Source organism: Bradyrhizobium sp. 2TAF24, from assembly GCF_052115025.1.
Lineage (GTDB): Bacteria > Pseudomonadota > Alphaproteobacteria > Rhizobiales > Xanthobacteraceae > Bradyrhizobium_A.
Window position 1 is genome coordinate 280,096 of record NZ_JBFRFW010000004.1, and the last position, 54,986, is coordinate 335,081.

Below are 54,986 nucleotides of genomic sequence, written 5' to 3' on the forward strand. Positions count from 1 at the left end.
GATGAGCCTGCATCCCAAGACAGCCCCAAAAGGGGAGCGCGCCATGGTCCAGGTCTATTTCCACTGCAGCAATGCCCTCGGCCTTCTCGTCGACCGCCAGGGCACCAGCGTCGACGACTTGTCCGATGCCCGCGCGCAGGCCGTCGGCCTTGTCCGCTCCATGGTCGGCCAGCCCTCGGCCGAGGATTGGCGTGAATGGCTGCTGCATGCCAGCGACGAGGACGGCGACGAAATTTTCGTGCTGCCATTCGTCGCGGTGCTCGGCAAGGCGCACTGACGCCGCGCCGCGATGGCGCGATCGCTCTTTGATCCGGATCAAACCCGTGCCGGCGCCGGCCGTGTCAAATAGAGGGGCAAGCGATCGAGGGGACGTGCGCCGACCGGCATTGTCCTGGGCGCGGATCGGATCCGCATGGCCGCCGCCGACGTGATGCATCGAAACGACATGGCGCACAGGAGTTGCATCATGACCCGCCCGCCAGCCCTCGCCATCGCCCCCGAGAAGGTGTTCTTCGTCGTCGGCAAGGCGCGCCAGTTCGACACTGAGGATATGCCCGACCACGACGCCCCCGAGGCCGCCGGCGAACCCATCTTCGTCGACCCGATCCGGATCGAGCTGCGCAACATCATCCGCGAGCTGAACGAGGACGAGCAGATCGACCTCGTGGCACTGGCATGGCTCGGACGCGGCGACGGCGACCTCGACACCTGGAACGATCTGCGCAACGAGGCGGCCGCAGCCCACAACCGGCGGACCGCAAGCTACCTGCTCGGCATGCCGCTGCTGGCGTCCTATCTGGAAGAGGCCATGGCGCAGTTCGGTTACGCCGAGGAAGATTTCGAAGCCGATTCCCGCTGACGGACGCCCCTCTCCGGTTCCGCCGCGTGATTGACTTCCGTCAAGTGCCGCGGCCGGCGCCCGGCATAGACTGGCGACGACATTGCGCAACACACGGACGACGACCATGAAAGCTAGGGACGTGATGACCACCCACCTGGTGACGGTGTTGCCGGACGTCGGCGTCAAGGATGTCGCCCGGACACTGGTGCAGAACGGCATCAGCGCCGTTCCGGTGGTCGACAAGGGCGGCAACCTGCTCGGCATCGTCTCCGAGGGCGACCTCATGCACCGCGCCGAGATCGAGACGATCGCGCCGCGCTCATGGTGGCTGGCGCTGTTCGGCGCCGACCGCGACATCGCCGCGGCCTATGTCAAGTCGCACAGCCACCGCGCCCGCGACGTGATGACACCCGACGTCGTCACCGTCACGCCCGAGACCGATTTGAGCACGATCGCGCGGCTGTTCGAAAAGCACCACATCAAGCGCGTGCCGGTGCTGGATCACGGCCGCCTGGTCGGCATCGTCAGCCGTGCCAACCTGGTGCAGGCGATCGCGATGACCAGCGATGGCATCGCGATCGAGGAGAACGATGCGCGGCTGCGGCGCGAGATCCTGCACAAGCTGAAGGGACAGCCCTGGGAAAACCGCCCCTACAGCATCCAGGTGCGGCGTGGCGAGGCCCATCTGTCCGGCTTCGTCTACAGCCACGAGGAACGGGACGCGGTGCGCGTCGCCGCCGAGATCACCCCCGGGATCGGCCGCGTGACCAACGACCTGCGCGTGGTCACACGCATGGCGGAATACTGACGCCAGCGCCCGCTACGGCGCAGTGGCTCATGGTGAGGCCGGCATCACCGCGCGCGCTATTCCCGCGCGATCACCGCGTCGAGCCACGGGCAGTCGAGCGGCGGCACCTTCGGGTCCGCCACCCGCACGCCGCGCGCGGCAGCGGACAGGCGCATGTCGCGCAGCCGCTTGCGCTGGTCGTCGGGCAGGTAGAGGCGCTCGTGGCCCCACAGCGAGGGACCATCGAAGGTCTCGTGCGGCTGCCATGCCGCCGGATCGATGACGCGACCGCCCCAGCCATACTCGATGAAGAAGCCCGACGGCGTGTGGACGTAGAACGACGTCATGTGGTCGTTGGTGTGGCGTCCCAGCGTATAGGCGATGCGGCCGTCGTCGAGCTGCGCGAGGTCGTAGCCCTGGCCGACGTCGTCGAGCGAGCCGACCTCGACCATGAAGTGGTGCAGCGCGCGGCGGCCGGAGCCGACCATGGCGAAGCTGTGGTGCCGACCGTTGACGTGGAAGAAGTACAACTTGTACGGCGTCAGGCCGAAGTCGGAGACATGGAATCCGAGCAGGTCGCGGTAGAACGGCAGCAGCGGCTCGACGTCCTCGACATTGAGCACGACATGGCCCATGCCGAGCGCGCCGGTGCGAAAGCCGGAGATCGGCCGCCCCGGCCGGAACGGTTCGGTGGCGAGCGCCGGAGCGCAGAACGCCTCCAGCGGATTGCCGGCGGGATCGTGGAAGCGGATGAGATCGCCGACGTGGCGTTCGTCAGCGTGCGCGCGTGTGCCGCGCATCACCGCGACGCCATGGTCGTCGAGCCGGCCCGCCAGACGGTCGAGCTCGGCGCGCGTGGGAACCTCCCAGCCCATCACCGCAAGGCCGGCATCCCCGGCGCCATCAACGATCAGCCGCTGCGTGCGATCGTCCATGCGGAACGCGCGCACCTTGCCACCACGGTCGACCTGCTGCATGCCGAGCAGGCCCGTCGCCATGCGCGACCAGTCGTCGAGCTGCGACGACTGGATGCCGACATAGCCGAGCGCCGTGATCTCCATCCGCGTCTCCCGTCCGTTTGAGGCCCGCGACATCGCGGCGCGCCTTGTCTCCGGCGACCCGCCGCAATCCTATACCGCGCCCACGCATCCTGCATTAACATGGCGCCGAACCGGGCTTCGCCGCGACGTCATGACCATATCGGCGCGGCAGCCGCCGGCAAGGAGAGGAATTGCAAGTGTCCAGAGAGCGGACGCCGCCGCCGGGGGCCGCCCCCGCACGGTCGGCCACGGTGCGCGCCTTCAAGCGCGGCCTCGACGTCCTGCACGAGGTCAACCGCTCCGGCGGCATCCGGGCCGGCGACGTGGCGCGCCAGCTCGACCTGCCCCGCCCCACCGTCTATCGCCTGCTCGAGACCCTGGAGGAGCTCGGCTACGTCGCCCGCAGCGCCAGCGACGACCGCTTCCGTGTGACGCGGCGCGCCAGCAGCCTCGGCGACGGCTACGATCCCGGCGTCGTGATCTGCCAGGCGGCCGCGCCCGTGCTGGCGGAGCTGAGCAAGCAACTGGTGTGGCCGGTCGACCTGTCGACCTACGAGAACGCCGCGATGGTGGTGCAGGAGACCACCCATCCGCGCAGCCCGCTGTCGATCGACCGCGGCATGATCGGAAAGCGCCTGCCACTGCTGCGCACCTCCGCCGGGCGCGCCTATCTCGCCGCATGCCCGCCGCGCGAACGCGACGTCATCATCAGCCATTTGCGCCGCATCGACGAGGCCGAGGACCGCGCGCTGCTCGAGGACGGCCGCCTGTCGCGCATGCTGGCGGACACCGCCCAGCGCGGCTACGGCATCCGCAGCGAGGGCGAGTACAATGCGAAGACCTCCAGCATCGCCGTGCCGATCGTGCGCGGCGACGTCGTGTTCGGCTGCATCTCGATCATCTGGATCCGCTCGGCGCTGACGCTGGAGGAAGCGGTGGCGAGCTTCGCCGCGCCATTGCGCGAGGCGGCCGAGTCCATTGCGGTGCGGCCGTAGCCGCCGCGGTCAGACCTCGATCCGCACCGGCAGCGACTTGAGCCCGCGCAGCACGTTGTTCAGGGCGAGCACCGGCTCGCCGATCGTGAAGCGCGCGACCTTCTCCACCAGCACCTCGAGCAGCGCGGCCATCTCCAGCCGCGCCAGATGCAGCCCCGCGCACATGTGCGTGCCGTTGCCGAAACCGAGGTGGTCGCTGGCGCGGCGGCGCACATCGAAGGTCTCGGCATCCGCCCACTTGCGCTCGTCGCGGTTGGCCGAGGCATAGAGCAGCACGGCGCGGCTGCCGGCGGGCAGCGTGACGTCGCCCACCACCGCATCCGCAGCAACAACACGGGTGAAACCCCGGATCGGCGATTCCAGCCGCAACGCCTCGTTGATGGCATTGGGGATCAGCGCGGGATCGCCGCGCACCAGATCCCACTGGTCGGGATGGCGGCCGAACAGCAATATGAGGTTGGCGGTGGCGAAGATGGTGGTGTCGAGGCTCGGGCCGAGATAATCGCGCATCAGCACCGGGCAGCGCTCGGGCTCGACCTCGCCGCGGTCGGCCGCCTGGAAGATGCGCTCGCCCCAGCTGTCCGGCCGCAGCCTGTCGCGGATCGCGGCGCCGCCGAGATAGCTGCGCATCTCCTGCACGTCGGCCATGGCGGCGCTGCCGCGCTCGTTCATGGTGCCGAGCACGTTGAAGGTCGCCGCTGCCCAGCGCAGCATGCTGCCGCGGCCGTAGTCCTCGAGGCCAACCAGTTCCGAGACGATGGTGAGCGGCAGATGCTGGGCGAGATCGGTCACCGCGTCGAAGCTGCCGCGACCGACGAGATCCTCGACCAGCCGCCGCGCCTCGGCGCGGATCTGCGGTTTGACGTCCTCCAGCGCCCGCGGCATCAGCGGCGCGGCGATGATCGCGCGCAGCCGGTCGTGCAGCGGCGCATCGCTCGCCAGCGTGGTGCCGCACGACATCGCGTTGACGGCGTCGTTGGCGGCAACGCCGGCGGCCGACGAGAACACCGCCGGATTGCGCAGTGCCGCGCGCACGTCATCGAAGCGCGCGATGGCGTAGAGCTGGTTCTGCGGCAGCCACACCGCGGCGCCGAGATCGCGCAGCGCGCGGTAGTGCGGATAGGGATTCCGCAGCACATCCGTGCCGTAGAGATCGACGTCATAGACCGGGCAGCCGGCCGCGACGGCGGGCGCGCTGGCGGCGGCTCCATGGGATGCGACCGGACAGGGCATGCGGCGATCCTTCGGTTGAAGCGGCGAACGGCGGCGCGATCAGCGCACCGCCACCCACTCGCCCTTCTCCAGCCGCCCCAGCGTCAGCGCGCTCTGGTCGAGACCCGTGTGGTCGTTCGGGCCGTAATTGTAGACGCCGCGCGAGCCGGCGACCCCCTTGAGGCCTTCGATGGCCGTGCGCAGAGCCTCGCGGAATTCGGGCGTTCCGGGTTCGGCGCTCTTCAGCGCCACGGGCGCGGCATGGTCGAGCAGGACCAGCGCGTCATAGGCCGAGCCGGCGAAGATGTTGCGACTGCCCTCGCCGAACTTGCCTTCGTAGCGCGCAATGAATTCCAGTGCCGCCTTCTTCGCCGGATATTCGTCAGGGAACGAGGCCGCGCCGATCGCCGGGCTGAGCGGCACGAAGATGCCGTTGCCGCTGGCGCCCGTCAGCTTGCGGAAATCGCCGAACGTGGCGCCGAGCGTGCCATAGAGCGGCCCGGTATAGCCCTTGTCGCGCAGCTGCAGCAGCGGCAGCGCCGCCGGCGCGCCGGAGGCGGCGATCAGCACCGCGTCGGGACGCCCGGCGATGATCTTGAGCACCTGCCCGAGCACGGTCTGGTCGGTGCGGGCGTATTTCTCGTCGGCGATGATCTCGATGCCGGCGGCCTTGCCCATGTCGGCGGCGACCTTGCTCCAGGCATCACCATAGGAGTCAGAGAAGCCGATCAGCGCGAGGCGCTTGACGCCGCTGCGCTTCATGTGGGCGAACAGCGGCGTCGCCTCGTGGTCGTCGTTGGTGGTGGTTTTGAAGATCCAGCGCCGCCTGGCGTCGACCGGCGACACCAGCGCGTTGACCGGCGCCATCGAGATCACCGGCACCTTGTATTCGACCGCCGGATCGATCACCGCGAACGAAGCCGGCGTGGTGGTGGGCCCGACCAGCAGGTCGATGCTGCGCTCGTGCACGAGCTTGCGGAACGCCGCCGCCGCCGCGGTGCTATCGGAGGCTTCATCGAGGAAGTGGTAATTGACCTTATGGCCGGCGATCTCCGCCGGCCCGAACGCCGTGCCGTTGCGCTCGGCATTGCCGATCGCGGCCCCCGGCCCGGTGGCCGACAGCACGATGCCGACATTGATGTCGGCGGCGGCCGCCGGCGCGGCCAGCAGCGTCAGTCCCAGCAAGGCACCCAGCAGCGATCGCGGCGTCATCATGTCCTCCCACAGTGTCGTCCCGGGCTTGGTCGCCCTTGTCCCCCGTCAGTAGCCAACCGCGCCGGTCGGCGGGAAGCCCCCATCGCCACGTTGTCCGACTGGCGGACAATGGTTGTCCGGGGTTTGGCTTCCGCCGTACCCTCCTCTATGGGCGAGGCATCGTACGAGGACAGACCGACGACATGAGCGAAACCACCCAGCGCGCGATCATCATCACCGCCCCGGGCGGCCCGGAGGTGCTCACCGAGCGGCCGGACTGGCCGCGGCCGGAACCGCTCGGCCCGGACGATGTGCTGATCGCGGTCGCCGCCGCCGGCGTCAACCGCCATGACTGCAACCAGCGCGCCGCCGGCCCCGCGCGCGAGCCCAATCCGGTGCCGGGCCTCGAGGTCTCCGGCCGCATCGTCGCTGCGGGCGCCCACGTGCCGCCGACCCGTATCGGCGAGGCGGTGATCGCCCTCACCGATGGCGGCGGCTATGCCGAATACGTCGCCACTGACCAGCATCTCGCGCTGCCGCTGCCGCAGGGCTTGAGCTGGATCGAAGGCGCGGCGCTGCCGGAGGCGCTGTTCACCACCTGGCTCAACTTCGTCGAGCTGATGCGCATGGCCGATGGCGACAGCGCGCTGATCCATGGCGGCGGCAGCGGCGTCGGCACCACCGCCATCCAGCTGCTGCGGGCGCTTGGCCACGACGTCTACGCCACCGCCGGCACGGCGGAGAAGCGTGCCGCGGCGCTCACGCTCGGCTGCCGCGCGGTGTTCGACTACAACGATCCGGCGCTGTCGGACGCGATCCGCGCCGCCACCGGCGGACGCGGCGTCGACATGATCCTCGATACCTCGGCTGGCGTGCATATCGGCCATGACCTCGCCGCGCTGGCGCCGGGCGGGCGCCTCTCATTCCTCTCGCCCGGCGGCGGCAAGGAGCTCGGCGTGCCGCTGCGCGCGCTGATGGCGCGCCGCATCAGCCTCACCGGCGCGCTGCTGCGCGGCACGCCGCTGGCGCTGAAGCGCCGCCTCGCCGCCGGCCTGCGCACCCATGCCTGGCCGCTGCTCGGCACCGCGGTGCGGCCGCGCATCGACCGTGTCTATGCCCTGGCGGACGCCGCGAAGGCGCACGCCTACATGGAGAGCAACCGCCACATCGGCAAGATCATGCTCGCCGTCCGCTCCGCGGACAGCTCGGACACGCCGATTGAAGGCGAGAGACGTCCGCGCGACAGATGACCGCATGACCCAAGCCGCCGCCCCTGCCCCCACCTGTGACGTCGCCGTGATCGGATGCGGTCCGGTCGGCGCGACGCTCGCCAACCTGCTCGGCCTGTGCGGCCTGCGCGCCACCGTGCTGGAGCGCGAGGCCAGGGCCTATCACCTGCCGCGCGCCGTGCATTTCGACGACGAGGCGATGCGCGTGTTCCAGACCATCGGCCTCAGCGAGCCGATCCTGCCCCATGTCACCCTCAGCCCCGGCATGCGCTTCGTCGATGCCGAGGGGCGCCTGGTGCTGGACTGGTCGCGCTCAGCCGCGCTGACGCCGATGGGCTGGCATCTCAGCTACCGCTTTCACCAGCCCGATCTCGAGGCCGTGCTCAATACCGGCCTGGCGCGCTGGCCCTCGGTCGATGTGCGCCACCGCTGCGACGTCTACGCCATCGACCAGGACCACGACGGTGTGCGCGTGCGCTACGAGGACCTCGCCACCGGCAAGCTGGAGGAACTGCGCGCCGCCTACGTCGTCGGCTGCGACGGCGCGCGCTCGCTGGTGCGGCGCTTCATCGGCTCGGGCATGGACGACCTCGGCTTCCATGAGCGCTGGCTGGTGGTGGATGTGCTGCTGAAACGCGACCGCAGCGACCTCGGCGACTACAGCATCCAGCATTGCAACCCACAGCGGCCGGCGACCTACATCCGCGGCACCGGCAACCGCCGTCGCTGGGAGATCACCGTGCTGCCGCATGAGGACGCCTTCGCCGTGAGCCAGCCGGCGCGCACCTGGGAGCTGCTGGCGCCGTGGATCACGCCGGACGATGCCGACATCGAACGCGCCGCGGTCTACACCTTCCATTCCACCATCGCCGAACGCTGGCGCAACGGCCGCCTGCTGCTCGCCGGCGACTCGGCGCACCAGACGCCGCCGTTCCTCGGCCAGGGCATGTGCGCCGGCATTCGCGATGCCGCCAACCTCGCCTGGAAACTACAGCATGTCATCGCGGGCCGCGCCGGCGACAATCTGCTCGACACCTACCAGAGCGAACGCGCCCCCCATGTCCGCGAATTCATCGAGCTCGCCATCCGCCTCGGCGGCCTGATTAACACCAAGGCGACGGAGCAAGGCCTCGCCGCCGGTATCGCCCACAAGGATGCGCCGGCGAAGCTCGAAGTGAAAAAGCCGCTGCTCGGCCCGGGGCTCGCCGCCGGTGCGGCCACGCTTACCGGCACCGTCGCGCCGCAATTCACGCTGCGCGACGGCGGGCGCAGCGACGATACCGTTGGCAATGGTTTTGCCCTGCTCGCGGATACCGCCTTTGCCCGCGACATGACGGCGGTCGACCGGGCAGCGCTCGCAACCGCCGCCATCACCGTGCTCGACGGCGCGGACGCGACCGGCCTCGACGACTGGCTCGGCGGGCACGGCCTGCGCGCGGTGCTGATGCGGCCCGACCGCTATGTCCTCGGCGCGGTGCGGCGCGGACACGACACCGAACTTCAAGACCTCGCCGCGCTGCTCACTGCGCTCGATGGCGCCACGCAGGTGCCGACCGCGGCCTGACTTTCATACCCGATCGACGCAACATCCAACACGAGGACTGATCATGAAGCTGCTGTCATTTACCGCGGAAGGCCGCACGAGCTATGGCGCCATCAAGGACGGCGGCGTCGTCGATCTCGGCCGCCGGCTCAAGCCGCGCACCCTGCGCGAACTGCTGGAGAGCGGCGGCCTCGCCGAGGCCGCCGCCGCGCTGCAGGGCGCGGCCGCGGACTTCGCCCTCAACGCCATCACCTATGCGCCGGTCATCCCCGATCCCGCCAAGATCATCTGCGTCGGCCTCAACTACCGCGACCATGTCGCCGAGGTCGGCCGCACCGTCACCGAGAAGCCCGCGCTGTTCGCGCGCTTCGCCACCAGCCAGGTCGGTCACCTGCAGCCGGTGATTCGTCCGCGTGTCTCCGAGCATTTCGACTACGAGGGCGAGCTTGCGCTCGTCATCGGCCGCGCCGGCCGCCACATCCGCCGCGAGGACGCCCTCGCCCATGTCGCCGGTTATGCCTGCTACAACGAGGGCAGCGTGCGCGACTGGCAGCGCCACACAACTCAGTTCCTCGCCGGCAAGACGTTCGACAAGTCCGGCGCGTTCGGCCCGTGGCTGGTCACTGCCGACGAAATCCCCGACCCGTCGAAGCTCAAGCTGGAAACCCGCCTCAACGGCCAGACCGTGCAGAGCACCACCACCGACATGATGATCACCGACGTGCCGGACCTGATCGTCTACTGCTCGACGGTGATGACGCTGCTGCCCGGCGACGTCATCGTCACCGGCACGCCCGGTGGCGTCGGCATGAAGCGCAATCCGCCGCTGTTCATGAAGCCCGGCGACACCGTCGAGGTCGAGATTTCGGGCGTCGGCCTGCTGCGCAATCCGGTGATCGCGGAAGCCGGGTAAGCCGCACCTGCCCTCGAGGCCGCCACGTGGTGCACTGGGCAGGGTGACGGCCGATCTTCAAGACAGCCGCATCAGGCGGCTGTCGACGGCACAGGCCGGAAGCGATGCAGGATGGCGATGGCGTCGGCATCGTCGAGCTGGCGAAAGTCGCGGTAGAACGACCCCACCGCGCCGAAATCGCCCGGCGTCGTCAGGCTGACCAGCGCGTCGGCCATCTGCCGCAGGCTTCCCGCCGCCTCCGGAGACATCACCGGTGCCGCCACGACGACCTGCCGCGGGCGCTGGCGGCGTACCGCTTCGACCGCGACCATCATGGTCGCACCGGTGGCGACGCCATCGTCGACGAGGATCACGGTCTTGCCTCGCAGGTCGAGCGCGGGCCGATCGCCGAGGAAGCGCTGCCGCCGCCGCTGGATCTCGGCGAGCTCGCGCGCGGTCGCCTGCTCGAACGTCTCCGGCGAAATGCCGGCCGAGGCGATGACGGCCTCGTTGTGGACGATCACCGGCGCCGCGCCATCGGCCACCGCGCCCATGGCAAGCTCGGGCTGGCCCGGCAGGCCGATCTTGCGAACCAGGATGATGTCGAGCGGCGCGGCGAGAGCCGCCGCAACCTCCGCCGCCACCGGCAGGCCGCCGCGCGGCAGGGCCAGCACCACAGGATTGGCCCGCTTGAAGGCCATCAGCGCCCGCGCCAGCTTTCGCCCGGCATCCGACCGATCCTGGAACGACATGTCTTGCTCCCTTGCACGCCCAGCCTGAAGACCGCCCGGCTTCCGACCACCGCCGCAGCCGCTGCCACCGATGCGCATGCACGCTCACGCCGCGGCGAGATGCGCCTCGATATCGTCCATCGGATGCCGCGTCAGATCCTTGTTGATCTCGGCCACCACACGGTCCCTGATGTCCGCAGCCAGTTCCTGACGCAGCTCGGCAAGCGTGCGCGGCGGGGCCACGATGACCAGCGCCTTGACATGGCGTTCGCGCACCAGCCGCTCCATCGCCTCGCTGACCCTGCGCACGAACAGGTGCTGCTCGAGCGCGTGCCAGTCGGTCGCCTCCAGCGCGCTGCGCCGGTTGGTCGCCGCGCTCTTGAACGCCCGCCCCGGCCGGTCGGTGCCCTGCTCGTGGGTCGGCGGGTTGTCGTCGGTGAACACCTGCTCGACCTTGAGGTTGAGATAGAGTCCGTCGCCGTCATTGCGAAGAAACAGCGCCTTGTGGCCATCGCCGACGAAGACGAAAGCGTCATGGGGAATCCTGAGCCTGGTCATGGAGCCTCCGGTCTGACAATCGCGCGCGGTCTGACGTGGCAGACGTTCTGTCCTATCAGTCTAGCGCGCCCGCCCAGCCTTGCATTTGACCGACGTCAACGCCGCCGGCCGGCGATTGATCCCGATCAATGACCCGCGGCACGCAAGTGACGACAAGGACGCAGACGACGCGGTGGAGGATGATCATGGTGCTCGACAGCCCCGCATGTCCGCTCACGCCCGATGAAGTCTATGATGCCGGCTATTGGCGCGAGCGCGCCCGCCTCGCCCGCGACATGGCGACGGCTCCAGCCGGACCGGCGGAGCGTCTCGGGCTGCTGAGGGCCGCCGACGCCTATGAGCGCCTCGCGCACTACGCCGACGGCATCGCGCAATCGATCACCGATCTCAAGGCGCGCCTGTCATAGCCCGCGCCCGCGGTTCCGGCGCCAGCCCGTCGCCTCCCCAAGAAAAAGCCCCGGCACCTGACGGGCCGGGGCTGTCGTCTCACGTCCGTCATGGCAGACGTGCGATCCGTCGCGACCTCAGCCGCGCTTGACCTTGGTCAGCGGATGATCCGGCGGATAGGTCGGCGTGATCGGCTTGGGTGAGCCGATCATGACGATCATGATGGCGTCCTCCTCGCCGACATTGATCTCGCCGCGATAGACACCGGGCGGCACCGAGATGCAGTCGCGCTCGCCGAGGATGGTCTCGTAATACTCGCCGTCCTTCTCGACCATCACCTTGATCTTGCCGCGCAGCACGAAGAACACTTCCTCGGCGTCGGTGTGCAGGTGCATCGGCCCCTCGCCGCCGGCGGGGATGATCATGTTCGACAGCGTGAAGTGCTCGGCCGGAATGGTGTTGCTGTCCTTGGCGACGCCGGTGCCGCCGGTACCGATGAAGCGCTTCTGGGCGCGGCGATACTTCGGATCGAAGTCGGCCTGGAACTTGAGCGCGTTCCAGTCATAGGGCCGGTCGGCGACGCGCGCGACGCGGCCCTTCATCCACTCCTCGAAGCTCGCCCCCTCGGGACGATCCCACGACCGCCGCTGCGTCGGCGCCGTCTCTGCCTGGGCCATGTCGATCTCCTGTGTTGGCCTTCAGTATGTTCATATTTGAACATTCTGTTCTAATCGCAATGCTGAGCAATAGGCAGCGTCATGTCAATGTTCAAAACGCATGTCAGTTTATTGACGGCAGCATGATGCATCGTTAGTGTTTCAGTCAGAACGGTACGTTCATATATGAACAGTGAGTTCCGAATGATCGCGCCCCCGGAAGCCCACGTCACGTCCCGCGAACCCGACGGTGTCGAACGACGCCGCGTCGGCGACATCGACGTGCTCATCCGCCCGGGCACGAGCGATGCCTGCCCGCTGCTGCTGTTGCACGGCATCGGCAGCCGCAGCTTTTCGTTTCAGCCGCTGATGCAGGCGCTCGGCACCGCGCGCACCGTGATCGCCTGGGATGCGCCGGGCTATGGCGCCAGCCGGCCGCTCGCCTCCCCATCGCCAGTCGTCGCCGACTACGCGGTATCCGCGCTGGCGCTGCTCGATGCACTCGCGCTGCCCCAAGTGGATCTGCTCGGCCACTCCCTCGGCACCCTCATCGCGGCTCATGTCGCTGCTCATGTCGCTGAGACCACGCCGCAGCGCGTGCGGCGGCTGGCGCTGCTGTCGCCGACGCTCGGCTACGGCGTCGCGCCCGGTGCGCCGCTGCCACCCGCGGTCGCGGCGCGCCCGGTGGAACTTGCGGAACTCGGCGGCGATGCCTTCGCCGGCAAGCGCGGCCCGCGGCTGGTGCACGCCTCCGAACGCAAGCCGAACGCAACGCAGGCGGTGATCGCGGCGATGGCGACCATGACGCTGCCCGGCTACGCCCAGGCCGCCCACCTGCTCGGCACCGGACGGCTGCTCGACGATGTGGCGAAGCTGCGTTGCCCCACCCTCGTCGCGGTCGGCGCCGAGGATGTGGTGACGCCGCCCGACATCGCCCGCCGCGTGGCGCAAGCGCTGCCGCCGCAGGCCGTCACGTCCGCTGGGGCCGTCCTGATCGAAGGCTGCGGCCATGCCGTCTATCTCGAGGAGCCGGCGACGGTCGCCGCGCTGATCGAGCGTCATTTCACCGGGGAGCGGACCTGATCATGGCACGGAAACCCAAAGCAACGTCCAATGGAACGGCGAGGCGCAGCGAGGCGCCGGCTTACGGCATCCCGGCCGTCGAGAAGGCGATCAAGCTGCTGCGGCACATCTCGGAGGGCGAGTCGGTCGCCAATCTCAGCCACACCGCAAGCGCGCTGCGCATCAACCGCACCACCTTGATGCGGCTCATCGCCTCGCTGGAGGCCGGGCGCTTCATCGAGAAGAAGCCCTATGGCCTCGGCTACCAGATCGGCCCCGGGCTGATCGGCGTCGCGGCCCAGACCTTCCTGTCGCGCGACCTCAACCAGACCGCGCTGCCCTATCTCATCACCCTGTCCGAGGAGTTCGGCCTTTCCACCCATCTCGGCATCCTCGAAGGCCGCGACGTGCTCTACCTGCTGCGGCAGGTGCCGCATGTGTTCCGCGCCAGCGCCGTGCGCGTCGGCTCGCGCCTGCCGGCGCACGCCACCAGCATGGGCCGCATCATGCTGGCCTACCTGCCGGAGGCGCAGCTGCGGGCGCTGTTCGACGGCGCCGCCCTCGAAGCCGCGACCGAGCAGACCGTCACCACCATCGACGATCTCGTTGCCGAGACCCGCGCCGCCCGCCAGGCCGGGCTCGCCTGGAGCCATTCGTCCTATGAGGCCGGCGTCGATTCCTGCGCTGCGCCGATCTTCGACCACAGCGGCCTCGTCGTCGCCGCCATCAACATCACTGGCCCCGAGAGCGCGTTCAGCATCCAGGGCGGCAAGCGCGCGCGGATCAGCGAGGCGCTGCGTCGCGCCGCGCTGAACATCTCCGAACGGCTCGGCTACGTGCCGCCGGCCGAACCGCGCGCCACACAGCGAGGTTCGACCGCATGACCAGTCTCCGGCACCGCGGCGGGCGCGACATGACGCTCGGCCTGATCGGCTACGGCACCATCGCCACCGAGTTGCTGGCAACGCTGCAGCGCGAGGTGCAGGCGCCGCTCGCGCGGCTCGTCTGCCTGGCACGCCCCGAAGGCGCGGCCCGGGCCACGGCCCTGCTGGACCGCCACGCCGCCCTCGCCACGGACCGCCGCGTCGTCCACAGGACGACCGATCTCGCCGGCCTCGACCTCGTCGTCGAATGTGCCGGACAGGATGCGCTGAGAGCCCACGGCCCCGCCGTGCTCACCGCCGGCATCGATCTCATCGTCGCCTCGGTCGGCGCACTCGCCGACGATGCCTTCCACACGGCATTGCGCGACGCCGCCGTGCACGGCCACGCCCGCATCCATCTGCCCGCCGGCGCGGTCGGCGGCATCGATGCGCTGAAGGCGGCGCAGCTCGCCGGCCTCGACGACGTGCTCTATCGCGGCCGCAAGCCGCCCGCGGCCTGGAAGGGCACACCCGCGGAAAACCTGCTCGACCTCGATGATCTGGACGGCCCGCGCGTGTTCTTCACCGGCAGTGCGGGCGAGGCGGCCCGCAGCTACCCGAAGAACGCCAATGTCGCCGCGATCGTCGCGCTCGCCGGTCTCGGCTTCGACGCGACCCGCGTCGAACTCGCCGCCGACCCGGCGATCGCGCGCAACGTCCATGAGATCGAATTCCGCTCGCGCGCCGGCACGGTGGCGATCCGGATCGAGAATGCACCGGCGCCGGACAATCCCCGGACATCGCTCGGCACCGCCCACAGCCTCGCCCGCGCGGTTCTGAACGCGACAGCGCCGCTGGTGATCTGAACAACAACGACAGGTGAGGATGGCGCCCCGCGCCACACGACAACAACGCGTAGGAGTGGAGACTGTGCAGATGAAACGATGGCTTGGCGTGATCGTGCTGATGCTGGTGGTGAGCATCGCCTACATGGACCGCATCAACGTGTCCCTGATGATCACCAACACGGATTTTCTGCACACGCTGGGGCTGGAAGGCGACCGCATCGCGCAGGGCCGGCTGATGTCGCTGTTCCTGTTCGGCTACGGCCTGTCGGCCTGGTTCCTGACCCCGCTGTTCGAGGCGCGCTGGAGCGTGCGCGCCAGCCTTCTGATCAGCCTCGTGCTGTGGACGGTGTTCACCGGCGCCTCGGCGCTCACCACCAGCGTGGTGCTGTTTCTGTCCTGGCGCTTCCTGCTCGGCGGCGCCGAGGGCCCGCTGTTCTCCCTCAAGACCATGTACGTCAAGGAGCACTTCGCCGCCCATGAGGTCGGCAAGCCCAACGCGGTAAGCTCGCTCGGCGTCAGCATCGGCCTCGGCGCCGGCTATTCGATCCTGAATTTCCTGATCCAGCACTTCGGCTGGCGGGATTCGTTCTGGGCGCTGGCCGCGCTCAATGTCGTGATCGGCATGCCGCTGGTGATGTTGTTCATTCGGGCGCCGGAGGCTGCCGCGACGCGTCCGGCCAGGCCAAAGCCGGCGGCGCTGTCGCTGATGCTGGCAGCGCTGCGCACCCCGCACCTGTTCTGGATCCTGGTTATCGAGGTGTGCACACTGAGCTACCTGTGGGGCGCCAGCACCTGGCTGCCGTCCTATCTCAAGGAAGCCCGCCACTTCTCGCTGAACGAGATGAGCGTGTTCGCGGGCCTGCCCTTCATCGTCGGCATCGTCGCCGGTGTTATCGGCGGCTCCTTTGTCGATCTGCTGCCGCGCCATCGCGCGCCGCTCGCCTTCGTCATCGGCGGCCTCATCACCGCGGCCTGCGTCACCATGGCGATCATCGCCGCGAACCCGTATGTCGCCGCCACCGCGCTGATCCTTGCCGGCGCCGGCTGGGGCTTCCAGGCGCCGGCGATTCCGACACTGGTGCAGCACGTGGCTCAGGACGGCACCGTCGGCAGCACCTATGGCATCGTCAACGGCGTCGGCAACCTCGTCTCGGCGCTGATGCCGATGGTCATGGGCGCGGCGATGATGGCCGGCAAGAGCGAGAATCTCGGCCAGGGCTTCTGGCTGCTTGCCGGCACGCAGCTGGTCACCGTCGTGTCCGGCGCCGCGCTGCTGTGGCGGCTCGGCAGGCACGAGGCAACCGCCCCCTCGACCGTTCAGCCGGTCTCGGTCGTCAACCCTGGCGGCGGAGGAACGCGGTGATCGACACCGTCTCCCAGATGCCCGCCGCAAAGAACGGATCGGCGTGGTGGAACGTTTCCACCGCCGCACGGTTCGGCGCCTCGATCAGGAACAGGCTGCCGATCATGGTCTGGCCGTCGTCGGCAACCAGCGGCCCCGACATCACGATGCGAATGCCGAACGCCGAGGTGTCGGACAGGAACGCCTTGTGGGCGTCGTAATTGGCCTGCCGGACCGGCAGCGCGCCGGGGCGATCGAGGGCATGGATGATGAACAGCATCGGGACTCTCCGGAAGATCGTGTTGCAGATGTGAAGCCCGCGCGGCAATGACCGCGCGGGAGTCCTTGTCTTTGCAGCCGGACGGCTGATGGCATGGCCGAACCGCTGGTGGCCACGCCTGCGGCGCGGATCACTTGCCGCCGAGCTTGACGGCTTCGTCCCAGGTCGGGCACTTGCGGGTCTCCAGCGGCACGTCGTAGGGCTGGTAGTTCTCCTTCGAGATCACGGTCGGCTTGAGCACGATCTCGGTGATCACCGGCTCGCCGCGCAGCGCGCGGATCGCGATCATGGTGCCGACGCAGCCCTGCACGAAGCCGTTGTAGTCGCCGCTGGCGAGCAGCTTGCCGGCCTTGATGGCGTCGACCGCCTCCTTGGTGCCGTTGACGCCGATCACCTCAGCCTTGCGGTTGGCGCCGTCGAGCGCCTCGATGGCGCCGATCGCCATGGCGTCGTTGGCCGCGAGCACGCCGTCGATCTGCGAGTTGGACTGCATCAGGTTTTCCATCACCTGCAGCGCCTGCAGGCGCTGGTAGTTGGCCGGCTGGGCGGCGACCACCTTGGCGCTGGGATTTTCCTTGAGCGCGTCATAGAAGCCGCGAACCCGGTCGATGTTGGTCAGCGAGCCCTTGACGCCTTCGAGGATCACGACGTTGCCCTTGCCGCCGAGCGCCTTGAGCAGGTGGCGCGCGGTCTCGAGGCCGAGGCTGTAGTCGTCGGCGCCGACGAAGGACACGAAGCGGCCGCCCTCCGACCGGTCGGTGACGTTCACCACCGGGATCTTGGCCTTGTTGATCTCCTCGACGCCCGGCACCATCGCCTTGTAGTCGACCGGGATGAACACGATCGCACTCGGCTTCTTGACGATCACGTCCTCGATCTGGCTGAGCTGCTCGGGAATGCTGTCCGGCTTGGTCGGAATGTAATGCAGCGTCTTGGCGCCGAGCGCCTTGGCGGCGGCGTCCGCACCGACACGGACCGTCTGGAAATACGGATTGGTCTGGTTCTTGGTGAAGACCGCGATGGTCTCGTTGTCGGCGAATGCGCTGCCTGCGGCGGCGGCCGACGCCAGCACAGCCAGAATGGCACAGGTCGTTGTCTTCATGTCGTATTCCCTCTCCAGGCTTTGTTGAGACCGATTGTGGTTATTGCCCGCGGCGGCGCGTCTTCATGTCGAGCCAGACCGCGAGGATGACGATCACGCCGGTGACCAGCGGCTGCCAGCTGGCGCTGACCTGCAGCAGGTTCATGCCGTTGAGCACCAGCGTCAGGATCAACGCGCCGACAAACGTGCCGAACACGGTGCCGATGCCGCCGAACAGCGACGTGCCGCCGATCAGCACGGCTGCGATCGCCGGCAGCGTCAGGCTCTCGCCGATATCCGCCTCGGCGGAGTTCAGCCGCGCCAGGAAGATGATCGATGCCAGCCCCGCCATCAGGCCGGACATGACGTAGACCAGCACGAGGCGCCGCGACACCGGGATGCCCGACAGCCGCGCCGCGACCGGGTTGGCGCCGATGGCGTAGATCTCCTGCCCCCAGGTGGTGCGCTGGGCGAAGATGGTGCCGATGGCGAGAAAGATCAGCAGCAGGTAGACCGGGATCGGCAGGCCGAGCAGGTAGCCGCTGCCGATCTGGCGGAAGCCCGGCGGAAAGCCGTGGATGGTATCGCCGGCCATGTACCAGTAGGTCAGGCCGTGCAGCACCCACAGCATGCCATAGGTAGCGATGAACGACGGGATGCGCAGAGCCGTCACCATCAGGCCGTTGAGCAGCCCGATCACCCCGCCAACGGCAAGGCCCGCCAGCACGCCGAGCACCGGCGAGCCCGTCAGCTTGATCACCGTGCCCGCGAGACATGCCGACAGCGCCACATTAGCGCCGACCGACAGGTCGAGGCCGGCGGTCAGCACCACCAGCGTCAGGCCGGCGGCGATGAAGAACATCAGGCTGGCCTGCCGCAGCACATTGAGGATGTTGTTGAGGTTGAGAAAGGAGTCGCTGAGCAGGCTCAGCGCGACGCAGATCAGGAGCGCCGCCAGCAGGCGGTAGAACACCTGGATGACGTCGTCGGACACGAACGCGCGCGGCGGCGCGGTCATCGGCTTGCTCACATCGGTCATGACTGGCTCCGCAATCCGTCGACAAACAGCGCCACGATCACCAGGATGCCGACACTCGCCACCTGCACCGAGGATGGCAGCGCCAGCAGGTTGAGGCCGTTGCGCAGCACGCCCACGGCGATGACGCCGAGCACGGTGCCGAGCAGCCAGCCGTTGCCGCGCTCGAACGAGGTGCCGCCCACGGCGACGGCGGCGATGGCGTCGAACTCGAGGCCAAGGCCGGCGGTCGGATGGCCGGAGTTCATCCGCGCGGTCATCAACAGGCCGGCAAGGCCAGCCATGGCGCCGCCGATGGCGTAGACGCCGACCAGCAGCAGGCCGGGCGAGCGGCCCGCATAGCGCAGCGCCTCGCGATTGCCGCCAAGCGCGAAGATGTAGGTGCCGAAACGGGTGTGATAGAGCAGCCCGTGGAACGCGAAATAGGTGCCGAGCGCCAGCAGGATCGGCGCGGGAATGCCGGCGATCTCACCGGAATAGACGCTGCGCAGGCCCGCCGGGATGCCGACCACGCTCTGGCCGTCGCTGACGATCAGCGACAGCCCCTGCGCCATGCCGAGCGTGCCGAGGGTGGCGACGAACGGCGGGATGCCGACAAAGGCCACCAGCCAGCCATTGGCGATGCCGAAGGCGAGGCCGACCAGAATCCCTGCACCGAGCGCCAGCACGATCGACTTGGTGGCGACCGCGACAATGGCGACCACCAGCGAGGTGAGCGTCAGCACTGCGCCCATCGACAGGTCGAGGCCCTCGGTCATGATGATCAGCGTCATCGGCAGCGCCAGCATCATCAGGATGGTGGACTGCACCAGCACGTTGGAGATGTTGGGCACGGACAGGAAGCCCGGTGCGATCAGGCCGAACAGCACGACCAGCAGCACGAGCATCACGGCGACGCCGGGAATCCGCTGCAGCGGATTGGCCGGCAGGGCGATCACGGTCTCACGCATGGTGCATCCCCAGCCTCACGATATTTTCCTCGGTCAGTTCGGCGCGCGACAGCTCGCCGGCGATGCGGCCGTCGCGCATCACATAGGCGCGGTCGCAGACGTGGCAGATCTCGGCCTGTTCCGACGAGATCATCAGGGCCGCCGCCCCTTCCGCCACCAGGCGGTCGATCAGGGCGAAGATCTCGGACTTGGCGCCGACGTCGATGCCGCGGGTCGGCTCGTCGAACATGAACAGCTTGGCATCAGCGGCGAGCCACTTGCCGATCACCACCTTCTGCTGGTTGCCACCGGACAACAGCCCGACCGCCTGCTTGGCGCTGGGCGTCGCGATGCGCAACTGCTGCACCAGACCATCCGCGGTGCGGCTGGCCGCGCCGCGGTCGAACAGTCCGCTCGGGAACAGCTTGCGCATCGCCGCGACCACGAGGTTGTCGCCGACCGAACGCAGCAGCGCGAGACCTTCGGTCTTGCGGCTCTCCGGGATCAGCGCGAGACCGAGCCGCGCCGCCTCGTCGGGGCCGCCGGTCTTCTCACGCCCCTCGAAGATGATCTGGCCGGCTGTGGCCTTGTCCGCGCCGAAGATCGCCCGCACCACCTCGGTACGCCCCGCGCCGACGAGGCCGCACAGGCCGACGATCTCGCCGGCCCGCACGGTCAGGTTGATGTCGGAGATGCCGGTCGATGCCGACAGGTTCTTGACCTCCAGCACGACGCGGCCGGGCTCGGTCGCGAAATTGCGGGGGTAGCTCATGTCGACATTGCGGCCGACCATCATCCGCACCAATTGGTCCGGCGAAGCCTCGCCCGGCAGCACCTCGTCGATGCGGCGGCCGTCGCGCAGCACGGTGATGCGGTCGCCCATGGCGAACACTTCCGCCATGCGGTGGGAGATATAGATGATGGCGACGCCGTCCGCCTTCAGCCGCGCGATCAGCGCGAACAGCAGCTCCGACTCGCGGTCCGACAGCGCCGCCGTCGGCTCGTCCATCACCAGGATGCGGGCGTTCTGGCTGATCGCCTTGGCGATCTCGACCATCTGCTGCTGTGCGACGCCGAGCTTCTCGACCTTGATCGACGGATCGATGTCGAAGCCGATCATGTCGAGGATGCGCTTGGCATCGGACAGAATGCGGCGGCGATCGATGGTGCCCGGCAGCGGCCCGGCCGGCTCGCGACCCAGAAAGATGTTCTGGGCGATGCTGAGATAGGGAACGAGCGAGAACTCCTGGAAGATCACTGCAATGCCGAGACGCTGGGCATCCGCCGCCGAGACGATCTCGACCTTGTCGCCCTTGGAGTAGAACTCGCCGCGGTCAGCGCGGTAGGCGCCGCACAGCACCTTCATCAAGCTGGACTTGCCGGCGCCGTTCTCGCCGAGCAGCATGTGGACCTCGCCCGGCCACACCGCAAACGACACGTCGTCCAGCGCCTTGACGCCGGGAAACTCCTTGCTGATGCCGCGCAGCTCGAACAGCGGCGCCGCCGGGCGGGCGGCCTGCGCCGCGGCCGCTGGAATGGCTTCGGTCATGACCGCATCTCCTTGGCCGGTGTGAAGATCTTGCCGGGATTCATCAGGCCCGCGGGATCGAGCGCCGCCTTGAGGCTGCGCATGACATCGACGGCGTCGCCGTGCTCGTCCTGCAGGAACGCGATCTTGCCGGCGCCGATGCCGTGCTCGCCCGTGCAGGTGCCCTCCATGGCGATGGCGCGCGCCACCATGCGGCTGTGCACACCCTTGGCGCGGGCGACCTCGTCGGCGTTGTCCGGGTCGATCAGGATCAGCATATGGAAGTTGCCGTCGCCGACATGGCCGACGATCGGCCCGACGAGGCCGCTGGCCTCGACATCCGCACGGGTTTCGACCAGACACTCGGCCAGCTGCGAGATCGGCACGCAGACGTCGGTGATCATCGCCCGCGCACCCGGCTTCAGGCTCATGCCGGCGTACAACGTGTTGTCGCGGGCATGCCACAGGCGGGTGCGGTCCTCGGCGGCGCGCGCCCACTGGAAGCCCTGGCCACCATGGTCGGCGGCAATCGCCTCGGCGAACTCCGCCTGCTCGCCGACACCGGCGTCAGTGCCGTGGAATTCGAAGAACAGCGTCGGCGCCTCGCGGTAGCCGAGTTTGGCGTAGCCGTTGATGCCGCGCATCATGACGTCGTCGAGCAGTTCGACGCGTGCCACCGGAATGCCGGACTGGATGATGCTGATGGCCGTCTCGACGGCATCATGCAGCGTCGGAAAGCTGCACACCGCGGAGGAGATCGCCTGCGGCCAGGGATGCAGCTTGAGCGTGATCTCGGTGATGACGCCGAGCGTCCCCTCGGCGCCGACGAACAGCCGCGTCAGGTCATAGCCGGCGGAGGACTTGCGGGCGCGGCCGCCGGTGCGGATGATCCGCCCGTCGGCGAGCACGACCTCCAGCGCCATGACATTGTCCTTCATGGTGCCGTAGCGCACGGCCATCGTGCCGGATGCGCGGGTCGAGGACATGCCGCCGATGGAAGCGTCCGCGCCAGGGTCGATCGGGAAGAACAGGCCGGTATCGCGCAGTTGCGCATTGAGCTGCTTGCGGGTGATGCCGGGTTGCACCACCACGTCCATGTCCTTGTCATGAACCTTGAGGACGCGGTTCATGCGCGCGAAGTCGAAACACAGCCCGCCTGACAACGCGGCGGCGTTACCCTCCAGCGACGTGCCGGCGCCGAACGGCACGATGGGCATGCCGACGCGCGCGCACAGCCGCACGATCTCCGCGACCTCCTGCGTGGTCTCCGGAAACACCACGACGTCCGGCGGCCGGCTGGCGTGATAGGCCTCGCTGCGGCCGTGCTGCTCCAGCACGCCGCGTGCGGTGGTCGCCCGCGGCCCGACCATCCGCGTCAGGCTGTCGAGCAGGCTCGCAGTATCGAGCGGCAATCCCATGTCACCCTCCCGTGTGCGGCGCCGGACTCTTGCGTGGTCCGTAGGCCGGTGATGCCGTCAGCGCGAGCCACCCGGCTTCAGTCCGAAATCGTAGTTGAGATGGTAGAACGGCGCGTCCATGTGCCGGCCATCGGGCGCGGTCCCCCGCTCACGGCGCACGAACTCGCGGATCAGGCTGTCCTTGACGCCGAACACCACGTCCGAGTCGAGATACTTGTCGCCAGCCACGAACACATGGGTCACCAGCTGTTCATGGCCCGGCGCCGAGATCATGAAGTGGACATGCGCCGGCCGCCAGGGATGGCGGCCCTGCGCCTCCAGCATCTGCCCGACCGGGCCGTCATGCGGAATCGGATAGGCCGCCGGCTTGATCGACCAGAAGTGGAAACGCCCGTTGTCGTCGGCGTGAAAGCGCGCGCGCATCGCGAGATCGCCGATCTTCTCAAGCTGCTGCACGTCGTAGTAGCCGTCGTCGTCGGAGTGCCAGACGTCGATGGTCGCGCCGGCGAGCGGCTTGCCATCGGGTGACGACACCGAGCCGGTGACCAGCAGCGGCTCGCCTTCCAGTCCACCGGAGATATCCTCGCCCAGCGCCTTGTCGGGCGCGGCCTGCACGTAGAACGGGCCGAGCACCGTGGTCTCGGTCGCGCCCTCCGGCTGCGGATGGTTGATGGCGTCGACCAGCATCGACACCCCCAGCGCGTCCGACAGCAGGATGAATTCCTGGCGCTTGTCGTCGCACATGTGGCCGGTGCGGGTCAGGAAATCGATGCCCTGCTCCCACTCCTTCTGGCTTGGCCTAACTTCGCGCACGAAGGCATGGAGATGGCGCACCAGCGCCTCGCTGATCTGCTTGATGCGGGGATTGCTGGCATCGCTGATCCGCGCGAGCACGGCGTCGGTGATGGTATTTTCGTTAAAGTTCCGCATGGCCCCTCCGGCGTCGGGCTGGCTGTCAGATTTTGGGCTCGTCGAGCCCCGACAGGCGCTCGACATGACGAACGGTGGCAATGAAGTCGGTCTCGCCGTCGCCCTGGGCGACCAGCGAGCCGTAGGTCTCGCGCACCTGGGCGGCGAGCTGCAGCGGCACGCCGACGCTGTGGCCGGCGGACAGGATCAGGTCGAGATCCTTGGCCATCTGCCGGCAGGAGAAGGTCGAGAGGAAATCGCGCGTGCGCAGCGGCGCGGTCTTGTACTTGACCATCGGCGAGGCGATCGCGCTGTCGTCGAGCACCTGGAGGATGTCCTGCCAGGCAATGCCGCCCTTGCGCGCCAGCGCGAGGCTTTCAGCCATCATGCCCGCGGACACCGCGATCATCAGGTTGACCGCGAGCTTGGCGAAGCGGGCTTCCTCGGCTTCGCCAAGATATGTCTGCGCCCGGGTGATGGCCGCAAGCAGCGGGCGAACCGCCTCGAACGCGGCCTTGGGTCCGGACACGAAACAGGTCAGCGCGCCGGTGTGGGCGATGCTGGCGTTGCCGGACACCGGCACGCGCAGGTAGACGATGCCGCGCCCTTGCGCGGCGGCGGCGGCCTCCGCGGAAATCTCCGCGCTCACCGTGCTGGTCTCGATCAGCACCGCCCCTGAAGGCATTGTCTGCAGCAGGCCGCCATCCGCAAGCACGGTGGCGCGCAGCGCCGCATCATCCGGCAGCGAGGTGAAGACGACGTTGCGGCCGGATACTGCCTCGGCCGCGGACGCGGCCGGCTGGATGCCCTGCGCCTGTCCGGCGACAAGCCGCTCGCGGCTGGGATCATAGCCGATGACCGGGTGGCCGGCCGCGACAAGGCGCGCCGCCATCGGCAGTCCCATCTTGCCGACGCCGATCCAGGCGATGGAGGTGGTGGTGGTGGTCATCGGTCAGTTCGCCCGCTGTTGAGTTTCGATTCCGCGCACCAGGCGTTCGCCCGACTGCGCCAGTTGCTGCTTGAGACCATCGAGGCCGGCGATCAGCAGCCGGCCCTCGCGCTTTTTCCAGACGCCGTCGATCATCACGGCCTCGATGTTGGCGAGGCTCGTCTGCATCACCACGGTGGCGACGGGGTCGTGCACCGGAAACAGGTTGAGGGCATCGGCGTCGATGATGACGAGGTCGGCGCGCTTGCCCGGTGTCAGTGAACCGATCTCGCCGGAGCGGCCGAGCATGCGGGCGCCTTCCACCGTGATCCAGCGCAGCGCCTCGCGTGCGGGGATCGTCGTCTCGTCTGGGATCGTCCCGGTGGCTTGCCGCGCCGCTGCATTGTCGAGCGCCCGCTGGGTCGACAGCGCCACCCGCGCGGCGCCGAGCAGATCGCCGGGCAGCACCGATTCCAGGTCGACGCCGATCGACGGCCGCGCGCCGAGCTTGAGCAGCCGGCCGGTGATCGGAAAGCCATGGCCCTGGATCATCTCGTTCTCCGGCGTCACCGAGAACGACACGCCGAGATCGACGAAGCGGCGCAGCAGGTCATCCGAGAGGTCGTTGCCGTGCACGACATTGACGCCGTCCCACACCAGCCCTTCGGCGATCAGCGTCTCCCAGCCGCCCGGCGTCTTCGCCGCGCCGCCGCCCTGATGCATGGAGGCGATGAGACCAAGCTCGCGCGCCATGCGGAAGTCGTGCCGGGCGACGTCGAGGGTCGAATAATGCGGGCCGAGGATCGCAAGACCGAGGCTGACGAGGCTGTCGCGGGCTGACAGCGGCCCGGCGAGCAGGCGCTCGACCTCCGCGCGCGGATGCGGGACTTCGGAGAAATGCGGCGCGCCCGGCTTCGGCTCGGGCTTGGGCGAGCCATGGAAGAAGGCGGCGCGGATGCCGCTTGCCAGCAGCGCGCGCACGGCGGCATCGGTGTGCGCCGGCGTCGGGTTGTTGTGGCACCAGTCGACCAGGGTCGTGGTGCCCATGTTGATCTGGTTCAGCGCGCCGACCAGCGTCGCGATATGGATATCCTGCGGCGTGAACAGCGTCGCGAGGCCCGCATGCATGCGGCGGAAATAGGCCAGCAGCGTCCAGTTGGCGGCGTAGCCGCGCAGCGCCGTCTGCCAGGTGTGCATGTGGGCGTTGATGAGCCCGGGGATGACGATGCGGCCGCGGCCGTCCACCACCTCCGCGTCGGCGGCGGTGATCCCCGGCCGGATATCGGCGATGCGGCCGCCATCGATCAGGATGTCGGCGCCGGCAAGGTCGCCGAGCCGATCATCCATGGTGATGACGGTCGCGGCCTTGATCAGGGTGCGCGTCATGACCGCCTCATACCAGCGGGACGGTGACCGGCGCCTCGCCCGCCCAGGCGCGCGCAATCAGGTCGCGGATCGCACCGCGTTCGAGGGGGCGTGGATTCCAGTAGGCATTGGTCACCGCGAGGTCCGCGGCCCTGTCGATCCCCGCCTCCGGCATACCGATGTCGCGCAACGCCAGCTTGGCACGCAGGCGGCGCGCCAGATCATGGAGCCCCTGCGCCGCATCCGCCGCGCCGAGCGCCCGGGCAATGCGCGCTGCGACATCCGGCACTGCCGGTGCGTTGTAGGCCATGGCATGCGGCAGCACGATGGTGTGGGTCTCGGCATGCGGCAGGTCGAAGGTGCCGCCGAGGGTGTGGCAGAGCTTGTGATGCAGCGCCATGCCGACCGCGCCGAGACACGTGCCGGCGAGCCAGGCGCCATAGAGCGCATCCGAGCGCGCATCGCGATCGTCGGGCCGGGCCACAATCGCCGGCAAGCCGCGGGCGAGCACGCGGATGCTCTCCTCCGCCATCAGCGAGATGATCGGGTTGCGGTCGCGCGCATAGAGCGCCTCGACGGCATGCGCGATGGCGTTCATGCCCGAGGTCGCGGTCAGGCCAGGCGGCAGCGACAGCGTCAGGTCGACGTCGTAGACCACTGTCTCCGGCAGGATCTTCGGACTGGACTGCGTGGTCTTGAGGCCGTCGCGGGTCTCGCCGAGGATCGGCGTCATCTCCGAGCCGGCATAGCTTGTCGGCACCACGACCTGCGGCAGGTCGGTGCGCAGCGCGATCGCCTTGCCGAGGCCCGTGGTCGAGCCGCCGCCGACCGCGACGACGCCGTCGGCATTCAAGTCCCGCACCACGGCCATCGCCCGCTCGGTGACATCGACCGGCGTGTGCATGGTGGCGCCCGCGAACAGGCCGGCGGCGCGCACGCCGAGCCGTGCGACGATTTCCCGGCCCTGCTGTTCCTGAGGTGGCGTGGTCAGCACCAGCGCCCGCGCAATCGACAATCGCTCAAGCTCGGCCGGCAATTCCGCCAGCGTCCCGGAGCCGAACAGCACACGCATGGGTGCTGATTGATAGACGAACCTATCCATCGCCCGATCCTTTGCACGCGCCACATTATGCGCGCGGCCACACGGCGGCGCGCGGTTTTTCTTGCGCATGTTCACAGCCGCGCTCGGCCTGAACACGTTTCCCGAGGTTACGGGTAGGTCTAATGCACACGTTTGTCAACGGGGATTTCGCCGCATTTTCACCAATGCCTGTTCGCGCCTGCACAAGTCACGGATTTTGCTGGCGTCTTGCGCGGCCCTGCGGCGGGCCGCGGCGCGCTGTGGGCCCGACCTGGTTCAACCAGGCGAACCGCGCGTGCCATCACCGGTGACTTGAGCTAAAAGAGAGCGAGAGACTCACGGGATCTTGAATGCCGCGCAAGCCACCGTCGAAGCCGCCCGAGCGCACCGGACGCGCCACCATCATCGATGTGGCCAAGCGCGCCGGCGTGCACTGGTCCACCGTGTCGCGCGCGCTCAATCCCGAGAAGCGCCACCTGATCTCGCCGGAGATGGTCGAGCGTGTCGAAGCCTGCGTGAAGGAGCTCGGCTATCGCTCCAACGTGCTGGCGTCGGGGCTGCGCACGCAACGCTCGCGCACCATCGGCGTGATCGTCTCCAACCTTGGCGATCCGGTCCATCCCCCGCTCGTGCGCGCCATCGAGGATCGCTTCGCCGAGATCGGCTATGTCACGCTGGTCGGCAATACCGACAACGTGCCGGGACGGCAGGCGGCGGTGATCGAGCGCTTCATCCGGCAGGGCGTCGAGGGGCTGGCGGTCGTCACCTTTGCCCGCTGCGATCCGGCGGTCGATGCCTGCATCGAGGCCAACGTGCCCACCGTCGCCGTGTTTCGCGATCCGGAGTCCGACCTGATCCCGAGCGTGCGGGTCGACGATGCCAAGGCGATGGAGATCGCGGTCCAGCATCTCGTTGCGTGCGGCCACCGCCGTATCGCCCATATCGCCGGCCCGCAGAACGTCTCCACCGGCTATGACCGCCACCGCGGTTTCCGCCGCGCCTGCCGCGCCCACGCCCGCGACGGCGTGGTGCCCGCGATCGTGTTCGGTGCCGAATTCACCGTGGAGGACGGCGAGATCGCCTGCGCGGAGCTGCTGCGTGCCAATCCGGACATCACCGCGATCGCGGCCGCCAATGACATGCTCGCCATCGGCGCGCTGCGCCACCTGCAGGCGCGCGGCATCCGCTGCCCCGAGGACATCTCGATCATCGGCATGAACAACATGCAGTTCATGGACGCCATCGCACCGGCGCTGACCACCATCCACACGCCCACCGCCGAGCTCGGCGCCCAGGCCGCGACGCTGCTGATCGCCATGATCAACGACACCCCGGTCAAGACCACCCGCGTGGTGCTGCAGCCGGAGCTGGTGGTGCGCAAATCCGTCGCCGAGATCCGCGGCGCCGTTCGCCGCGACGCGGATCTCGCGACATCCTAGAGTCGCATTCCCAAACTCAACGCGAGTGAGGTCGCACTCCTCGCTCAGTCGCCGGCAGCAGTGCTTATCGGCGACCTTAAGTCCAGAACTTCAGCTCCTTAGCCTTATCGCCGCTGAAGTAGGACGACTGGCTTTTCCAGGGAGCGAGCAGGCCGTTCCACTGATTGAGCGTCTCATGATTTTTCGCGGCCAGCACCTGCTGAAACCGCCAGCGGTATTGATTGTAGATCGTGATGATATTGACGGCATATTGCGCGGCCGCATCCCCATCGTTCTCGATGATGACCATGTTGTCATCGTTCTGTGAGCTCGCCTTCGGCCCGAGATTGTGCGAGCCGGTGATAATCACCGGATGCTTACCCAGCGGGTCGACCACGATGACCTTGCTGTGCACGCGCACCATCCCGAGCCCCCCTGACTCCTGCTGCCAATAATTATCCACTTGCTTGACCCACTTCTGCAGAGCGATGGCGGCCGCCTTGTCCTTGGCTTTCGCGGATGATGGGGCGTTGACCGCCGCCGGCAGAACAATGTTGTCCTCCGCGGCCGCGTCGCTGCGCTCGAGCTTGTTCCGGTGCACGAAGATCAGCGGCGATTTGTCGGGGCCACCGGTCGGATCCTGGTTCGCAACGCCATGAATGTAGAGCTTCTTATTCTTGGAGGAATTGTTCAGCAGATCCAGGATGTCGTTGAGGAGCGTGCCCCGGAAACCGGGATTGAAGACCAGGAACAGAACGCCTTCCTGGGCATTCTGGATCAGGCTACGCGCATATTTGAGATCGGCATAGTCGCCATTCTTGTTGCCGTTCCCCTTCTTCGGCTTGGGCCCAATCATCGGATTGGGCGCGAACCAGGCTGTGACCTTGCCTCCGCCCACCGGTTGACTCTGGGCGCTCGCATCGAACTTCGCCAATTCCGGCGGATAGCCGTTTCCGACCTTCACCAGTTCCTTCCACTGCGTCAGGAAACGCTGCGCAATCGCGGCGTCCCTGATGAAAACACCGTTATTCGCCTGCGTGCAGATGCCGCCATAGGTCAGGTTGGTGCTGCCCGTCCAGACGGCGACCGGCTCCGTGGTGCTCATCGGATTCGTGAAAACAATGAACTTGTGGTGGGAGAAATGATTACCACCGACCATGCGGTCATGAACCTCGACATGGGCTGCACGCAGCGCGGAGCGCGCCTCGGCGTTCTCGTCGAAGGGACCGCCATTCTTCTTGGGAGCAGCCCTGGCCTTGGCCTTTTTCTTTCCCACTGCCTTCTTGGCTGGCGCCTTGTGGGTCCCATCAGACAGAATAACATGCGCCCGCTGCCCGAACTTTTCAATCGCCGGGAGCACCTCCGGATCGCTCAGCTCGAACAACGATGCGTAGATGTGTGCGCCGGCCCTGCACTGTGAATCCAGCAGGTTAAGCAGGGCTCGCTTCAATTCGCCTCCGAGAAAATCGCGAACCTTGTTACTCTTTCCCGTTGGCGGATCAACGAGATCCTTCAGCGATTTCTTGTTCGACTGGAGCTGCCGTGCAACCCACTGGGTCGAAACCACACCGCGATTGAAATAGGCCTGGATGACGGCTCCTGGCGGCGAGACCAGCGACACGGTATTGCTCCACGGGCTCTTCACGCCGGGCTTCATGCTGTCGAAGTCATCTCCACACATCGCCACGACCTGGTAGCGGACGTCGCTGTGAGTGTCGACGAGGTAGTCCGACCACATGAACTTCTGGATCGGCCAAACCGTGCTCGGCCGACTCGTACCGGCAGGTACTTTGGTGTCCGTCTCAGGGCCAACGAAGGTCTCAACCACCTGAGGCGTGCTCTCACCCGCCGGCAATCTGTACAGCGCGAATCCGAGGCATTTGTCGATTGGTTTGTCGGCGACCCAAACCACATAGGAATGATCGCAATTTGCGTAGGCCTTGATGCTGATCATGCTCCACCTCGGACAAATCAAATGGTTTGAAATCTGGACGCAACAATCGCCACCCCGGCATCAGGCTGTGCGGAATTGAATGGGGCGACCGTTTCCGGCGTGACGCATCAGAAGAAGGAAAAGGAAAAGGAATATGCGTTGATCGAAGAACTGCCGAAGGGCAAGCGCTCGATAGAAAGGGAACACAATACAACGTCAAAATGCAGATACGTGTGACCCTGATCACATATCCGGTCACCACAAAATCAACCAACGCTCCTGCAGAAAAAAGCTCTTCAGTGAACGTCTATCGACGATACACGCAATCGCCGTCTCTGAGAAGCATTGATCTCCCGTCGAATGCCCGACCCGGCCGTGCTGCACCGCACGTCGGGTCGGTGCAAGATTTCAGATCAGGCCGTACTCCTCGAGCAATCGCCCGACGATCGTCTTCTCGACATAACGCTTCGCGAACGCCGGGACGGGCAGTTTCTTGCGGTCGCGCAGGAACACGGTGGACTTGATCAGCTCGCGCACGTCATAGACCGAGCCGAACACCTCCGGCACGCCGCGTTCGATGTCGAGCAGCTGATACACCGCTTCCATGCCGGTGCGCACCGAATACTCGGTGGTGAAGATGCAGTCACGGGTGGATTCGGCGAACTGGCCGATGAAGGCGAAATTCCTGGCGCGGTCCGGCACGACCTTGGGACGATCGGTGCCGTTGCGCGGCAGGAAGAACGCAGTGATGAAGGGCATCATGCAGGGCCGCGTGATCGCGCCCGTGGCGGCGAGCTCGTCGATCTCGCCAGGCGGCACGCCGAGATGATAGAGCCACTCCTGCGTGATCTCCTCGCCGGTGCACTCGCGCATCGGCTTCTTGACATAGTCGCCCGGGCAGTCGGTGAACAGACCATAGAACCACACCACCGTCTGGTGATCGGGCTGCGCCTTGAAATGCGGCTGGCGGTTGACGGTCCAGCTCAGCAGCCACGACGAATCGCGCACGCTGACGATGCCGCCGGTAACGACCTTGCCGCTGCGTGTCGGCCGCCTCGCGATCTTTTCGATATAGGCGGGAATGCGCGGATCAAGTGTGGTGATCGAGGCCGACGCCCACTGCGACTCCTCCACATGGGTGCAGAACTTGTCGGGATTGCCGAATGAAGCATCCTGCGCGGCGATGTTGCGCCACAGATGCCAGCTGCCGCCGTCGCGCACCACGGGATCGAACTTGGCCGGCGTCCGATGGTCGCCCCACTCCGAATTCTCGACCAGCGAGCCGTTGGTGATGAAGACGAGATCGTCGTCGCCGAGGTCGACGCCTCCGGTCCGCCCCGCGTGAACCCAGTCGATCCGGCGCGCCACCTTGTGCTCAGGCTCAAGGTCGAACCGCACGTTCATGACCTTCGTGTCGAACTGGATTTTCACACCGTGCTTGCGCAGCCAGGTGACCAGCGGCAGCACCAGGGACTCATACTGGTTGTACTTGGTGAATTTCAGTGCGCTGAAATCCGGCAAGCCGTCGATGTGGTGGATGAAGCGCTGGACATAGAGCTTCATCTCCAGCGCGCTGTGCCACTCCTCGAACGCAAACATGGTGCGCCAGTAGAGCCAGAAGTTCGAGGCGAGGAAATCCTCGCCGAACACCTCGTTGATGCGCTTGTCATGAAGCTGTTCCGGCAGGGCGAGCACGAGTTGCACCAGTTCCTTCCGCGCCCTGCGCGTCAGGGTGAAGTCCATGCCGGTGCCGGCGTCGCGCCCCCGTTCGATGGTCGCGCGCTGCAGCGAGACGTTGGGATCGTCCTTGTTCAGCCAGTAGAACTCGTCGAGCACCGAGGCACCCTCGACCTCCAGCGACGGAATCGAGCGGTAGAGGTCCCACAGGCACTCGAAATGATCTTCCATCTCCCGGCCGCCGCGGATCAGCCAGCCGGTCTGCGCATCGCCGGCGCCGTCGAGCGCGCCGCCATCGGTTCCCGACGCCTCCAGGATGGTGATGCGCTCGCCCTTCATCTGGCCGTCGCGGATCAGGAACGCCGCCGCCGCCAGCGACGCCAGCCCGCTGCCGACGAGATAGGCCGACTTCTGGTCGACGCCGGCCGGCTTGCGCGGACGCGCGAACGCCTCGTAGTTTCCCTTGCTGTAATACACACGCACCTCCTGGACTTCGCGACGTCAATTGCCGGGGAACTTCCGCTGCTAAGTTCCGACGGCGACGCTCTCCCCGGCTGCATGCTCCACACGGCAGCCTGGCATCTGAAGACCATAGGTGGCACGGCGGAATGCGGGCAAGTCGAAAGCGGCACGACTGAATGACAATGGACGACTGCAGTTCCCCCCTTCACTGTGGCGCGCCGGCGATGCAACGGCCTTGATTCAGGTCATGGCCGGCCGCCAGGCCAAACGACCGGACAATCTGTCGCACAAGGGCGAGGAAGACGCAGATGCGAATGCTGCCGAAACGCACCTATGACACGTCGAACGCCGCCGCGAGGCGCGTCAGGCAGTCGGCCAGCTGGGTGATCTCGGCGGGGCTGAGCACGCTTTCGATGGTGTGATTGATGCGCTCGAACGGCGGCTGGATGCGCTTCAAGGCGGCGCGGCCGCCGTCGCTGGGGCGCAGCCGCCAGGCGCGGGCATCGACCTTGTCCCGCGTGCGCTCGAGCAGCCCCATGTCGATGAGACGGCGCACCATGGCGGTCATCGCCGATTCATTGAGGCCGAGCTGGCGCGCTACATCGCGCTGGGTAACGGCGCTGTCGGCCGCGATCAGCAGCAGCACGGCGGCCTGCGCCGTCGTGATGTCGGCGGCGGCCATGGTCGCGCGATCGGCCGACTTCTGCAGCCGGTGCGCGGCCAGCTGGAGGCGATGATAAAGCCGGGTCTTCGAAGCGGACATGGCTCCTGAATATCCTGCTTGCGGATTCGCATCCATGCGCTTAAACTTCACTAGTGAAGTAATGGAGCCTGACATGGCTGCGATCGACGTCTGGGCACAGATCACCACCGAGCGCATGGGCAACCGGCCCTGGCTGAAAACGCTGATGCGCTGGACGGGGCGCGCAGAGAATTTCGGCGGCTCCAGCGTGGGAGCCACCCTGCAGGCGATGGATGCCGCAGGCGTCGACATCGCGCTGCTGTCGGCGTGGTACGGCCCCGAGGGCGACCTCGTCACCAACGAGGAGGTGGCGCAACAGGTCGCTGCCGCGCCGTCGCGCTTCCGCGGCCTCGCCAGCGCCGACATCACCCGTCCGATGGAGGCGGTGCGCGAGATCCGCCGCGTCGTCGACGGCAAGACCTTCGTCGGGGTGCGGGTGGTGCCCTGGCTGTGGGATCTGCCGCCGAACGACCGGCGTTATTATCCGATCTATGCCGCATGCGTGGATGCGGGCGTGCCGTTCTGCACCCAGATCGGCCACACCGGCCCACTCAAGCGCTCGGAGACGGGACGGCTCATCCCCTACCTCGAAGATGTGCTGCTCGACTTTCCCGAACTCGTGGTGGTGGGCGGCCATGTCGGCTTTCCCTGGCTCGACGAACTGGTGTCGATGACCGTCAAGTTTCCCAACTTCCACGTCGATACCTCGGCTTATGCCCTCCACCGCCTGCCGCCGGCGTTCGTCGACTGGATGAAAGGCGTCGGCAAGCGCCGCGTGATGTTCGGCACCAACTGGCCGATGCTGTCACCGGCGACCTGTCTCGAGGGATTGAACAGCCTGGGCTTGTCGCCGGAACAGTCGGAGGCGTTTCTGTCGGGCAATGCCCGGCGGGTGTTCGGGCTGTGACACGTCGCGGCCTCCAGTGAGCACAGGCGCACACGACGGAAAAGCCTGAGCGCATCGCGCCGGCGCTCCCCGGCCGGTGGCCCCTGGAACAGGACGACGGCGGCAATGCCGGCCGCCCACCGGCATGAACAGAAGATCGGCGAGCCGGGCCGCGATCCGCGCATATTCTCTCAGCAGCGCTCACGGCGCAGACAGCATTGCGCTCACGCCCGCCCTGTCTTTACAGGCGTTTACATGACGGGGTGAGTTTGCGCCGAAAGTTCCGCGCACTTTATGTCAAATCGGTAGGACTACAGGCCTCGCGCCAGCCCGGAAAACCGCGAGAGCCAAAATACCCTTCCGGATTCGGGGGTTTAAGGAGTGGGGCCGGTTTGCTTCGTTGTCAGTAACCAGGATTTTCTCTTCCGGCACTTTCAACCCGCTCTTTCCGCTGCAAAAGCCACTGGCCGAGATGTCATGGCCATTGCTCCGGGACGAAACGAAGGTCAGGAAACCTGGGTCGATGGCGTCAGAGTCATCTCGAGCCCGACCCGCCGAAATCATAATTCACTGCGCGCGATCGTCGGCGAGGCCATCTGGTTCGCGAACGCGTTCCGTCGCATGCAGCCGTCGATTGTTGTCTGCTACTCGTTGCGCATGTGCTTTATCGTGGCGCTGCTGCAATACCTGTTTCTATCGATCAAGTTCGTATTCGTCGTCACCGAGGTCGGCTTTCTCGGCATCTCCGACACATTGAAGACCAAAGCATCGCGTTGGGCGATCTTTCGGACGCTGAAGCACGTGTCGCCCTGGCGCGCACATTTCATTTTCGAGAACACAACAGATCCCGTCGCGATGGGAATTTTGCAGCGCCATCATCGCGCGTCCATCGTGATGGGCGTCGGCATCGACCCCGCCGAATTCATGCCTCTCGACATTCCCGAAGGGCCGCCGTTTCGCTTTGCCACCGTCTCGCGCCTCGTCTGGTCCAAGGGCATCGATCTCGCCGCCGAGGCCATTTCGTCACTCGCGCGGCAAGGTCACCCGGTCGAGCTGCACGTCTATAGCGCTCCGGATCCGTCGAACCCGCGTCCGGTGTCCCCTGAGGCGCTGCAAGCCATTCCGGGCGTTCACTATCGGGGATCCAGCGATCGGATCGCGACGATCTGGAGCAATTATCATGCGGCGATCTTCACGAGCCGATGCGGCGAAGGTCTGCCGCGCGCCTTGCTGGAGGCGTCCGCGTGCGGCCGCCCGTCTGTGGTCACAGCGGTTCCGGGGTGCCGGGATTTCATCAGAGACGGCATGGAAGGCTATGTCGTTCCGCTGGGCTCCGAGCACGCCTTGAGGGAAGCGATCCTCAAACTGATTGCGACGCCGGAACAGCTGCCGATTCTCGGGCGACGGGCGCGCGCGCGTACGCTCGACACGAGTACCAACGCGATCATTCAGAATGCATATGAAGAGATCTTCGGCGCATTCCTGCGGGGACCGCAGCCCGTGCAGGCGCCCCTCAGAAACAGGCCCGCGAAAGCAGTTGAGCAGTCACCTCCTGGCTATCGCAGCATGATGATCACCGGCAACGATCAATAGCCATCGCCCCTTCGCACCCACGAGAGCGGCCTCAAACCAGCGTGCGCGATTTCGTCCACGTCGTCGATGTCTCAACCGGCCATTTGAACGCCTCCGCGAGGCCCGGCTCTGCTCAGTCATGCCGTCCGGCGTCGAGCGCCCGGTCGACGCACTGATCGACGAAGCCGGCCACCGACCGGCGATCGCTCAACATCACGATGCTGCGGCAGACCGCGCCATAGAGTGCGGCATCGCGCAGCCCGCATCGGCGAGCGCGGCGGCATCGACGCGAACCGTGGCCGTCCTGGTCGGGCGGCGCCTAGGACAGCACGATGCGCAGCACCGGATCCATGATCAGGTGACACGCGGCATGGGCGGCCAACGCCGTCACCCAGCCGTGGCGCCAGTACAGCCAGCCCCACACACAGCCGGGAAGAAAGAAACGGAAGGCGGCATAGACCGGAGCGGCAGCGAGGCCATCCGCAACGTTGCAGAACTGGACGAACGCGATGACGGCGATGAAGGCCGCATCAGGCGGCCGGCGCCCGAGCACCAGCCGCGTGGCGGCGATCAGAAGGGTCATGAGCACGAGGCGCCATTTGACCTCCTCGTAAGCCGAGGTGAGGACCATGAAGGCCATCCGCGGCATGAGGGCGCTGGTGTAGTGCGCCACATAGTCCGCCGCCAGCTGGCTGCGAAAGGCGGTGTCCGCGGCAACAGCGATCGCGGCCACGACGGCGGCGGCGGCAATGGCCGCCACCGCAGCGGCCGCGCGCCGCCCGGCGGCCGGCATCAGGTGGAGATCGACAAACAGCGAGGTCCGCGCCGTGATCATCTCATGGTCTCTCGACGTCTCCGGCGCAGCTGCGAACGAGACATGGCCTCATTCAACCGAAACCGCAATGCCGGCCGGCACGGCGAACGTCGCTTTGATGAGCGGGCCGCGCGGCCGTCGCCGGCATTTGGCCACGGTCTGTCCGCTGGTATATCACAGAGATCGGGAACAGCGCGCCATGCGCGGGTATCCCCGGCCTCGGGCGCGCGCGGCAACCATCGCCTAGCCGAGGAGCCTGGCGAGCGCGTCGGCGACCTCATCGGGCCGCTCGAGCTGCGGATAATGGCCGAGGCCGGCAAGACCGACCACGGCCGCATTCGGAAGCTGCGCGGCCGCGCGCTCGAGAATGGCTGCGCCGGAAATCGCGTCCGCGGCACCGTAGACGAAGCCGAGCCTCGTGCGCGTCTGCGTCAGCGCCGCTTCCCACTGCCGGGACAGCTTTGACCGCTCGGCCATGTAAATCAGATGCTGTGGCCACAGCAGCTGTCCGTCCTCGCGCCGCACCGCGTCCCACATGTCATCGAGTTCGGAGGCCGCCAGCTGGCGGGACGGGAACAGCGGCGCGACCGCCGCTGCGAACGTCTCCCGCGACAGCGACCGCGCCAGGACCGGCCCCTGCACCGGATCGGCCAGCGCGAGCTGCGCCGGCCCCGGACGGTAGAGCTCCGCATAGACCGAGGAGTTCATGAAAATCGCCTGCCCCACGGCGAGACCCAGCCGGCCGTCGAGCTTTCGGTGCAGCATGTCCTGCAGCAGGATGCCGCCGAGATCGTGCGCGACGATATCCGCCGCCGTGATGCCGAGCGCCTCGAGAACCGCGAGCGCGCGGCTCGTTTGCAGCAGCGCCGAATAGTCGGCGTCGCGCGGCTTTGCCGAGGCGCCATAGCCCAGATGGTCGAAGGTCACGCAGCGGTAGCGGCCGCGAAGGCGGGCGATCACCCCCGCCCAGTCGTGCGACGAGGTAGGAAACCCGTGCAGGAAGACCACGGTCGGGCCGGTGCCTTCGATCCGCGTGAAGATGCGTTGCCCGTCGATGTCGAGCGATGAGCCGCTCTCCCACCATTGCAAAAGCCTTGTCATTGCGTGCTCCTGAGATCGATGCAGATCTTGCCGTGCTGATCGGCGCTGGCGAGACGGGCATAGGCTTCCGGCACCGCCGCGAAGGGATAAACGCGGTCGATCACGGGCCGGAGCGCGGCGGCCTCGATGAAGGCGAGCATGGCCTCGAAGCTCGTGCGTGATCCGACCGTGATGCCGCGGATCGTGAGATTCCGGGAGATGATCGGCCCGAGCTCGATCCTGGTCGACAGGCCGCCAAGGTAGCCCACGGCAATGATCCGGCCGTTCTGGCCGCAGGCGCCGATGGATTGGGCGAACGTGGCGTCGCCGCCCACGTCCACGACGACATCCGCCCCGCGCGACTGCGTGGCGCGGACCACCTCCCTGCCCCAATGCGCCACCTCCGAGGCCACGATCACGGTCTCCACGCCGAGGCCGCGGATGGCCTCGGCCTTGGCCGCGGATCGCGACACGGCCACCACACGCAGGCCCGCGGCGAGCGCGAACTGCGCGGCAAAGGTCGATACTCCGCCCGAGCCCTGTACCAGCACCGTTTCGCCGGGCCTGGCGGCGGCGAGATCGAACAGCGCGCACCAGGCAGTGAGCGCAGCCACCGGAAGGGTCGCGCACTCGCCATCCGTCAGGTGCTCAGGCGCGGGCACCACGAAATCGGCCGGAAACACCCGGCGCTCGCACAGCACACCGTCGAGCGGAGAGCCCAGCGTCCGGGTCCGGTCGGAAGGCGTGCTCGGTCCGCGATCCCAGGCCTGCATGTAGCAGCCGATGACACGCTCGCCCCCGCGCCAGCGCTGCACGCCCGGACCGACGGCGACAATCCGGCCGACGGCGTCGGAGCCGGGGATCATCGGCAGCGGCTGCGCGGGCGCATAGACCCCGCGCGCAATCGCAAGGTCGCGGTAATTGAGCGTCACCACATCGATGTCCACCAGGACCTCGCCTGGACCAGGCACGGGATCAGGCCGCTCGCCGAAAACCAGCCCATCGGCTCCAAAAGATCGCAGCTCCCAGCACCGCATACAAATCACCATTCAAATACATAACTGTATTTGAATTCAGATGTGTTAGCCTGTCAAGCACGGATTCGGCCCGCCAAGGAGGAGCCATGCGGACGACGAAGCGTCTCAATCGCGAGGAGAGCCAGGCGCGCACCCGCGAACTGCTGATGCGCTCGGCGGCGAGCTGCTTTGCGAAGGTGGGCTTCGAGGGAACGTCGGTCGATGAGATCGCCGAAAACGCCGGATTCTCGCGCGGCGCGTTCTATTCCAACTTTGCCGACAAGCACGAGATCCTGCTTGCGCTGCTGCAGCGCCATCTCGCGCACGACCTGCGCGACTTCGAGGCGATCGTCGCCGAAAGCACGAGCTTCGACACCTTTGCGGAGAAGGTGGCCGCGAGATATCGCGAGCTCGGCGACAATCCCGACTGGTGCCTGTTGATGGTGGAGTTTCAACTGCGGGTGTCGCGCGCGGACAAGACCAATGATGTCTTTGCGCGGCTCTACACCGACTACCGTCACACGGTATCCCGCCTGATTGCGCGCGCCTTCACGCGTTTCGGTACGAAGGGGCAGTTGACGCCCGCCGACCTCACCGTCACGCTGATCGCGCTGTCCCATGGGCTTGCGCTCGAGCGCGCTGCGTCGAAGAATGCGCTGCCGATGGCCTTGACCGGCAAGGCGATGAAGGCGCTGCTGATCGGCGCTGCGCGCGACAGCGGCGCCCCTTGATCAGAGGCGCGTTCCGGGACGCAGGAGCGAGCCGCAATGCCAAACGCAAGACGTCGGCAGCGGCCCCGTGGGAACGAAGGAGAAAGTACCATTCTCGTCAACGAAGGCATGGCGAAAATCCCATTTCGCACAGGCGCGCTCGTGAACGCGCAATCCGGAAACGTGTCCCAGGACGATTGATGTTACCGGCTTATAGGCGTCGGCATCGAAGGCGGGGTTGGTTTCCTTCATCCGTTTATTGTATTCGATCATCTCCAGGATCAAGCCCGACATGGCGCCCCCGGCACCTCTGATAAACCAATCCAGCAATGTAACGGCGATGTGGCCGGGACAACCGGCCGACTGCACGCCACGCCCCAGACCTTGATTGAGCGTGACCAAACGCACCTGCGGATGGGAGTACGGTTCATTATCGTAGTCAGTGATGGCGCGGCGTCGCGGTATGATGAGGGAAAAGAGTAATACGATCGCCAATCCCAATCGGAGGAAGCTCTCTACGGTGGGATTGTAATGTGCGGCTCGGAAGAGCTTACCGCGCTCGTCGGTAGCGCGTGGCGGCAATGACGACAGCCCCCGCGCAAGCGCTCTGGCCAGGGTTTCGGCCGCACGGCAATCCGCGTCCGTCTCCATCATGCTTCGCATATCTATCCATGCCGGCCGGTCGCGGAGCATCAGTTCGATCATTCGCTCCGAGTATGGATAATGGCGTTCGATGTGAGATCGCTCATGCTCCATGAGAAACCAGAGCGCGTATTTCAACGCGTCAGCCAGTGCATCCAAACGGTCCTTGGGGAGGCCTGTTTCAATCGCATGACATTGGGTTAGAAGAGCGGCGATCGAGATATCTTCGCGATAGACATCTTCCACCATCGGATGGAGCGGCTTACGCTCCAGCTTCTCTCTGATGAAATAAGGTGTATCGCGCTGCCACTCGGCATCGAAAAAAGTAACGATTTCATAGGCCATCCAGTACCTGGAGAATATCCGGTACAGCAGAGCAAGGCGTAACGGGACGCCGACCGGAATCAGAATGAGCCCTTGGCCATCCAACAGATGAGCGAAGCAGGCCGTGGAGGCACTGGCCGTCACGACGACCTCGACGGTCGACGTTTTTGCAGCGGGGCTGCTGCGGCCCGCATTGGAAATTGCGAAGCCAATCGCATTCACAAGAAAATCGGGCGCTCCAGCCGGCGGCGAAAAAACACCACCCGCATCACGGATCAGTCGATCACGTTTCGAGATTTCCACCGGCTTCCTTTTCACAGGAGCAATATGCCGCCAGGCCCTGACGAAGGAGCAGAGCCGCGAGCGCCGCGATTTCATGAATCACGCTCTCGGTCGGCCTGGAGAAGACACCGACTTGCACGATCATCACCATGACCATCCCGAGCGCCAAAGAGATGTCTGCTTCCTGCTTATAGAGAAGCTTTTTCGTAACCGGATGAGCACAGATCGATTGCCGAAAAGATTCCGAAACCCGCTTTACGAAACTCCGTCCGGCAGCCGCTTGATCCTGATCGGAGGTTGGTTGGGAAGCGAATGTCTGATCCAGCTCATATCGCCCAAGCAGGCGAAACAATTCCTCGTCGCTCTTTTGCAAAAATTCCGAAGGCACGGCGGTCATGCAGGCTCCGCATCGCCCGAACCATGACATTGGCTCAGGGGTAGATAAACGTGGCAGCAGCTATCCATAGTGGCACATCTTCATGACGCCTATTTGCAACCTGTGCCGGGCATTCACATGGGAAACACAAAATAATATCAATGGATTACATGGACACAAATTGAAGTTGAGGTAATCCGACACCATGACGAAATGTCTCGTCCGGTCGACTTCAATCACGCCATTGCCTCGTTTTCGCACGGGAGCCCGAAGCCAGCGCCGCGCAGATGAATGCCATCTCGCTCCATTCAAGGAAGGGCGTCGGTTCGGATGCATCGGGCACCCCGCCGCGACATCAGTGTGTATGTGCTCCTGAAAGACACTGGTGCCCTTGACTGCCGTGCACGGATACACGCGATCCAAGCATGCGTATCATCGCCGATGCTCATCAAAGCTCGGCTGCAGGCCGCGCCGAACACATTGCTCAGCCACCGGGACTCGCCAGGGGGAGGATTTCAGCGACGTTCACGACGTGCTCCAACGTCCAGATCCTGTCGACGAGCGCTCGCTGTGCGTGATGCGACATCTGCGAGGATACCAGACGCTCGAATTTTCGTTCGAGCTCCATGTCGGTAAGCGGCCTTTCAAGGCCACCACGGGCATGGTCCACGCCTGTTGCATGCTCGCGACCATCGACCGTCCTGAGCGTCACCCGGGCCGCTTCGACGTCGAGCGCGGGATCCGCCCTGACGACAATTTTGCGGCGCAGAGCGCGAACCTTCGGATCCTGCACACGCGCATCGGAGAAGGCGGGCAAGCCCGGCTCGCCGAAAAGCAGGGTTACGGCGGCCGCGTGTTGTGCGCTTAAGCGCCCGCATCCACCAGACATTCGTGTTGCTGTCGACGGAGTTCCACGTGCCGTCGAGATAGACGGCGAGTCGCGACAATGCCGATGGGGCGCCCCTGGACGTCCGATGGCTTTCGCAGGTCTTGGGCGAGCGCCTGCCACCGGGCCGGCATCTCGGGCCTTACCTTTCACGATTTGAGGGGATCGGCGGTCGTACGGCTGGCGCTGGCCGAGGCGACGGTGCCGCAAATCGCGACGTTCACCGGCCACAGCCTCAAGGAGGTCGAAGCGATACTTGATGCTCACTATCTCGGCCGAGACGTGAAGCTTGCCGAGGCTGCTGTGATGAAGCTCGAAGCGAGAACAAAGACTGCAAAATGAACTGTAAAACGCAGCTTTCGCTACGTTCTCAGATTCATCTGCGTCATTGATTTTAATGGTGGGCGCACTAGGGCTCGAACCTAGGACCCGCTGATTAAGAGTCAGCTGCTCTACCAACTGAGCTATGCGCCCGGAACCCGTTCCGGAAAGTCGTTGCGGGAGGCCGTCGTTTAGCAAAGCGACTCCCCTCTGTCCAGCAATGTGACGGAAGTTTTTTGCATTCGGACAGGAGATTTTCACAGGCTTCGCAGGCCCTCGCAAAGCGTCGCCCGGCATAGTCGTCGCCGGCCTGCGACCGGCAAGCGCACCGAATGAAATTATCGAATAGATTCAACTAAATAAGGCTTGAGCCCCGGATGCTGGCCATGCCGCGCCCGGGGCTCGTTCGATGAACCTTCGCTCGCGCCTGTCGCGCTGAGTGGCTTCAGAGACGGTCGGAGCCGCCGTCACGGTCCATGCCACGGCCGCGCTCATGGTCACCACGCTCGCCGTCGCGGTCGCGCCAGCCACCGAAACGATGATGGCCGCCGAAGCCACGGGTAAGGAATGCGAGCCGGCGCTTCTGGCCGTCGTCGAGGGTCTTGTAGAGCGGCTCGGCCGCATCGGCGATGCGCTTGAGGCCGGCGCCAGCGGTGGCCATGCGGTCGGCACGCTCGCGCAGCCGCACGATCGGATCCTCCGGCGGCGTCTTGTCGGCCGAGGCATTGGCACGGTCGATGCGCTGCTTGGCGAAGTCGCGCACCGCGCTCTCGATCGCCGGCCAGTTCTTCTCCTGCTCCGGCGTCAGCTTCAGTCCGGCCTTCACCGCCGCGATGCGGGCATCAACGAAGGCGAGCCGGTCCTCCGGGCTCATGCGGGACATGCCACCGCGCATGCCGTGCCAATCGCGGTGCTGGGCATAGACCGCGGACGTGCCGAGGAGCGCGAGCGCAGCCACGCCAGCGACAACAAACTTCTTCATGGGAACCTCCAGATGGCCGTGCGCCGCCTCAGGATCGGTTGCACACGATGGTCGATCGCCCCATGACAAAATGACCGCGCTGACGCGGCCAATCAACTTACGGTTTGGACAGGAAGATGGCTGGCCGTTCATCGGCATGGCGGACAATGGCCGTCAGCACCCGCCGCCCGGCCCGTCGCGCCGCACGCCCGCSGGGCGCGAGGCGCGACGGCCGGCGCTACATCATGCCGAGCGCGTGCGGCAGCCAGAGCGAAATCTCCGGCACATAGGTGACGAGCCCGAGGAACACCAGCATCGCCAGCAGCCAGGGCAGCACCGCTACCGTGATCTCGCTGATGCCCATCTTGGCGATGCTGCTGGCGATATAGAGGTTGAGCCCGACCGGCGGATGGCACAGGCCCACTTCCGTGTTGACGATCATCAGGATGCCGAGATGCACCGGGTTGACCCCGATCTTGGTCGCCAGCGGATAGAGGATCGGCGCCATGATCAGGAGGATCGACGATGGATCCATGACGTTGCCGGCGATCAGCAGCACGATGTTGACCACCAGCAGGAACATCCACAGGCTGAACTTCTGCTGCACGATCCACGCCGCCATCTCCTGCGGGATCTGCTCGTGGGTCATCAGGAACGAGAACAGCACCGCATTGGTGATGATATAGAGCAGCATCGAGCTCATGCTCGCCGCCTGCAGCAGCACCTTGGGCACGTCGGTGAGCCGCAGTTCCTTGTAGACGAACACCGTGATGACGAAGGCGTAGACCGCGGCGACGGCGGCGGCCTCCGTCGGCGTGAAGATGCCGCCATAGATGCCGCCGAGCACCATGACGATCAGCAGCAGGCCCCACAGGCTCTCGCGGAACGCGGTCCAGCGCTGGCGATAGGTCGCGCGCGGCATGCGCGGGTAGTCGTTGCGCCAGGCGATGAACCAGGTCACCGCCGCCAGCATGCAGGCGAGCAGGATGCCCGGCACGATGCCGGCGATGAACAGAGCACCGATCGAGGTGTTGGTGGAGACGCCGTAGAGCACGAGGATGATCGACGGCGGCACCAGGATCCCGAGCGCGCCGGAGGTCGAGATGACGCCGACGCCGAAGCGGCTGGGATAGCCGTGGTCGACCATCGCCGGCATCATGATCGAGCCGATCGCCACCACGGTGGCGACGCTGGAGCCGGAGATCGCCGCGAACATCGCGCAGGCGGCGACGCCGGCAAGGCCAAGGCCGCCGGGCAGATGGCCAACCAGCGACGTGGTGAAGGTGATCATCCGCCGCGCGACGCCGCCGCGGGTCAGGAAGGTGCCCGCGAGGATGAAGAACGGAATCGCCATGATGCCGAAGTTGTCGAGGCCGGAGAACAGCTTCAGCCCGACGCTCTCGATCGGCACCTCGGTCATGGTGAACAGGAAGGTGAGCACGGACAAGCCGAGCGCGATCGACACCGGCATGCCGGTGAGCATCAGCGCGAACAGCAGGCCGAAGATGATCAGCGCGGTCATCAGGCTTCTCCCACGCTGACGGGCGCCTTCGGCGCGGCCTCGATGCCGTCGACACTGGTGGCGTCATGGTGCGGCAACTCGCCGGTGCGCCAGTAAGCCCACGCCACCTGCAGGAAGCGGAAGCACATCAGGTACGATCCCAGCGGAATGCAGGCGTAGACCAGCCAGCTCGGCAGCTCGAGATCGGGCGACACCTGGTCGGTGCTCATCAGCTCGATGACGAACTTGCCGCCCATGGTGCCGACGATGGCGGTGAACAGCGCGCCGCCGAGCAGGCCGAAGGTGACGACGCCCTTGCGCCACTTGTCATTGAGGCGGTTGACCAGCACATCGACGCCGACATGGATGCCGGTACGCACGCCATAGGCGGCACCGAACTTGGCCATCCAGATGAACATGTAGATGCACAGCTCCTGCGCCCAGGAGATGTGGATGTTGATGAGATAGGGATAGAGCAAGGGAATGCCGGTGCCGAAGCGGTGCAGCACGGCGACGAAGATCAATAGCGTCGCCCCGCCCATCAGCGTGGCGATCATGATCTCCTCGAGGCGGTCGAGGATGCGCAGGATGATATTCAAGATTGTCCCCCAACGACGGCGCCGTCACGCCTTGTTCGCGCTCACGGCCACACGCCGCATCATCGAAGGTTGATCGTGATGTCGGTGGTGACGCCGGGCGCGCGATCGCGCCCGGCCTCGGATCGGGAGAGCCGTCAGTTGGTGGCGCCGCCTTCCTTGCGGAACTCGTCGACCAGAGACTTGCTGATGCGCGAGGCGACGTCGTTGTAGACCGGCTCCATGGCCTTGCGCATCGCCGCGTCCTGCTCCGGCGTCAGCTTGATCAGCTCGGTCTTGCCGGACTTGCGCATCTCCTCGAGCGCATCGTTGTTTTCCTGCGCCGAGCGGCCGTTGCCGAAGATGGTGGCTTCCTTCATCGCCTTGTCGAGCTGGGTGCGGACATCCGCCGGCAGGCCTTCCCAGAACTTCTTGTTCACCACCACCACATAGCCGATGTAGCCGTGGTTGGTCAGCGTGGTGTACTTCTGCACCTCGTGCATCTTCTGGGTCAGCATGTTGGACGGCGTGTTCTCCTGGCCGTCGACGACACCGGTCTGCAGCGCCTGGTAGACGTCGGAGAACGCCATCACCTGCGGCACCGCGCCGAGCGCGCGGAACTGGGCTTCCAGCACCTTGGACGACTGGATGCGGAACTTGAGGCCCTTGTAGTCTTCAGGCGCCACCAGCTTCCTGTTGGCGCTCATCTGCTTGAAGCCGTTGTCCCAGTAGGCGAGGCCGATCATGCCTTTCGGCTCCAGCAGCTTGAGCAGCCTGGCGCCGAGCGGACCGTCGGTGACCTTCCGCAGCGTGGCGAGGTCCGGCAGGATGTACGGCAGGTCGAACACCTCAAACTCCTTGATGCCGATCGGGCCGAACTTGGAATTCGACGGCGCCAGCATCTGCACGGCGCCGAGCTGCAGCGCCTCGAGCTCTTCCTTGTCCTTGTAGAGCTGGGAGTTCGGGTAGACCTCCACCTTGACCTTGCCGTCGGTGTACCTCTCGGCCAGCTCCTTGAACTTCTCGGCGGCGAGCCCCTTCGGGGTATCCGGCGCCACCACGTGACTGAACTTGATGACGATCGGCTGCTGTGCCACTGCCGGCCCGACCAGCGCGGCAAAGGCGACCGACACGGCCGCGAGCACGAGGTGTCGCATTTTCTTCTTCCTCCCACAGACTTGCTGCCAGGCAACGAGCGCCGCCGGCAAAATCGGTGGCACACCATTGCAAGCCACGGCCAAAAACACCATTGCCCGTTCGCAGGGGACATCTGTTTTTGTGCATCGCCCTTGTTGCGATGCAAAATATCCCGTGCCGTGGGTCAGGCGACGTCGAGCGGCCGTCCCCGCACGTTGGGGCCGAAGCCGGCGATGGCGATCACCACCACGGCCATCGCCGCGGTGATCAGGGCGAACACGCCGCCGACGCCGACCTCGCGCAGCATGTAGGCGACGATGAAGCCGGAGAACGTCGCGCTGAGGCGGCTCATCGAATACACGAGGCCGGCGGCGCGGGCGCGGATACGGGTGGGAAATACCTCGGTCTGGTAGGCATGGTAGGCGTAGGACATGGTCATGTTGGCCGCGGTGATGATCACCCCGCAGGCGATCAGCAGCACCGGATCGGCGAACTGGGCGAAGGCAATGCCGAAGATGCCGATCACCACCGCCGCGACGCTGATGATCCATTTGCGCTCGAAGCGGTCGGCGAAGCTTGCCGCCAGCAGCGGCGCCAGCGGATAGGCGATCGCGATGATGAAGGAATACTGCAGGCTCCTGGTGACGGTGATGCCCTTCTCCACCAGCAGCGTCGGCACCCAGTTGGCAAAGCCATAGACGCCGAAGGCCTGGCAGAGATTGAACACCATGAACAGGATCACCAGCGCGAGGTGCGGCGGCCGCAGCAGTTCGGCATATCCCGCCCGCGGCACCACCACGGGAGCTGCGGCTTCCGCCGCCCGCTCCCCCCGCAACGGAGACGATACCACGGCCCCGCCGCCGCCGGCCTCGATCGTCTGCAGGATAGCCAGCGCCTCCGCCGTGCGGCCGTTGCGGGCGAGCCACAGCGGGCTTTCCGGCACGAACAGCCTGAGCACCCAGATCACCATGCTGCCGGCGGCGCCGATCAGCACCACCCAGCGCCAGCCGTCGACGCCAGCCGGCGACAGCGGCACCAGCCACCACGACAGCAGTGCCACCACCGGCACCGCTGACAGCATCACCGCCTGGTTGACCGCGAAGGCGCGGCCACGCATCCGGCTCGGCACCAGCTCGGTGATGTAGGCATCGATGGTGATGATCTCGACTCCGAGGCCGATGCCGGCAAGGAAGCGCCACAGCAGCACGCCTTGCGCGCTCGTCTGGCACGCCATCACCACGGAGGCAGCGCTGTAGGCGAGCAGCGCATAGGTGAAGATGAAGCGGCGTCCGAAGCGATCCGCCAGGAAGCCGAGGAAGAACGTGCCGACGAACAGGCCGGCGAAGGTCGCCGCGATGAAGGCACCGATGCCGGAGAAGCCGAAGAACGCCTGGGTGGTGGCGGTCAGCAGCCCGCTGCGGGTCAGGCCCGGTGCGATATAGCCGGTGAAGAACAGGTCATAGATCTCGAACCAGCCGCCGAGCGACAGCAGGATCACCAGGCGCCAGAGGTAGCCAGACGCCGGCAGCCGCTCCAGCCGCTCGGCGATGGCATCCGTCCGTGCGGCGCGGGACGAGGGCGCCCTGGCAACATCGATGGCGGCGGCACTCATGCGGTCCTCCCGGCGACGGCGTGTCGCGTTTCCTTTAGTGGCCGGCCCGTCTGTCGCGGACCGTGTGGGCGTCATGTTGCCGCCGGCCTTCATAAAATCCAGACGAACATATCGATGGCTGCGTTCGAGAACTTCGAAGACGGCGGGGGGCCTCCTCCCCGCCGTGACATCGGCGCACCGTCCGGCAAGCCGGGCCACGCAATGATTACAGGGCCGGCTCGAGGCGCGCCCGATCGATATCGGGGCTGCGATAGAATTGTTCCGGCACACGCGCCAGCACCGAATCCGCAAGCTGAGGCCCAAGACCGTAGAACTTCTGAAAGCTCATGATCAGCGGCCGCCATTTGTCCGGATCGATCCGGTTCGCCTCCCCGATGGCAAGGATGGCGTCGTGCAGGTGGACACGCTGCACCCGCACCTCGATGCTGACCAGGTGCCCGCGAAACCGGGCATCGTCGTCGGCGACGCCATGCACCGCCTCGACGCTGGCCTCGAGCTGCACCGGGCACTCGAGCGCCCGCGGCGGCGCCACCGTCTCCGAACGGAGCGGCGTCAGTCCGGAAATCCCGAACTTGTCGCGCTCATGGCGATAGCCGCGGTGCATCTTGGCGGGCGGCACCGGGTCACAGCCGGTCGTCAGCGCCAGCCGATTGACCGCCGCGACCATGTCGTCACTCGGCAGGTTCAGTACGCATTGTCCGGTCCGGATCATGTTCTGGGTCGTCTTGGAGCCGGCATCGAGGCCGAGAATGCAGCGCCAGCCGAGCCAGAACGCAGACGACATCGGCGCGAGATTGGGAAAGCCGTCCTCGTTGAGGGAGCTGATCAACACAACGGGCGTACCGAAATACAGGATCGGAGGTTCATGGCTGCGCATGTGGTCTCTCGTGATGCATTGTTGAGCGGAGGAACGATGGTGAGATAAGGCAACCTCGCCGGCTCGCGACACCCGTTTCCCGACCGGCACGCTAGCCTCGCCGGCAGGCACCGTGTCCCGTTCGCGCCATCCGGCGCCGGGCCTGCGCCAGGATTCGGGAAGGGTGTCGGCGGTGTCGCCCTGGATGGACATTGCGCATGCCGAAGCCCGCACCGGCCCGCAAATCGGCCCCAATCTCCCCATTCTCTGGTCCAGCCCGCGGAGGCATGGGAGCATCGTCGGACCGCTCTTGCTGACCGGCGATCTTTCGTGACATGGATCGTGAACCAACCCGATCGAGATTTTTTGAGGAACTGGTGGTCAAGGCTGCGGACATGATGATCGCCCGGCGCGCGGATACCCAGGCGCGCGCCGATGTGGCGACCTGGAAGATGATGGCGAAGCTGAACGGTGCGGACGAGCTGCCGGCCGAAGCGCAGGGCTATCTCACACACTACCAGGCCCGGCTGCAGAGCACCTCCGAGGCGGAGGCGACGGACGCCACCATCGCACAGGTCTACCAGGACTATTATGCCGCGATGGGCGGCAGCGGCACCGCGCCGGTGCTGCCGAGCCCGTCGGTCGCCCCCGCCGCCAACAATGTCACCCCGTTCCAGCGGCCGAAGCCGCAGGCGGTGCCGCGGGTCAAGGCCACCATGGGAACAGGCCCGCGCCAGGACGGCGGCGCAGCCGGCAGGCCGCGGGTTCCGGCCTTCCTGATTTTCGTGCTGCTGGTGGTGATCGTCGCCGGCGCCAAGTACCTGCTAGGGCACTGAGAGACGGCGCGCCGCCGCCTCACAGCAGCTTGGCGTCCCAGGCGCCACGGCCGACCTGCTCGGCGATCAGGCGCAGCATCAATCGCTGCATCTCCTCCATGACATAGGTCGCCGGCCGGTTGCGCAGGCGACAGATGTACAGCGTGCGCGTCAGCTTCGGCTTGACCACCTCGCGCGCCACCAGCGTTCCCGCCTTGAGCTGCTCGCGCACGAACAGCCTGGTCGCGAGCGCGCAACCAAGCCCTGCGAGCAGCGCCCCGGTGATCGCCGACAGCGAGTTGAGGTGCAGCACCGCATTCGCCTCCAGCCGCTTCAGCGGCACGGGATCGTCGAGCAGCGCCCGCGACGACAGCCCCTGCCCGAGCAGGATGGTGGGCAGCCGCGCCATGTCGTCGAAGGCGATCGGCGCCTTGCTGCGGCCGATCACCTTCGGTGTGCCGACGCAGAACATCTGCTCCTCCAGCACCGGCTCGGCGACGAGATCCTTGTCGGCCGGCGGGTTGTAGACCAGCGCGAGATCGACCTGCGACGCCATCAGGTGCATCAGCGTCGCCCCCGACAGGCTCTCGGTCAGCGACAGCCTGAGGTCCGGATACTTCGCCAGCACCGTCTGCATCAGCGGCACGCCGATCGCCTTGACGCCGGAATTCGCCATGCCGATGGAAATCTCGCCGGTCATCGCCTGGGCGCCCTGGCGCACCTCGCGCTCGGCGTCCGACATCGCGCGCAGGATGACGCGGGCGTGCTCATAGAGCCGCTCGCCGGCGGCCGTCGGCTCCATGCCGCGCGGCTTGCGCTCGAACAGCGGCGTTGCGAACTCCGCCTCGAGGTTGGCGATGTGGTGGCTGATCGCCGACTGCGCCACATTGGTCTGGTCGGCGGCGCGGGAGAGATTGCGCTGCTCGTAGACGGCGATGAAGTAGCGGAGCTGGCGCGAATCCATCGGCGGCCTCTTGTCGTGGACGGCGCCCTGCCGCCCCGCGAATGCGTTCTAGGAGATCGAAGAGTGCGATCGACAGATTATATTTTTCAGAAGGCAGGCGGAAGCCTAGCGTGAACGGGCATCAACCGATCGCGGGGAACGCCCATGACAGACGCCGGACTGCCGCTCGCCGGGGTGCGGGTGGTCGAAATGACCCACATGGTGATGGGGCCGACCTGCGGCATGATCCTGGCGCAGCTCGGCGCCGAGGTGATCAAGGTCGAGCCGCCGGCCGGCGACAAGACCCGCACCCTCGGCGGCATGGGCCATGCCTTCTTCCCGCTGTTCAACCGTGGCAAGCGCAGCGTGGTGCTTGACCTCACAGTCGACGACGACCGCGACACGCTGCACCGCCTGCTCGCCACCGCCGACGTGTTCCTGGAAAACTTCCGCGACGGCCTGCTCGAGCGCCAGGGCATCGGCCTCGCGGCGCTGCGCCAGCGCCATCCGCATCTCATCATCGCCGGCCACAAGGGCTTTCTGTCCGGCCCCTACGAGCACCGCCCCGCCCTCGACGAGGTGGTGCAGATGATGACAGGTCTCGCTGCCATGACCGGCACGCGGGAGAAGCCGCTGCGGGTCGGCTCCTCCGCCAACGACATCATGGGCGGCATGTTCGGCGCCATCGCCATCCTCGCCGCGCTGTACCAGCGCCGCGACAGCCGCGCCGGCACCGACATCCGCGTCGGACTGTTCGAGAACTGTCTGTTCCTGGTGGCGCAGCACATGGTGCAGTACGAGATGACCGGCGAGAAGCCGCTGTCGATGCCCGAGCGCGAGCATGCCTGGCCGGTCTACGACATCTTCGACACCGCCGACGGCGAGCGCCTGTTCATCGGCGTCGTCACCGAAGGCCACTGGCAGAGCTTCTGCCGTGCGTTCCACCTGCAGGACCTCGCCGACGATCCCACGCTCGCAACCACCACCGACCGCATCCTCGCCCGCGGCCGCATCCTGCCGCGCGTCGCCGCCGAGCTCAAGCGCTGGACCACGGCGGACGCCATGGCAACGCTCGACCGCCTCAACATCTGCTTCTCGCCGATCAACCGCCCGGAAGACCTGTTCAGCGATCCGCATGTGCTGCGCCCCGGCGGCCTCGTCAACGCCACCCTGCCCGATGGCGCCGCAGTGCGCGTGCCGGCGCTGCCGCTGGAGTGGAACGGCCACAGCATCGGCGAGGGCCTGCACGTGCCCGCGCTCGGCGCCGACACCGCGGCGATCCGCGCCGAGATCGCTTCCACCACTCCCGCACCAGGGAGGCCGGCATGACCAGCCGTGATGCCATCTATCCGCGAAACGTGGTGACGCTGCGCGAGGTCGGGCTGCGCGATGGCCTGCAACTGGTGAAGACCTATCCCTCGACCGCGGCGAAGCAGCGCTGGGCGCGCGAGGAATACGCCGCCGGCGTGCGGCATTTCGAGGTCGGCTCGTTCCTGCCGGCGGCGCGGTTTCCGCAGTTCACCGACGTGCACGAGGTCGCCGCGGCGGTCGCCGCCCTGCCCGGAGCCCATGGCATCGCGCTGGCGCTCAACGAGCGTGGTGCGGATGAGGCACTCGCCGCCGGCGTCGCGGAGATCGCGGCGGTCGTGTCGGCAACCGAGGCGCACAGCGCAGCCAACGCGCGCCGCTCGCGCGACGAGGCCATCGCGCTGATCGCGCGGCTGTGCCGCCAGCGCAACGACAGCCCGCACAAGCCGCTGGTGCACGCGGGCATCTCGATGGCGCTCGGCTGCTCGATCACCGGCACGGTCGATCCGGACGAGGTATTGCGGCTCGTGGAGCGCTGTCTCGCCGCCGGCGTCGACGCCATCGGCATCGCCGACACCGTCGGCTATGCCGGGCCCGGACAAGTCGGCGAACTCACGGCCCGCACGGTCGCCCTCGCCGGCGACACGCCGGTCTGCGTCCACCTCCACGATACCCGCGGCATGGGCATCGCCAATGCCTCAGCCGCCCTCGACGCCGGCGCCCGCATTCTCGACGGCTCGCTCGGCGGCCTCGGCGGCTGCCCGTTCGCGCCCGGCGCCACCGGCAATGTGGTGTTCGAGGACCTCGTGTTCCTGTGCGAGAGCAAGGGATTTGCGACCGGCATCGACATCGACAGGCTGGTTGCGGTGCGCGCCATCCTGCAGGCCGAGATGCCCGGCGAGCCGCTCTACGGCGGCCTTGCACGGGCGGGATTGCCGAAGGGGTTTGTGGCGAAGGAGTGAAGAGCACGCCAGCGCGCCCCTCTTCCTTCGCGCCATGCCCGCGCACTCATCTCCTCATGGTGAGGAGCGGCCCAAAGGGCCGCGTCTCGAACCATGAGGCCAAGGCACGCAGCTGAACGCGGCGGAGCTCCAGCCTCATCCTGAGACGCCCGCTACGCGGGCTCCTCAGGATGAGGAGATAGATCAACCAACGAACAGGACGGATCGCGCTACCCGGCCATGACGTCGTGCGCGTTGGAGCGCAACGCCCCAACACGCGTTCGAAAGATCACCTCACGCCCCCGCCGCGTCGCGCTGGCGCTTCATGACGATCTTGTTGAGCGCCCCCAGATAGGCGTTGGCGGACGCCACCAGTGTATCGGGATCTGCGGCGCGCGAGGTCATGGCGCGGCCGTCTTCGGACAGACGCACCGAGACCTCGGCCTGTGCATCGGTGCCGCCGGTGACCGCGTGCACCTGGTAGAGCTCCAGCGCCGCGTGGTGCGGCACCAGCGCCTTGATAGCGTTGAATACCGCATCGACCGGGCCGTTGCCCTCCGCCTCCGTGGTGCGCACCTCGCCATCGACATCGAGCTTCATGGTGGCGCGCTGCGGGCCATGGGTGCCGGCGATCACGCTCAATGACTTCAGACGAATGCGATCGTGGGCCTGGGCGATATTCTGGTCGACCAGCGCCTCGATGTCCTCGTCGTGAATGTCCTTCTTGCGGTCGGCCAGCGCCTTCATGCGCGCGAACGCGTCCTCCAGCTGGTTCTCGCCGAGTTCGTAGCCCATCTCCTTCAGCTTGTGGATGAAGGCATGGCGGCCGGAGTGCTTGCCGAGCACCAGCGAGGACTGCCGCATACCGACGGAGGCCGGCGTCATGATCTCGTAGGTCTGCGCATTCTTGAGCACGCCGTCCTGGTGGATGCCGCTCTCGTGGGCGAACGCGTTGCGGCCGACGATCGCCTTGTTGTACTGCACCGGGAACGAGGTCGCCGCCGCGACCAGCTTGGACACCCGCGTCAGCATGGTGGTGTCGATCGCGTTCCAGAACGGAAACGCGTCGTTGCGCACGTTCATCGCCATCACCACCTCTTCGAGCGCGGCGTTGCCGGCGCGCTCGCCGATGCCGTTGATGGTGCATTCGACCTGACGCGCGCCGCCCATGACGCCGGCGAGCGAGTTGGCCACCGCCATGCCCAGGTCGTTGTGGCAATGCACCGAGAACACTGCCTTGTCGGCGTTCGGCACCCGCTCGCGCAGGTTGCGCATCAGCGCCTCGTACTCAGCCGGCGTGGTGTAGCCGACAGTGTCGGGAATGTTGATGGTGGTGGCGCCGGCCTTGATCACCGCCTCGACGATGCGACACAGGTAGTCGAGCTCACTGCGGGTGCCGTCTTCCGCCGACCATTCGACATTGTCGATCTGGTTGCGCGCGCGGGTGACGCTGGCGACCGAGATGTCCAGCACCTCCTCCGGCGTCTTCGCCAGCTTGACCTTCATGTGCAGCGGCGAGGTCGCAATCACGATGTGGACGCGGCCGCGTTTCGCCACCTTCACGGCCGCGGCACAGCGGTCGATATCGTTGGGATGGGCACGCGCGAGCCCGGCGATCACCGCGTTCCTGGTGCGGCGGCCGATCTCCTGCACGGCCTGGAAGTCACCTTCCGAGGTACTGGGAAAGCCGGCCTCGATGATATCGACACCCATGGTGTCGAGGGCCTCGGCGACCTCCAGCTTCTCCTCGAAGGTCATGGTCGCGCCGGGGCACTGCTCGCCGTCGCGCAAGGTCGTATCGAAGATGACGACACGGTCCTTGTCGGAGCGAGCGGGAGCGACGGTCGAATGGTCGGTCGTTGAAACGGTCATGGCTGGGTCCTTGCTTCTCTTGCGCCGGTCTGTTGGGCGCCTTCAGGGGTGTTGGCCTTCCAAATCCCCTGAACGCCCAGGCACAAGTGCCCAGCCGGCATTCAGGGGCCGCTAAGAAGCAGGAGGCCGAGAAGCGGGAGGGCAAGGACGGCGCGCGACGCGGCAGCACCCGGCGCGGCGGCGAAAGCCACCGGACCGGCGTCGTGCTGGATGTCGTTGCGCGAGGTCATGTCAGTTCAGTCGAAACCAGAATTGGTTCACAGCAATGAAGTTGAGACGTTCAGACGCCGCAGCCGGTGAATTCTCTCCTCATGGCGAGGAGGCGCGGAGCGCCGTCTCGAACCATGAGGCCACCGGCGGCAGCCTTGTCGACCTCATCCTTCGAGACGCCCGCGTTGCGGGCTCCTCAGGATGAGGAGAGAGGCGGCACGCCGCGAACGACGCGCCTGCCCTGTTCAGTGCGCCGCCGCGGCCGGAGCGACGTGGGCGTTCTGCTCGTCGCGCTGCTGCTTCATCACCAGCTTGTTGAGCGCGCCGAGATAGGCGTTGGCGGACGCGACCAGCGTATCCGGATCGGCGGCGCGGGCGG

General features: G+C 66.6%; 54 protein-coding genes and 1 tRNA gene (1 of these 55 running past the window's edge). 20 read left to right on the forward strand and 35 right to left on the reverse strand.

The window, feature by feature from the left end; genetic code table 11:
- Positions 1–43: 43 nt before the first annotated feature.
- The 3 genes from AB4Z37_RS09155 to AB4Z37_RS09165 all read left to right on the forward strand — a co-directional run bounded on the left by AB4Z37_RS09155 (position 44) and on the right by AB4Z37_RS09165 (position 1,649).
- Entirely contained in the window at positions 44–277 is a 234-nt protein-coding gene (locus AB4Z37_RS09155; RefSeq protein ID WP_441516395.1) for a DUF6894 family protein, read from the forward strand.
- A gap of 189 nt (positions 278–466) precedes the next feature.
- Entirely contained in the window at positions 467–859 is a 393-nt protein-coding gene (locus AB4Z37_RS09160) for a DUF3775 domain-containing protein (protein WP_441516396.1), read from the forward strand.
- Between the two features lie 106 nt (positions 860–965).
- The gene (locus tag AB4Z37_RS09165; RefSeq protein WP_441516397.1) at positions 966–1,649 is read left to right on the forward strand and encodes a CBS domain-containing protein; all 684 of its coding nucleotides are present in this window, start codon (positions 966–968) and stop codon (positions 1,647–1,649) included.
- A gap of 56 nt (positions 1,650–1,705) precedes the next feature.
- Here the strand turns inward: AB4Z37_RS09165 and AB4Z37_RS09170 are convergent, their stop codons facing one another.
- The gene (locus AB4Z37_RS09170; protein WP_441516398.1) at positions 1,706–2,689 is read right to left on the reverse strand and encodes a VOC family protein; all 984 of its coding nucleotides are present in this window, start codon (positions 2,687–2,689) and stop codon (positions 1,706–1,708) included.
- Between the two features lie 176 nt (positions 2,690–2,865).
- On the opposite strand from AB4Z37_RS09170, the gene AB4Z37_RS09175 reads away from it, so the two are divergent.
- Positions 2,866–3,663, forward strand: coding sequence for a DNA-binding transcriptional regulator (locus tag AB4Z37_RS09175; protein WP_441516399.1), 798 nt, complete (start codon positions 2,866–2,868; stop codon positions 3,661–3,663).
- Positions 3,664–3,672: 9 nt separating this feature from the next.
- On the opposite strand, the gene AB4Z37_RS09180 is transcribed toward AB4Z37_RS09175, so the two are convergent.
- Entirely contained in the window at positions 3,673–4,896 is a 1,224-nt protein-coding gene (locus AB4Z37_RS09180) for a cytochrome P450 (RefSeq protein ID WP_441516400.1), read from the reverse strand.
- 39 nt (positions 4,897–4,935) lie between these two features.
- Positions 4,936–6,087: an ABC transporter substrate-binding protein gene (locus AB4Z37_RS09185; protein WP_441516401.1), complete on the reverse strand. Its 1,152-nt coding sequence runs from the start codon at positions 6,085–6,087 to the stop codon at positions 4,936–4,938.
- A gap of 185 nt (positions 6,088–6,272) precedes the next feature.
- Here AB4Z37_RS09185 and AB4Z37_RS09190 point away from each other — a divergent pair, with 185 nt between their 5' ends.
- From AB4Z37_RS09190 to AB4Z37_RS09200, 3 genes are read left to right on the forward strand one after another with little or no spacing between them, the layout of a single operon-like run.
- The gene (locus AB4Z37_RS09190; RefSeq protein WP_441516402.1) at positions 6,273–7,319 is read left to right on the forward strand and encodes an NAD(P)H-quinone oxidoreductase; all 1,047 of its coding nucleotides are present in this window, start codon (positions 6,273–6,275) and stop codon (positions 7,317–7,319) included.
- Between the two features lie 4 nt (positions 7,320–7,323).
- Positions 7,324–8,862, forward strand: a complete 1,539-nt coding sequence (mhpA, locus tag AB4Z37_RS09195; RefSeq protein ID WP_441516403.1) for a bifunctional 3-(3-hydroxy-phenyl)propionate/3-hydroxycinnamic acid hydroxylase MhpA — start codon at positions 7,324–7,326, stop codon at positions 8,860–8,862.
- A 43-nt stretch (positions 8,863–8,905) separates the two neighbouring features.
- A complete protein-coding gene (locus tag AB4Z37_RS09200; RefSeq protein WP_441516404.1) occupies positions 8,906–9,754 on the forward strand; it encodes a fumarylacetoacetate hydrolase family protein in 849 nt (282 codons plus the stop codon).
- Between the two features lie 71 nt (positions 9,755–9,825).
- On the opposite strand, the gene AB4Z37_RS09205 is transcribed toward AB4Z37_RS09200, so the two are convergent.
- Both AB4Z37_RS09205 and AB4Z37_RS09210 read right to left on the reverse strand, forming a co-directional pair.
- Complete coding sequence (locus AB4Z37_RS09205; RefSeq protein ID WP_441516405.1) at positions 9,826–10,485, reverse strand: phosphoribosyltransferase; 660 nt, start codon at positions 10,483–10,485, stop codon at positions 9,826–9,828.
- Between the two features lie 84 nt (positions 10,486–10,569).
- Positions 10,570–11,022 carry a baeRF12 domain-containing protein gene (locus AB4Z37_RS09210; RefSeq protein ID WP_441516406.1) on the reverse strand — a complete coding sequence of 151 codons (453 nt, stop codon included), beginning with the start codon at positions 11,020–11,022 and terminating at the stop codon, positions 10,570–10,572.
- Positions 11,023–11,207: 185 nt separating this feature from the next.
- Between AB4Z37_RS09210 and AB4Z37_RS09215 the strand changes: the two genes are divergently transcribed.
- Complete coding sequence (locus AB4Z37_RS09215) at positions 11,208–11,429, forward strand: hypothetical protein (RefSeq protein ID WP_441516407.1); 222 nt, start codon at positions 11,208–11,210, stop codon at positions 11,427–11,429.
- Positions 11,430–11,546: 117 nt separating this feature from the next.
- On the opposite strand, the gene AB4Z37_RS09220 is transcribed toward AB4Z37_RS09215, so the two are convergent.
- Entirely contained in the window at positions 11,547–12,086 is a 540-nt protein-coding gene (locus tag AB4Z37_RS09220; protein WP_441516408.1) for a cupin domain-containing protein, read from the reverse strand.
- A 183-nt stretch (positions 12,087–12,269) separates the two neighbouring features.
- Between AB4Z37_RS09220 and AB4Z37_RS09225 the strand changes: the two genes are divergently transcribed.
- From AB4Z37_RS09225 to AB4Z37_RS09240, 4 genes are all read left to right on the forward strand, one after another.
- Positions 12,270–13,148 carry an alpha/beta fold hydrolase gene (locus AB4Z37_RS09225; RefSeq protein ID WP_441516409.1) on the forward strand — a complete coding sequence of 293 codons (879 nt, stop codon included), beginning with the start codon at positions 12,270–12,272 and terminating at the stop codon, positions 13,146–13,148.
- A gap of 2 nt (positions 13,149–13,150) precedes the next feature.
- Positions 13,151–14,011 carry an IclR family transcriptional regulator gene (locus tag AB4Z37_RS09230; RefSeq protein WP_441516410.1) on the forward strand — a complete coding sequence of 287 codons (861 nt, stop codon included), beginning with the start codon at positions 13,151–13,153 and terminating at the stop codon, positions 14,009–14,011.
- The gene (locus tag AB4Z37_RS09235; RefSeq protein WP_441516411.1) at positions 14,008–14,856 is read left to right on the forward strand and encodes an aspartate dehydrogenase; all 849 of its coding nucleotides are present in this window, start codon (positions 14,008–14,010) and stop codon (positions 14,854–14,856) included. The genes AB4Z37_RS09230 and AB4Z37_RS09235 overlap by 4 nt, the downstream gene beginning before the upstream one ends.
- A gap of 70 nt (positions 14,857–14,926) precedes the next feature.
- Positions 14,927–16,201 carry an MFS transporter gene (locus AB4Z37_RS09240; RefSeq protein WP_441516412.1) on the forward strand — a complete coding sequence of 425 codons (1,275 nt, stop codon included), beginning with the start codon at positions 14,927–14,929 and terminating at the stop codon, positions 16,199–16,201.
- On the opposite strand, the gene AB4Z37_RS09245 is transcribed toward AB4Z37_RS09240, so the two are convergent.
- The 10 genes from AB4Z37_RS09245 to AB4Z37_RS09290 form a co-directional block, all read right to left on the reverse strand.
- The gene (locus AB4Z37_RS09245; RefSeq protein WP_441516413.1) at positions 16,173–16,460 is read right to left on the reverse strand and encodes a YciI family protein; all 288 of its coding nucleotides are present in this window, start codon (positions 16,458–16,460) and stop codon (positions 16,173–16,175) included. The two genes, AB4Z37_RS09240 and AB4Z37_RS09245, sit on opposite strands and share 29 nt — an antisense overlap.
- A 130-nt stretch (positions 16,461–16,590) precedes the next feature.
- Positions 16,591–17,562, reverse strand: a complete 972-nt coding sequence (locus AB4Z37_RS09250) for a sugar ABC transporter substrate-binding protein (protein ID WP_441516414.1) — start codon at positions 17,560–17,562, stop codon at positions 16,591–16,593.
- Between the two features lie 40 nt (positions 17,563–17,602).
- A complete protein-coding gene (locus AB4Z37_RS09255; protein WP_441516415.1) occupies positions 17,603–18,580 on the reverse strand; it encodes an ABC transporter permease in 978 nt (325 codons plus the stop codon).
- Complete coding sequence (locus tag AB4Z37_RS09260; RefSeq protein WP_441516416.1) at positions 18,577–19,527, reverse strand: ABC transporter permease; 951 nt, start codon at positions 19,525–19,527, stop codon at positions 18,577–18,579. The genes AB4Z37_RS09255 and AB4Z37_RS09260 overlap by 4 nt, the downstream gene beginning before the upstream one ends.
- On the reverse strand, positions 19,520–21,055 hold the full coding sequence (locus AB4Z37_RS09265) for a sugar ABC transporter ATP-binding protein (protein WP_441516417.1): 1,536 nt from the start codon (positions 21,053–21,055) through the stop codon (positions 19,520–19,522). The genes AB4Z37_RS09260 and AB4Z37_RS09265 overlap by 8 nt, the downstream gene beginning before the upstream one ends.
- On the reverse strand, positions 21,052–22,452 hold the full coding sequence (locus AB4Z37_RS09270; protein ID WP_441516418.1) for an FAD-linked oxidase C-terminal domain-containing protein: 1,401 nt from the start codon (positions 22,450–22,452) through the stop codon (positions 21,052–21,054). The genes AB4Z37_RS09265 and AB4Z37_RS09270 overlap by 4 nt, the downstream gene beginning before the upstream one ends.
- A gap of 57 nt (positions 22,453–22,509) precedes the next feature.
- Positions 22,510–23,382 (reverse strand): intradiol ring-cleavage dioxygenase, encoded by an 873-nt coding sequence (locus AB4Z37_RS09275; protein ID WP_441516419.1) that lies wholly within the window; start codon positions 23,380–23,382, stop codon positions 22,510–22,512.
- Positions 23,383–23,407: 25 nt separating this feature from the next.
- The gene (locus AB4Z37_RS09280; RefSeq protein ID WP_441516420.1) at positions 23,408–24,310 is read right to left on the reverse strand and encodes an NAD(P)-dependent oxidoreductase; all 903 of its coding nucleotides are present in this window, start codon (positions 24,308–24,310) and stop codon (positions 23,408–23,410) included.
- A 3-nt stretch (positions 24,311–24,313) separates the two neighbouring features.
- On the reverse strand, positions 24,314–25,675 hold the full coding sequence (locus AB4Z37_RS09285) for an amidohydrolase family protein (RefSeq protein ID WP_441516421.1): 1,362 nt from the start codon (positions 25,673–25,675) through the stop codon (positions 24,314–24,316).
- Between the two features lie 7 nt (positions 25,676–25,682).
- Complete coding sequence (locus AB4Z37_RS09290; protein WP_441516422.1) at positions 25,683–26,756, reverse strand: maleylacetate reductase; 1,074 nt, start codon at positions 26,754–26,756, stop codon at positions 25,683–25,685.
- Between the two features lie 329 nt (positions 26,757–27,085).
- Here AB4Z37_RS09290 and AB4Z37_RS09295 point away from each other — a divergent pair, with 329 nt between their 5' ends.
- A complete protein-coding gene (locus tag AB4Z37_RS09295) occupies positions 27,086–28,174 on the forward strand; it encodes a LacI family DNA-binding transcriptional regulator (protein ID WP_441516423.1) in 1,089 nt (362 codons plus the stop codon).
- A gap of 76 nt (positions 28,175–28,250) precedes the next feature.
- Here the strand turns inward: AB4Z37_RS09295 and AB4Z37_RS09300 are convergent, their stop codons facing one another.
- From AB4Z37_RS09300 to AB4Z37_RS09310, 3 genes are all read right to left on the reverse strand, one after another.
- A complete protein-coding gene (locus tag AB4Z37_RS09300; protein ID WP_441516424.1) occupies positions 28,251–30,107 on the reverse strand; it encodes a phospholipase D-like domain-containing protein in 1,857 nt (618 codons plus the stop codon).
- A 387-nt stretch (positions 30,108–30,494) separates the two neighbouring features.
- The gene (locus tag AB4Z37_RS09305) at positions 30,495–32,240 is read right to left on the reverse strand and encodes an oleate hydratase (protein ID WP_441516425.1); all 1,746 of its coding nucleotides are present in this window, start codon (positions 32,238–32,240) and stop codon (positions 30,495–30,497) included.
- Positions 32,241–32,556: 316 nt separating this feature from the next.
- Positions 32,557–32,988, reverse strand: coding sequence for a MarR family winged helix-turn-helix transcriptional regulator (locus tag AB4Z37_RS09310; RefSeq protein ID WP_441516426.1), 432 nt, complete (start codon positions 32,986–32,988; stop codon positions 32,557–32,559).
- 73 nt (positions 32,989–33,061) lie between these two features.
- Here AB4Z37_RS09310 and AB4Z37_RS09315 point away from each other — a divergent pair, with 73 nt between their 5' ends.
- Positions 33,062–33,874 carry an amidohydrolase family protein gene (locus tag AB4Z37_RS09315; protein ID WP_441516427.1) on the forward strand — a complete coding sequence of 271 codons (813 nt, stop codon included), beginning with the start codon at positions 33,062–33,064 and terminating at the stop codon, positions 33,872–33,874.
- Positions 33,875–34,330: 456 nt separating this feature from the next.
- On the forward strand, positions 34,331–35,446 hold the full coding sequence (locus AB4Z37_RS09320; RefSeq protein ID WP_441516428.1) for a glycosyltransferase: 1,116 nt from the start codon (positions 34,331–34,333) through the stop codon (positions 35,444–35,446).
- 298 nt (positions 35,447–35,744) lie between these two features.
- Here AB4Z37_RS09320 and AB4Z37_RS09325 read toward each other — a convergent pair whose 3' ends face one another.
- The 3 genes from AB4Z37_RS09325 to AB4Z37_RS09335 all read right to left on the reverse strand — a co-directional run bounded on the left by AB4Z37_RS09325 (position 35,745) and on the right by AB4Z37_RS09335 (position 38,368).
- On the reverse strand, positions 35,745–36,260 hold the full coding sequence (locus tag AB4Z37_RS09325; RefSeq protein ID WP_441516429.1) for a CPBP family glutamic-type intramembrane protease: 516 nt from the start codon (positions 36,258–36,260) through the stop codon (positions 35,745–35,747).
- Between the two features lie 222 nt (positions 36,261–36,482).
- On the reverse strand, positions 36,483–37,340 hold the full coding sequence (locus AB4Z37_RS09330; RefSeq protein ID WP_441516430.1) for an alpha/beta fold hydrolase: 858 nt from the start codon (positions 37,338–37,340) through the stop codon (positions 36,483–36,485).
- The gene (locus tag AB4Z37_RS09335) at positions 37,337–38,368 is read right to left on the reverse strand and encodes a zinc-dependent alcohol dehydrogenase family protein (protein WP_441516431.1); all 1,032 of its coding nucleotides are present in this window, start codon (positions 38,366–38,368) and stop codon (positions 37,337–37,339) included. Before AB4Z37_RS09335 ends, AB4Z37_RS09330 begins: the two co-directional genes overlap by 4 nt.
- 74 nt (positions 38,369–38,442) lie before the next feature.
- On the opposite strand from AB4Z37_RS09335, the gene AB4Z37_RS09340 reads away from it, so the two are divergent.
- Positions 38,443–39,066, forward strand: a complete 624-nt coding sequence (locus tag AB4Z37_RS09340; RefSeq protein ID WP_441516432.1) for a TetR/AcrR family transcriptional regulator — start codon at positions 38,443–38,445, stop codon at positions 39,064–39,066.
- On the opposite strand, the gene AB4Z37_RS09345 is transcribed toward AB4Z37_RS09340, so the two are convergent.
- The 3 genes from AB4Z37_RS09345 to AB4Z37_RS09355 all read right to left on the reverse strand — a co-directional run bounded on the left by AB4Z37_RS09345 (position 39,067) and on the right by AB4Z37_RS09355 (position 41,558).
- Complete coding sequence (locus tag AB4Z37_RS09345) at positions 39,067–40,314, reverse strand: hypothetical protein (RefSeq protein WP_441516433.1); 1,248 nt, start codon at positions 40,312–40,314, stop codon at positions 39,067–39,069.
- Positions 40,295–40,690 (reverse strand): hypothetical protein, encoded by a 396-nt coding sequence (locus AB4Z37_RS09350; protein WP_441516434.1) that lies wholly within the window; start codon positions 40,688–40,690, stop codon positions 40,295–40,297. The genes AB4Z37_RS09345 and AB4Z37_RS09350 overlap by 20 nt, the downstream gene beginning before the upstream one ends.
- A 463-nt stretch (positions 40,691–41,153) precedes the next feature.
- Positions 41,154–41,558 (reverse strand): hypothetical protein, encoded by a 405-nt coding sequence (locus AB4Z37_RS09355; protein ID WP_441516435.1) that lies wholly within the window; start codon positions 41,556–41,558, stop codon positions 41,154–41,156.
- Positions 41,559–41,621: 63 nt separating this feature from the next.
- Between AB4Z37_RS09355 and AB4Z37_RS09360 the strand changes: the two genes are divergently transcribed.
- The gene (locus AB4Z37_RS09360) at positions 41,622–41,897 is read left to right on the forward strand and encodes a hypothetical protein (RefSeq protein WP_441516436.1); all 276 of its coding nucleotides are present in this window, start codon (positions 41,622–41,624) and stop codon (positions 41,895–41,897) included.
- 56 nt (positions 41,898–41,953) lie between these two features.
- On the opposite strand, the gene AB4Z37_RS09365 is transcribed toward AB4Z37_RS09360, so the two are convergent.
- The 7 genes from AB4Z37_RS09365 to AB4Z37_RS09395 all read right to left on the reverse strand — a co-directional run bounded on the left by AB4Z37_RS09365 (position 41,954) and on the right by AB4Z37_RS09395 (position 48,539).
- Positions 41,954–42,029, reverse strand: a tRNA-Lys gene (locus tag AB4Z37_RS09365).
- Between the two features lie 292 nt (positions 42,030–42,321).
- Positions 42,322–42,858, reverse strand: coding sequence for a Spy/CpxP family protein refolding chaperone (locus AB4Z37_RS09370; RefSeq protein ID WP_441516437.1), 537 nt, complete (start codon positions 42,856–42,858; stop codon positions 42,322–42,324).
- A 217-nt stretch (positions 42,859–43,075) separates the two neighbouring features.
- Positions 43,076–44,359 carry a TRAP transporter large permease gene (locus AB4Z37_RS09375; RefSeq protein ID WP_441516438.1) on the reverse strand — a complete coding sequence of 428 codons (1,284 nt, stop codon included), beginning with the start codon at positions 44,357–44,359 and terminating at the stop codon, positions 43,076–43,078.
- Entirely contained in the window at positions 44,359–44,931 is a 573-nt protein-coding gene (locus tag AB4Z37_RS09380) for a TRAP transporter small permease (protein WP_441516481.1), read from the reverse strand. The genes AB4Z37_RS09375 and AB4Z37_RS09380 overlap by 1 nt, the downstream gene beginning before the upstream one ends.
- Before the next feature lie 140 nt (positions 44,932–45,071).
- Entirely contained in the window at positions 45,072–46,070 is a 999-nt protein-coding gene (locus tag AB4Z37_RS09385) for a TRAP transporter substrate-binding protein (protein WP_441516439.1), read from the reverse strand.
- Between the two features lie 164 nt (positions 46,071–46,234).
- Entirely contained in the window at positions 46,235–47,662 is a 1,428-nt protein-coding gene (locus tag AB4Z37_RS09390; protein ID WP_441516440.1) for an MFS transporter, read from the reverse strand.
- Between the two features lie 205 nt (positions 47,663–47,867).
- Positions 47,868–48,539 carry a flavin reductase family protein gene (locus AB4Z37_RS09395; RefSeq protein ID WP_441516441.1) on the reverse strand — a complete coding sequence of 224 codons (672 nt, stop codon included), beginning with the start codon at positions 48,537–48,539 and terminating at the stop codon, positions 47,868–47,870.
- A 356-nt stretch (positions 48,540–48,895) separates the two neighbouring features.
- On the opposite strand from AB4Z37_RS09395, the gene AB4Z37_RS09400 reads away from it, so the two are divergent.
- Positions 48,896–49,354 (forward strand): hypothetical protein, encoded by a 459-nt coding sequence (locus tag AB4Z37_RS09400; protein WP_441516442.1) that lies wholly within the window; start codon positions 48,896–48,898, stop codon positions 49,352–49,354.
- A gap of 19 nt (positions 49,355–49,373) precedes the next feature.
- Here the strand turns inward: AB4Z37_RS09400 and AB4Z37_RS09405 are convergent, their stop codons facing one another.
- Positions 49,374–50,297, reverse strand: a complete 924-nt coding sequence (locus AB4Z37_RS09405) for a LysR family transcriptional regulator (protein WP_441516443.1) — start codon at positions 50,295–50,297, stop codon at positions 49,374–49,376.
- Between the two features lie 144 nt (positions 50,298–50,441).
- On the opposite strand from AB4Z37_RS09405, the gene AB4Z37_RS09410 reads away from it, so the two are divergent.
- Both AB4Z37_RS09410 and AB4Z37_RS09415 read left to right on the forward strand, forming a co-directional pair.
- On the forward strand, positions 50,442–51,605 hold the full coding sequence (locus tag AB4Z37_RS09410; RefSeq protein ID WP_441516444.1) for a CaiB/BaiF CoA transferase family protein: 1,164 nt from the start codon (positions 50,442–50,444) through the stop codon (positions 51,603–51,605).
- Positions 51,602–52,546: a hydroxymethylglutaryl-CoA lyase gene (locus AB4Z37_RS09415; protein ID WP_441516445.1), complete on the forward strand. Its 945-nt coding sequence runs from the start codon at positions 51,602–51,604 to the stop codon at positions 52,544–52,546. Before AB4Z37_RS09410 ends, AB4Z37_RS09415 begins: the two co-directional genes overlap by 4 nt.
- A 273-nt stretch (positions 52,547–52,819) precedes the next feature.
- Here the strand turns inward: AB4Z37_RS09415 and AB4Z37_RS09420 are convergent, their stop codons facing one another.
- Both AB4Z37_RS09420 and AB4Z37_RS09425 read right to left on the reverse strand, forming a co-directional pair.
- Positions 52,820–54,397: a 2-isopropylmalate synthase gene (locus tag AB4Z37_RS09420; protein ID WP_441516446.1), complete on the reverse strand. Its 1,578-nt coding sequence runs from the start codon at positions 54,395–54,397 to the stop codon at positions 52,820–52,822.
- A gap of 455 nt (positions 54,398–54,852) precedes the next feature.
- A protein-coding gene (locus AB4Z37_RS09425) for a 2-isopropylmalate synthase (protein ID WP_441516447.1) crosses the window boundary here: on the reverse strand, positions 54,853–54,986 show its 3' end. 1,453 nt of this gene lie beyond the right edge of the window; the window shows 134 of its 1,587 coding nt (coding positions 1,454–1,587); the start codon falls outside the window, past its right edge; it ends in the stop codon at positions 54,853–54,855.

What these genes read in the sequence shown, in the direction of transcription:
- AB4Z37_RS09155 (WP_441516395.1), top strand. Translation starts at nt 44, where the DNA reads ATGGTCCAGGTCTATTTCCACTGCAGCAATGCCCTCGGCCTTCTCGTC.
- AB4Z37_RS09160 (WP_441516396.1), top strand. Translation starts at nt 467, where the DNA reads ATGACCCGCCCGCCAGCCCTCGCCATCGCCCCCGAGAAGGTGTTCTTC.
- AB4Z37_RS09165 (WP_441516397.1), top strand. Translation starts at nt 966, where the DNA reads ATGAAAGCTAGGGACGTGATGACCACCCACCTGGTGACGGTGTTGCCG.
- AB4Z37_RS09170 (WP_441516398.1), bottom strand. Translation starts at nt 2,689, where the DNA reads ATGGAGATCACGGCGCTCGGCTATGTCGGCATCCAGTCGTCGCAGCTC.
- AB4Z37_RS09180 (WP_441516400.1), bottom strand. Translation starts at nt 4,896, where the DNA reads ATGCCCTGTCCGGTCGCATCCCATGGAGCCGCCGCCAGCGCGCCCGCC.
- AB4Z37_RS09185 (WP_441516401.1), bottom strand. Translation starts at nt 6,087, where the DNA reads ATGACGCCGCGATCGCTGCTGGGTGCCTTGCTGGGACTGACGCTGCTG.
- AB4Z37_RS09190 (WP_441516402.1), top strand. Translation starts at nt 6,273, where the DNA reads ATGAGCGAAACCACCCAGCGCGCGATCATCATCACCGCCCCGGGCGGC.
- mhpA (WP_441516403.1), top strand. Translation starts at nt 7,324, where the DNA reads ATGACCCAAGCCGCCGCCCCTGCCCCCACCTGTGACGTCGCCGTGATC.
- AB4Z37_RS09200 (WP_441516404.1), top strand. Translation starts at nt 8,906, where the DNA reads ATGAAGCTGCTGTCATTTACCGCGGAAGGCCGCACGAGCTATGGCGCC.
- AB4Z37_RS09205 (WP_441516405.1), bottom strand. Translation starts at nt 10,485, where the DNA reads ATGTCGTTCCAGGATCGGTCGGATGCCGGGCGAAAGCTGGCGCGGGCG.
- AB4Z37_RS09210 (WP_441516406.1), bottom strand. Translation starts at nt 11,022, where the DNA reads ATGACCAGGCTCAGGATTCCCCATGACGCTTTCGTCTTCGTCGGCGAT.
- AB4Z37_RS09215 (WP_441516407.1), top strand. Translation starts at nt 11,208, where the DNA reads ATGGTGCTCGACAGCCCCGCATGTCCGCTCACGCCCGATGAAGTCTAT.
- AB4Z37_RS09220 (WP_441516408.1), bottom strand. Translation starts at nt 12,086, where the DNA reads ATGGCCCAGGCAGAGACGGCGCCGACGCAGCGGCGGTCGTGGGATCGT.
- AB4Z37_RS09225 (WP_441516409.1), top strand. Translation starts at nt 12,270, where the DNA reads ATGATCGCGCCCCCGGAAGCCCACGTCACGTCCCGCGAACCCGACGGT.
- AB4Z37_RS09230 (WP_441516410.1), top strand. Translation starts at nt 13,151, where the DNA reads ATGGCACGGAAACCCAAAGCAACGTCCAATGGAACGGCGAGGCGCAGC.
- AB4Z37_RS09235 (WP_441516411.1), top strand. Translation starts at nt 14,008, where the DNA reads ATGACCAGTCTCCGGCACCGCGGCGGGCGCGACATGACGCTCGGCCTG.
- AB4Z37_RS09240 (WP_441516412.1), top strand. Translation starts at nt 14,927, where the DNA reads ATGAAACGATGGCTTGGCGTGATCGTGCTGATGCTGGTGGTGAGCATC.
- AB4Z37_RS09245 (WP_441516413.1), bottom strand. Translation starts at nt 16,460, where the DNA reads ATGCTGTTCATCATCCATGCCCTCGATCGCCCCGGCGCGCTGCCGGTC.
- AB4Z37_RS09250 (WP_441516414.1), bottom strand. Translation starts at nt 17,562, where the DNA reads ATGAAGACAACGACCTGTGCCATTCTGGCTGTGCTGGCGTCGGCCGCC.
- AB4Z37_RS09255 (WP_441516415.1), bottom strand. Translation starts at nt 18,580, where the DNA reads ATGACCGATGTGAGCAAGCCGATGACCGCGCCGCCGCGCGCGTTCGTG.
- AB4Z37_RS09260 (WP_441516416.1), bottom strand. Translation starts at nt 19,527, where the DNA reads ATGCGTGAGACCGTGATCGCCCTGCCGGCCAATCCGCTGCAGCGGATT.
- AB4Z37_RS09265 (WP_441516417.1), bottom strand. Translation starts at nt 21,055, where the DNA reads ATGACCGAAGCCATTCCAGCGGCCGCGGCGCAGGCCGCCCGCCCGGCG.
- AB4Z37_RS09270 (WP_441516418.1), bottom strand. Translation starts at nt 22,452, where the DNA reads ATGGGATTGCCGCTCGATACTGCGAGCCTGCTCGACAGCCTGACGCGG.
- AB4Z37_RS09275 (WP_441516419.1), bottom strand. Translation starts at nt 23,382, where the DNA reads ATGCGGAACTTTAACGAAAATACCATCACCGACGCCGTGCTCGCGCGG.
- AB4Z37_RS09280 (WP_441516420.1), bottom strand. Translation starts at nt 24,310, where the DNA reads ATGACCACCACCACCACCTCCATCGCCTGGATCGGCGTCGGCAAGATG.
- AB4Z37_RS09285 (WP_441516421.1), bottom strand. Translation starts at nt 25,675, where the DNA reads ATGACGCGCACCCTGATCAAGGCCGCGACCGTCATCACCATGGATGAT.
- AB4Z37_RS09290 (WP_441516422.1), bottom strand. Translation starts at nt 26,756, where the DNA reads ATGGATAGGTTCGTCTATCAATCAGCACCCATGCGTGTGCTGTTCGGC.
- AB4Z37_RS09295 (WP_441516423.1), top strand. Translation starts at nt 27,086, where the DNA reads ATGCCGCGCAAGCCACCGTCGAAGCCGCCCGAGCGCACCGGACGCGCC.
- AB4Z37_RS09300 (WP_441516424.1), bottom strand. Translation starts at nt 30,107, where the DNA reads ATGATCAGCATCAAGGCCTACGCAAATTGCGATCATTCCTATGTGGTT.
- AB4Z37_RS09310 (WP_441516426.1), bottom strand. Translation starts at nt 32,988, where the DNA reads ATGTCCGCTTCGAAGACCCGGCTTTATCATCGCCTCCAGCTGGCCGCG.
- AB4Z37_RS09315 (WP_441516427.1), top strand. Translation starts at nt 33,062, where the DNA reads ATGGCTGCGATCGACGTCTGGGCACAGATCACCACCGAGCGCATGGGC.
- AB4Z37_RS09320 (WP_441516428.1), top strand. Translation starts at nt 34,331, where the DNA reads ATGGCCATTGCTCCGGGACGAAACGAAGGTCAGGAAACCTGGGTCGAT.
- AB4Z37_RS09325 (WP_441516429.1), bottom strand. Translation starts at nt 36,260, where the DNA reads ATGATCACGGCGCGGACCTCGCTGTTTGTCGATCTCCACCTGATGCCG.
- AB4Z37_RS09330 (WP_441516430.1), bottom strand. Translation starts at nt 37,340, where the DNA reads ATGACAAGGCTTTTGCAATGGTGGGAGAGCGGCTCATCGCTCGACATC.
- AB4Z37_RS09335 (WP_441516431.1), bottom strand. Translation starts at nt 38,368, where the DNA reads ATGGTGATTTGTATGCGGTGCTGGGAGCTGCGATCTTTTGGAGCCGAT.
- AB4Z37_RS09340 (WP_441516432.1), top strand. Translation starts at nt 38,443, where the DNA reads ATGCGGACGACGAAGCGTCTCAATCGCGAGGAGAGCCAGGCGCGCACC.
- AB4Z37_RS09350 (WP_441516434.1), bottom strand. Translation starts at nt 40,690, where the DNA reads ATGACCGCCGTGCCTTCGGAATTTTTGCAAAAGAGCGACGAGGAATTG.
- AB4Z37_RS09355 (WP_441516435.1), bottom strand. Translation starts at nt 41,558, where the DNA reads ATGTCTGGTGGATGCGGGCGCTTAAGCGCACAACACGCGGCCGCCGTA.
- AB4Z37_RS09360 (WP_441516436.1), top strand. Translation starts at nt 41,622, where the DNA reads ATGGGGCGCCCCTGGACGTCCGATGGCTTTCGCAGGTCTTGGGCGAGC.
- AB4Z37_RS09370 (WP_441516437.1), bottom strand. Translation starts at nt 42,858, where the DNA reads ATGAAGAAGTTTGTTGTCGCTGGCGTGGCTGCGCTCGCGCTCCTCGGC.
- AB4Z37_RS09375 (WP_441516438.1), bottom strand. Translation starts at nt 44,359, where the DNA reads ATGACCGCGCTGATCATCTTCGGCCTGCTGTTCGCGCTGATGCTCACC.
- AB4Z37_RS09385 (WP_441516439.1), bottom strand. Translation starts at nt 46,070, where the DNA reads ATGCGACACCTCGTGCTCGCGGCCGTGTCGGTCGCCTTTGCCGCGCTG.
- AB4Z37_RS09390 (WP_441516440.1), bottom strand. Translation starts at nt 47,662, where the DNA reads ATGAGTGCCGCCGCCATCGATGTTGCCAGGGCGCCCTCGTCCCGCGCC.
- AB4Z37_RS09395 (WP_441516441.1), bottom strand. Translation starts at nt 48,539, where the DNA reads ATGCGCAGCCATGAACCTCCGATCCTGTATTTCGGTACGCCCGTTGTG.
- AB4Z37_RS09405 (WP_441516443.1), bottom strand. Translation starts at nt 50,297, where the DNA reads ATGGATTCGCGCCAGCTCCGCTACTTCATCGCCGTCTACGAGCAGCGC.
- AB4Z37_RS09410 (WP_441516444.1), top strand. Translation starts at nt 50,442, where the DNA reads ATGACAGACGCCGGACTGCCGCTCGCCGGGGTGCGGGTGGTCGAAATG.
- AB4Z37_RS09415 (WP_441516445.1), top strand. Translation starts at nt 51,602, where the DNA reads ATGACCAGCCGTGATGCCATCTATCCGCGAAACGTGGTGACGCTGCGC.
- AB4Z37_RS09420 (WP_441516446.1), bottom strand. Translation starts at nt 54,397, where the DNA reads ATGACCGTTTCAACGACCGACCATTCGACCGTCGCTCCCGCTCGCTCC.